General features: G+C 61.9%; 52 protein-coding genes, 1 tRNA gene and 1 pseudogene (1 of these 54 only partly in view). 35 read left to right on the forward strand and 19 right to left on the reverse strand.

Translation table 11 applies throughout. The features are described from left to right. Nucleotides 1-94 precede the first annotated feature (94 nt). On the reverse strand, nt 95-1,492 hold the full coding sequence (gene gabP / locus IDM28_RS21245; protein ID WP_101322509.1) for a GABA permease: 1,398 nt from the start codon (nt 1,490-1,492) through the stop codon (nt 95-97). Nucleotides 1,493-2,095: 603 nt separating this feature from the next. Here gabP and IDM28_RS21250 point away from each other — a divergent pair. The 10 genes from IDM28_RS21250 to IDM28_RS21295 all read left to right on the forward strand — a co-directional run bounded on the left by IDM28_RS21250 (nt 2,096) and on the right by IDM28_RS21295 (nt 11,733). Then, nucleotides 2,096-2,869 (forward strand): ABC transporter ATP-binding protein, encoded by a 774-nt coding sequence (locus IDM28_RS21250; protein ID WP_101322510.1) that lies wholly within the window; start codon nt 2,096-2,098, stop codon nt 2,867-2,869. Between the two features lie 11 nt (nt 2,870-2,880). Further along, entirely contained in the window at nt 2,881-3,636 is a 756-nt protein-coding gene (locus IDM28_RS21255) for an ABC transporter substrate-binding protein (protein ID WP_188036818.1), read from the forward strand. 55 nt (nt 3,637-3,691) lie between these two features. Beyond that, nucleotides 3,692-4,384, forward strand: a complete 693-nt coding sequence (locus IDM28_RS21260) for an ABC transporter permease (protein ID WP_188036819.1) — start codon at nt 3,692-3,694, stop codon at nt 4,382-4,384. Further along, nucleotides 4,384-5,073: an ABC transporter permease gene (locus IDM28_RS21265; RefSeq protein ID WP_101322513.1), complete on the forward strand. Its 690-nt coding sequence runs from the start codon at nt 4,384-4,386 to the stop codon at nt 5,071-5,073. Before IDM28_RS21260 ends, IDM28_RS21265 begins: the two co-directional genes overlap by 1 nt. 7 nt (nt 5,074-5,080) lie before the next feature. Beyond that, the gene (locus IDM28_RS21270) at nt 5,081-6,283 is read left to right on the forward strand and encodes a methyltransferase (RefSeq protein ID WP_188036820.1); all 1,203 of its coding nucleotides are present in this window, start codon (nt 5,081-5,083) and stop codon (nt 6,281-6,283) included. A 299-nt stretch (nt 6,284-6,582) separates the two neighbouring features. Continuing rightward, entirely contained in the window at nt 6,583-6,831 is a 249-nt protein-coding gene (locus IDM28_RS21275) for a hypothetical protein (RefSeq protein WP_410524689.1), read from the forward strand. 97 nt (nt 6,832-6,928) lie between these two features. Beyond that, nucleotides 6,929-7,004 (forward strand) — tRNA-Thr (locus tag IDM28_RS21280). A 752-nt stretch (nt 7,005-7,756) separates the two neighbouring features. Then, on the forward strand, nt 7,757-8,257 hold the full coding sequence (locus tag IDM28_RS21285) for a sigma-70 family RNA polymerase sigma factor (RefSeq protein ID WP_150573250.1): 501 nt from the start codon (nt 7,757-7,759) through the stop codon (nt 8,255-8,257). Further along, complete coding sequence (locus IDM28_RS21290) at nt 8,257-9,204, forward strand: FecR domain-containing protein (protein ID WP_188036821.1); 948 nt, start codon at nt 8,257-8,259, stop codon at nt 9,202-9,204. Before IDM28_RS21285 ends, IDM28_RS21290 begins: the two co-directional genes overlap by 1 nt. Nucleotides 9,205-9,315: 111 nt before the next feature. Next, nucleotides 9,316-11,733, forward strand: a complete 2,418-nt coding sequence (locus IDM28_RS21295; protein ID WP_188036822.1) for a TonB-dependent siderophore receptor — start codon at nt 9,316-9,318, stop codon at nt 11,731-11,733. Nucleotides 11,734-11,822: 89 nt separating this feature from the next. Here the strand turns inward: IDM28_RS21295 and IDM28_RS21300 are convergent, their stop codons facing one another. The 3 genes from IDM28_RS21300 to IDM28_RS21310 all read right to left on the reverse strand — a co-directional run bounded on the left by IDM28_RS21300 (nt 11,823) and on the right by IDM28_RS21310 (nt 15,829). Then, nucleotides 11,823-14,252 carry a TonB-dependent siderophore receptor gene (locus IDM28_RS21300; RefSeq protein WP_188036823.1) on the reverse strand — a complete coding sequence of 810 codons (2,430 nt, stop codon included), beginning with the start codon at nt 14,250-14,252 and terminating at the stop codon, nt 11,823-11,825. A gap of 105 nt (nt 14,253-14,357) precedes the next feature. Then, on the reverse strand, nt 14,358-15,323 hold the full coding sequence (locus tag IDM28_RS21305; RefSeq protein WP_188036824.1) for a DUF4880 domain-containing protein: 966 nt from the start codon (nt 15,321-15,323) through the stop codon (nt 14,358-14,360). Continuing rightward, nucleotides 15,320-15,829, reverse strand: coding sequence for a sigma-70 family RNA polymerase sigma factor (locus IDM28_RS21310; protein WP_150573246.1), 510 nt, complete (start codon nt 15,827-15,829; stop codon nt 15,320-15,322). The genes IDM28_RS21305 and IDM28_RS21310 overlap by 4 nt, the downstream gene beginning before the upstream one ends. Before the next feature lie 415 nt (nt 15,830-16,244). Between IDM28_RS21310 and IDM28_RS21315 the strand changes: the two genes are divergently transcribed. From IDM28_RS21315 to IDM28_RS21325, 3 genes and pseudogenes are all read left to right on the forward strand, one after another. Further along, a complete protein-coding gene (locus IDM28_RS21315) occupies nt 16,245-16,514 on the forward strand; it encodes a hypothetical protein (protein WP_188036825.1) in 270 nt (89 codons plus the stop codon). 24 nt (nt 16,515-16,538) lie between these two features. Then, nucleotides 16,539-16,799, forward strand: a pseudogene (locus tag IDM28_RS21320) (DUF3077 domain-containing protein); the annotation flags it as partial. A 141-nt stretch (nt 16,800-16,940) separates the two neighbouring features. Continuing rightward, on the forward strand, nt 16,941-17,159 hold the full coding sequence (locus IDM28_RS21325; RefSeq protein WP_101322523.1) for a DUF3079 domain-containing protein: 219 nt from the start codon (nt 16,941-16,943) through the stop codon (nt 17,157-17,159). Between the two features lie 9 nt (nt 17,160-17,168). Here the strand turns inward: IDM28_RS21325 and IDM28_RS21330 are convergent, their stop codons facing one another. From IDM28_RS21330 to IDM28_RS21345, 4 genes are all read right to left on the reverse strand, one after another. After that, a complete protein-coding gene (locus IDM28_RS21330) occupies nt 17,169-18,368 on the reverse strand; it encodes a type II toxin-antitoxin system HipA family toxin (protein WP_188036826.1) in 1,200 nt (399 codons plus the stop codon). Further along, nucleotides 18,365-18,616: a helix-turn-helix transcriptional regulator gene (locus tag IDM28_RS21335; protein WP_101323130.1), complete on the reverse strand. Its 252-nt coding sequence runs from the start codon at nt 18,614-18,616 to the stop codon at nt 18,365-18,367. The genes IDM28_RS21330 and IDM28_RS21335 overlap by 4 nt, the downstream gene beginning before the upstream one ends. Before the next feature lie 232 nt (nt 18,617-18,848). Then, a complete protein-coding gene (locus IDM28_RS21340) occupies nt 18,849-19,274 on the reverse strand; it encodes a hypothetical protein (RefSeq protein ID WP_188036827.1) in 426 nt (141 codons plus the stop codon). Nucleotides 19,275-19,374: 100 nt separating this feature from the next. Further along, nucleotides 19,375-20,694, reverse strand: coding sequence for an OprD family porin (locus tag IDM28_RS21345; RefSeq protein WP_150573241.1), 1,320 nt, complete (start codon nt 20,692-20,694; stop codon nt 19,375-19,377). 469 nt (nt 20,695-21,163) lie between these two features. Between IDM28_RS21345 and IDM28_RS21350 the strand changes: the two genes are divergently transcribed. After that, complete coding sequence (locus IDM28_RS21350; RefSeq protein ID WP_188036828.1) at nt 21,164-23,266, forward strand: TonB-dependent receptor; 2,103 nt, start codon at nt 21,164-21,166, stop codon at nt 23,264-23,266. A gap of 456 nt (nt 23,267-23,722) precedes the next feature. Here IDM28_RS21350 and aguA read toward each other — a convergent pair whose 3' ends face one another. Continuing rightward, a complete protein-coding gene (gene aguA, locus IDM28_RS21355; RefSeq protein ID WP_101322529.1) occupies nt 23,723-24,829 on the reverse strand; it encodes an agmatine deiminase in 1,107 nt (368 codons plus the stop codon). Between the two features lie 176 nt (nt 24,830-25,005). Further along, nucleotides 25,006-27,906 (reverse strand): aminotransferase, encoded by a 2,901-nt coding sequence (locus IDM28_RS21360; RefSeq protein ID WP_188036829.1) that lies wholly within the window; start codon nt 27,904-27,906, stop codon nt 25,006-25,008. A 178-nt stretch (nt 27,907-28,084) separates the two neighbouring features. On the opposite strand from IDM28_RS21360, the gene rfbB reads away from it, so the two are divergent. From rfbB to IDM28_RS21395, 7 genes are read left to right on the forward strand one after another with little or no spacing between them, the layout of a single operon-like run. Then, nucleotides 28,085-29,167, forward strand: coding sequence for a dTDP-glucose 4,6-dehydratase (rfbB, locus tag IDM28_RS21365; protein ID WP_150570499.1), 1,083 nt, complete (start codon nt 28,085-28,087; stop codon nt 29,165-29,167). Next, nucleotides 29,164-30,039: a glucose-1-phosphate thymidylyltransferase RfbA gene (gene rfbA / locus IDM28_RS21370; protein WP_101322531.1), complete on the forward strand. Its 876-nt coding sequence runs from the start codon at nt 29,164-29,166 to the stop codon at nt 30,037-30,039. The genes rfbB and rfbA overlap by 4 nt, the downstream gene beginning before the upstream one ends. After that, complete coding sequence (gene rfbC, locus IDM28_RS21375; protein ID WP_150570501.1) at nt 30,036-30,575, forward strand: dTDP-4-dehydrorhamnose 3,5-epimerase; 540 nt, start codon at nt 30,036-30,038, stop codon at nt 30,573-30,575. The genes rfbA and rfbC overlap by 4 nt, the downstream gene beginning before the upstream one ends. 5 nt (nt 30,576-30,580) lie before the next feature. Next, nucleotides 30,581-31,441: a dTDP-4-dehydrorhamnose reductase gene (gene rfbD, locus IDM28_RS21380; RefSeq protein WP_150573257.1), complete on the forward strand. Its 861-nt coding sequence runs from the start codon at nt 30,581-30,583 to the stop codon at nt 31,439-31,441. Nucleotides 31,442-31,480: 39 nt separating this feature from the next. Further along, a complete protein-coding gene (locus IDM28_RS21385; protein WP_188036830.1) occupies nt 31,481-33,295 on the forward strand; it encodes an ATP-binding protein in 1,815 nt (604 codons plus the stop codon). Further along, nucleotides 33,292-34,704, forward strand: coding sequence for a sigma-54-dependent transcriptional regulator (locus tag IDM28_RS21390; RefSeq protein ID WP_150573328.1), 1,413 nt, complete (start codon nt 33,292-33,294; stop codon nt 34,702-34,704). Before IDM28_RS21385 ends, IDM28_RS21390 begins: the two co-directional genes overlap by 4 nt. Next, entirely contained in the window at nt 34,701-35,156 is a 456-nt protein-coding gene (locus IDM28_RS21395) for a YiiD C-terminal domain-containing protein (RefSeq protein ID WP_103435309.1), read from the forward strand. Before IDM28_RS21390 ends, IDM28_RS21395 begins: the two co-directional genes overlap by 4 nt. Here IDM28_RS21395 and cysQ read toward each other — a convergent pair. Continuing rightward, nucleotides 35,145-35,972, reverse strand: coding sequence for a 3'(2'),5'-bisphosphate nucleotidase CysQ (cysQ, locus tag IDM28_RS21400; protein WP_150570504.1), 828 nt, complete (start codon nt 35,970-35,972; stop codon nt 35,145-35,147). The two genes, IDM28_RS21395 and cysQ, sit on opposite strands and share 12 nt — an antisense overlap. After that, a complete protein-coding gene (gene nudE / locus IDM28_RS21405; RefSeq protein WP_150570505.1) occupies nt 35,969-36,535 on the reverse strand; it encodes an ADP compounds hydrolase NudE in 567 nt (188 codons plus the stop codon). Before nudE ends, cysQ begins: the two co-directional genes overlap by 4 nt. A 64-nt stretch (nt 36,536-36,599) precedes the next feature. Here nudE and yrfG point away from each other — a divergent pair, with 64 nt between their 5' ends. From yrfG to IDM28_RS21420, 3 genes are all read left to right on the forward strand, one after another. Further along, on the forward strand, nt 36,600-37,262 hold the full coding sequence (gene yrfG / locus IDM28_RS21410; protein WP_186700522.1) for a GMP/IMP nucleotidase: 663 nt from the start codon (nt 36,600-36,602) through the stop codon (nt 37,260-37,262). Between the two features lie 379 nt (nt 37,263-37,641). After that, nucleotides 37,642-37,905: a hypothetical protein gene (locus IDM28_RS21415; protein ID WP_150570507.1), complete on the forward strand. Its 264-nt coding sequence runs from the start codon at nt 37,642-37,644 to the stop codon at nt 37,903-37,905. Continuing rightward, entirely contained in the window at nt 37,902-38,174 is a 273-nt protein-coding gene (locus IDM28_RS21420) for a DUF3077 domain-containing protein (protein WP_101322540.1), read from the forward strand. Before IDM28_RS21415 ends, IDM28_RS21420 begins: the two co-directional genes overlap by 4 nt. A gap of 163 nt (nt 38,175-38,337) precedes the next feature. Here IDM28_RS21420 and lysM read toward each other — a convergent pair whose 3' ends face one another. Then, nucleotides 38,338-38,778 (reverse strand): peptidoglycan-binding protein LysM, encoded by a 441-nt coding sequence (gene lysM, locus IDM28_RS21425; protein ID WP_101322541.1) that lies wholly within the window; start codon nt 38,776-38,778, stop codon nt 38,338-38,340. A gap of 173 nt (nt 38,779-38,951) precedes the next feature. Here lysM and fdhD point away from each other — a divergent pair, with 173 nt between their 5' ends. The 3 genes from fdhD (at nt 38,952) to IDM28_RS21440 (ending at nt 42,832) form a co-directional block, all read left to right on the forward strand. Beyond that, a complete protein-coding gene (gene fdhD / locus IDM28_RS21430) occupies nt 38,952-39,791 on the forward strand; it encodes a formate dehydrogenase accessory sulfurtransferase FdhD (protein WP_188036831.1) in 840 nt (279 codons plus the stop codon). Next, nucleotides 39,788-42,127, forward strand: coding sequence for an FdhF/YdeP family oxidoreductase (locus tag IDM28_RS21435; RefSeq protein ID WP_188036832.1), 2,340 nt, complete (start codon nt 39,788-39,790; stop codon nt 42,125-42,127). The genes fdhD and IDM28_RS21435 overlap by 4 nt, the downstream gene beginning before the upstream one ends. A 222-nt stretch (nt 42,128-42,349) precedes the next feature. Then, nucleotides 42,350-42,832: a glycine zipper domain-containing protein gene (locus tag IDM28_RS21440; RefSeq protein ID WP_101322543.1), complete on the forward strand. Its 483-nt coding sequence runs from the start codon at nt 42,350-42,352 to the stop codon at nt 42,830-42,832. A gap of 69 nt (nt 42,833-42,901) precedes the next feature. On the opposite strand, the gene IDM28_RS21445 is transcribed toward IDM28_RS21440, so the two are convergent. Beyond that, nucleotides 42,902-43,336 carry an acyl-CoA thioesterase gene (locus IDM28_RS21445; protein WP_101322544.1) on the reverse strand — a complete coding sequence of 145 codons (435 nt, stop codon included), beginning with the start codon at nt 43,334-43,336 and terminating at the stop codon, nt 42,902-42,904. Nucleotides 43,337-43,559: 223 nt separating this feature from the next. On the opposite strand from IDM28_RS21445, the gene IDM28_RS21450 reads away from it, so the two are divergent. Both IDM28_RS21450 and IDM28_RS21455 read left to right on the forward strand, forming a co-directional pair. After that, on the forward strand, nt 43,560-43,904 hold the full coding sequence (locus IDM28_RS21450; RefSeq protein ID WP_224785581.1) for a hypothetical protein: 345 nt from the start codon (nt 43,560-43,562) through the stop codon (nt 43,902-43,904). Next, nucleotides 43,904-44,176 carry a type II toxin-antitoxin system RelE/ParE family toxin gene (locus tag IDM28_RS21455; protein WP_188036833.1) on the forward strand — a complete coding sequence of 91 codons (273 nt, stop codon included), beginning with the start codon at nt 43,904-43,906 and terminating at the stop codon, nt 44,174-44,176. The genes IDM28_RS21450 and IDM28_RS21455 overlap by 1 nt, the downstream gene beginning before the upstream one ends. A 64-nt stretch (nt 44,177-44,240) precedes the next feature. On the opposite strand, the gene IDM28_RS21460 is transcribed toward IDM28_RS21455, so the two are convergent. The 3 genes from IDM28_RS21460 to IDM28_RS21470 all read right to left on the reverse strand — a co-directional run bounded on the left by IDM28_RS21460 (nt 44,241) and on the right by IDM28_RS21470 (nt 47,370). Continuing rightward, entirely contained in the window at nt 44,241-45,785 is a 1,545-nt protein-coding gene (locus IDM28_RS21460) for a phosphoenolpyruvate carboxykinase (protein WP_150570512.1), read from the reverse strand. Nucleotides 45,786-45,964: 179 nt separating this feature from the next. Then, on the reverse strand, nt 45,965-46,867 hold the full coding sequence (gene hslO / locus IDM28_RS21465; RefSeq protein ID WP_101322546.1) for an Hsp33 family molecular chaperone HslO: 903 nt from the start codon (nt 46,865-46,867) through the stop codon (nt 45,965-45,967). Between the two features lie 101 nt (nt 46,868-46,968). Further along, complete coding sequence (locus IDM28_RS21470; RefSeq protein ID WP_101322547.1) at nt 46,969-47,370, reverse strand: RNA-binding S4 domain-containing protein; 402 nt, start codon at nt 47,368-47,370, stop codon at nt 46,969-46,971. Nucleotides 47,371-47,512: 142 nt separating this feature from the next. Between IDM28_RS21470 and IDM28_RS21475 the strand changes: the two genes are divergently transcribed. Together IDM28_RS21475 and rimK are read left to right on the forward strand one after the other, a co-directional pair. Then, nucleotides 47,513-47,962, forward strand: coding sequence for an ATP-dependent zinc protease (locus tag IDM28_RS21475; protein WP_224785582.1), 450 nt, complete (start codon nt 47,513-47,515; stop codon nt 47,960-47,962). Then, nucleotides 47,959-48,864 carry a 30S ribosomal protein S6--L-glutamate ligase gene (gene rimK, locus IDM28_RS21480; protein ID WP_101322549.1) on the forward strand — a complete coding sequence of 302 codons (906 nt, stop codon included), beginning with the start codon at nt 47,959-47,961 and terminating at the stop codon, nt 48,862-48,864. The genes IDM28_RS21475 and rimK overlap by 4 nt, the downstream gene beginning before the upstream one ends. A 31-nt stretch (nt 48,865-48,895) precedes the next feature. Here rimK and IDM28_RS21485 read toward each other — a convergent pair whose 3' ends face one another. Further along, a complete protein-coding gene (locus IDM28_RS21485) occupies nt 48,896-50,209 on the reverse strand; it encodes an ATP-binding protein (RefSeq protein ID WP_178080802.1) in 1,314 nt (437 codons plus the stop codon). A 118-nt stretch (nt 50,210-50,327) separates the two neighbouring features. Further along, nucleotides 50,328-51,068 (reverse strand): two-component system response regulator OmpR, encoded by a 741-nt coding sequence (ompR, locus tag IDM28_RS21490; protein WP_101322551.1) that lies wholly within the window; start codon nt 51,066-51,068, stop codon nt 50,328-50,330. Between the two features lie 230 nt (nt 51,069-51,298). Here ompR and IDM28_RS21495 point away from each other — a divergent pair, with 230 nt between their 5' ends. The 4 genes from IDM28_RS21495 to IDM28_RS21510 form a co-directional block, all read left to right on the forward strand. After that, complete coding sequence (locus IDM28_RS21495; RefSeq protein WP_188036834.1) at nt 51,299-53,623, forward strand: Tex family protein; 2,325 nt, start codon at nt 51,299-51,301, stop codon at nt 53,621-53,623. Then, nucleotides 53,620-54,006 (forward strand): PaaI family thioesterase, encoded by a 387-nt coding sequence (locus tag IDM28_RS21500; RefSeq protein ID WP_101322553.1) that lies wholly within the window; start codon nt 53,620-53,622, stop codon nt 54,004-54,006. The genes IDM28_RS21495 and IDM28_RS21500 overlap by 4 nt, the downstream gene beginning before the upstream one ends. 152 nt (nt 54,007-54,158) lie before the next feature. Then, the gene (gene gshA / locus IDM28_RS21505; RefSeq protein WP_219860607.1) at nt 54,159-55,736 is read left to right on the forward strand and encodes a glutamate--cysteine ligase; all 1,578 of its coding nucleotides are present in this window, start codon (nt 54,159-54,161) and stop codon (nt 55,734-55,736) included. Further along, a protein-coding gene (locus IDM28_RS21510; RefSeq protein ID WP_188036835.1) for a TetR/AcrR family transcriptional regulator crosses the window boundary here: on the forward strand, nt 55,736-56,055 show its 5' portion. 307 nt of this gene lie beyond the right edge of the window; only the first 320 of its 627 coding nucleotides appear in the window; its start codon is at nt 55,736-55,738; its stop codon lies beyond the right edge, outside the window. The genes gshA and IDM28_RS21510 overlap by 1 nt, the downstream gene beginning before the upstream one ends.

Here is a 56,055-nt window from a genome sequence, read left to right on the forward strand (position 1 = left end):
GCCGCTCCTACACCGGCAGCGTTGCGACATTAAAAAAGGCCGCGCCCTGAACCAGAGCGCGGCCTTTTTGCATTCAGCTCACCGAGCCGGCAGATCAGTTACTCAGCACAACCCGCCCAGCTGCCACGGCGGCCTTGCGCTTGCGCTGCACCAGCAGGCCGGCAGCGACCACAGCCAGGCTCAGCAGCGCGGTGGCGATGATCTCGATGCGGTGGTCTGGACGAATCGCCATCACCACCAGCACGGCGACGATAAAGGCGATGGTCACCCAGGTCAGGCCCGGGAACAGCCACATCTTGAACTCGATCTTCTCGCCGCGTGCTTCACGCTGGCTGCGCATGCGCAGTTGCGACACGGCGATCACCAGGTACACCAGCAAGGCGATCGCGCCGGAGCTGGCCAGCAGGAACTCGAACACCTGCGCTGGCGCGACGAAGTTGGCAAATACGCAGAGGAACGCCGCAGCGGTCGACAGCAGCACTGCCCAGTGCGGCGTACCCGCCTTGGTGGTGCGCTGGGCAACGGCCGGCGCATCGCCACGCTTGCTCAGCGAGAACAGCATGCGCGAGGAGGTGTATAGCGCCGAGTTGAGGCAGCTGGTCACGGCGATCAGGACGACGATGTCGACGATCAGCTTGGCATTCGGCACGCCGATCATGCTCAGCACGGTCTGGTACGAACCGGTGGCCGCCAGGGCTGGGTCGTTCCACGGCACCAGGGCCACGACCAGGAAGATCGACACCAGGTAGAACAGGCAGATCCGCCAGATCACCGAGTTGGTGGCCTTGCTGATCTGTTTGCCCGGGTCTTTCGATTCGGCGGCGGCGATGGTGACGATTTCAGTGCCCATGAACGAGAACATGGTGGTCAGCATGGCTGCCAGCACTGCGCCGAGGCCGTTGGGCATGAAGCCCTGGGTGTCGAACAGGTGGCTGACGCCACTGACCTGGCTGCCCGGCACCATACCGAACATGGCCGCGCAACCGACCACGATGAAGCCGATGATCGCCAGTACCTTGAGCAGCGCGAACCAGAACTCGAATTCGCCGTAGTTCTTCACGCTGAACAGGTTGGTAACGGTCAGCGCCAGAGTGATCAACAGCGAGAACGCCCACAGATCAACCGCCGGGAACCAGGCATTGAGGATCGCAGCCGCGGCGTTGGCTTCGAGCGGGATCACCAGGACCCAGAACCACCAGTACAGCCAGCCGATGGTGAAGCCGGCCCAGTGGCCGATCGAGCGATCAGCGTAAGTCGAGAACGAACCGGTGTCGGGCGAGGCGATCGCCATTTCGCCAAGCATACGCATCACCAGCACCACCAGGGTACCGGCTGCAGCGTAGGCCAACAGGACCGCAGGGCCGGCCGCCGCGATGGCGTGGCCGGAACCAACGAACAGCCCCGCGCCGATCACACCGGCGATGGACAACATGGTGACGTGACGCGATTTGAGCCCCTGAGCGAGGTCATTGGAATTGTGCTTACCGCTCATAAAACTACCTTTGTAAGGAGGTGGACTACCTGAATGACTGGCCAGCGCACCCGGGATTTAGGTAGGCGTCGCTGCATTCTGGAAATATCCTGTGGCAATTACCGCGCCATTTCCGTGCTTGGCTCATCAGCGCCAGGCCCGATATCAATCCCGGCGGGGCCTGCAGAGCATTCGGCCAAGGCTTGACCGAATGCACATCAAATCGGCTTGTGCCGAGCAGATTACTGAAATACCCACTTACAAATGCACCAAAGGTGCTCCTTGGTAACACCCGCGCACAAAATCGAAGCGCCCAGGTGCAACCGTCAGCGCAACCTCCATTCAAGCGAAAAAGAGGGCAGCAGCCACTACGGCTAAAAACGGCTTCCCAGTGCGGTACAAAACTGGCACCATCGCGCCTTTTTTCATCAAGGCTCTGGTGCTGGGCACAAGGCCGGCGGACATCCTCGCGACGTTGCACTGCAACGATGCGACAAACTGCCCCGCCAGCGACCTGAGCCCCTTGCGACCCCGTTGGCTGTCAATGAGCCGCTATGCTAGCGTGGCGCTCGCCAGGAAGGCCGCCAACAGCTGGGAACGCACCCGAACCGAAGAGGACCGCACATGGCCCAGGCCACGCCCGCGCTGGAAATCCGCAATCTGCACAAGCGCTATGGCACCCAGGAAATTCTCAAGGGCATTTCCCTGACCGCGCGCGATGGTGACGTGATCTCGATCCTCGGATCGTCCGGTTCCGGCAAGTCCACCCTGCTGCGTTGCATCAACCTGCTGGAAAACCCGCATCAAGGGCAGATCCTCCTGGCCGGTGAAGAGCTCAAGCTCAAGGCCGCCAAGAACGGCGACCTGATCCCGTCGGACAACCGCCAGATCAACCGCCTGCGCAGCGAAATCGGTTTCGTCTTCCAGAATTTCAACCTGTGGCCGCACATGTCGATCCTCGACAACATCATCGAGGCGCCGCGCCGCGTGCTTGGCCAGAGCAAGGCCGAAGCCACTGAACATGCCGAAGCGCTGCTGAACAAAGTCGGTATCTTCGACAAGCGCCACAGCTATCCCGCGCAGCTTTCCGGTGGCCAGCAACAGCGTGCTGCCATTGCCCGTACCCTGGCCATGAAGCCCAAGGTGATCCTGTTCGACGAGCCAACTTCGGCGCTCGATCCGGAAATGGTCCAGGAAGTGCTTAACGTTATCCGCGCATTGGCCGACGAAGGCCGTACCATGCTGCTGGTAACTCACGAGATGAACTTTGCCCGCCAGGTGTCCAGTGAAGTGGTTTTCCTGCACCAGGGCCTGGTTGAAGAGCAAGGAACGCCGCAGCAGGTCTTCGAAAACCCGAACTCGGCGCGTTGCAAGCAATTCATGTCCAGCCACCGCTAACGGAGCAATACATGCAGACCTACAAGAAGTTTCTCCTGGCCGCTGCCGCCACTTTGGTGTTCTCGGCCAATGCCCTGGCCGCAGACAAACTGCGCATGGGTATCGAAGCGGCCTACCCGCCGTTCAACAACAAGGATGCCAGCGGTAACGTGGTCGGCTTCGACAAAGACATCGGCGACGCCCTGTGCGCCAAGATGAAAGTCGACTGCTCGGTCGTCACCTCCGACTGGGACGGCATCATCCCCGCCCTGAACGCGAAGAAGTTCGACTTCCTGGTGTCGTCGCTGTCGATCACCGACGAGCGCAAGCAAGCGGTTGAATTCACCGACCCGTACTACTCGAACAAGCTGCAGTTCATCGCACCGAAGAACGTCGACTTCAAAACCGACAAGGCCTCGCTCAAAGGCAAGGTCATCGGCACCCAGCGCGCGACCCTGGCCGGCACCTGGCTGGAAGACAACTACGGTAGCGACGTGCAGATCAAACTGTACGACACCCAGGAAAACGCCTACCTCGACCTGATCTCGGGCCGCGTCGACGCCATCCTCGCCGACAAGTACGTGCAGTACGAGTGGCTCAAATCCAACGACGGCAAAGCCTATGAGTTCAAAGGCGAGCCGGTGATGGACAGCGACAAGATCGGCATTGCCGTGCGCAAGGGTGACGACAAGTTGCGCGACCAGCTCAACGCTGCCCTGAAAGAAATCAAAGCCGACGGTACGTACAAGAAGATCAACGACAAGTACTTCCCGTTCAGCATCGAATGATTCGCCCGACCGGCACGCCCTAGCGGCGTGTCGGTCCCTAGAACGCACCTAATCAATGAATATTGACCTGCACGGATTCGGTCCGGCCTTGATGGCTGGCACCCTGATGACGGTAAAACTGGCGCTCTGCGCCTTGCTGCTGGGGCTGATCCTGGGCCTGCTCGGCGCCCTTGCCAAGACTTCTGCCATCAAGCCACTGCAATGGCTTGGCGGCTTCTATTCGACCCTGGTGCGCGGGATTCCCGAGCTGCTGTGGGTATTGCTGATCTATTTCGGCACCGTCGGCCTGGTCAACAGCCTCGGCGACGCCCTGAACATGCCCGGCCTTGAGCTGAGCGCATTTGCCGCCGGCGTGATCGCGCTGGGCCTGTGCTTTGGCGCCTACGCCACCGAAGTGTTCCGCGGCGCGATCCTGGCGATCCCCAAGGGCCACCGCGAAGCCGGGCTGGCCCTGGGCCTGTCCAAACGCCGCATCCTCTCGCGGATCATCCTGCCGCAGATGTGGCGCATTGCCCTGCCGGGCCTGGGCAACCTGTTCATGATCCTGATGAAGGACACCGCGCTGGTGTCGGTGATCGGCCTTGAAGAAATCATGCGTCACTCGCAGATCGCCGTGACCGTGAGCAAGGAGCCGTTCACCTTCTACATGGTTGCCGCGTGCATCTACCTGAGCCTCACCGTAGTGGCGATGGCCGGCATGTACTTCCTGGAAAAACGCGCCGCTCGCGGCTTCGTGAGGGCTGAATAATGAACTGGGAAGTCATCATCAAATGGCTGCCACGCCTCGCCCAGGGCGCGACCCTGACCCTGGAGCTGGTGGCCATCGCCGTAATCGCCGGTTTGATCCTGGCGATCCCGCTGGGCGTCGCCCGCGCCTCGCGCCACTGGTACGTGCGCGCCCTGCCCTACGGCTACATCTTCTTCTTCCGCGGCACGCCGCTGCTGGTGCAGCTGTTTCTGGTGTATTACGGCCTCGCCCAGTTCGAAGCCGTGCGCAACAGTGTGCTGTGGCCGTACCTGCGCGATCCGTTCTGGTGCACCGTGCTGACCATGACCCTGCACACCGCCGCCTACATCGCCGAGATCCTGCGTGGCGCGCTGCAGGCCATCCCCAAGGGTGAAATCGAAGCAGCGCGGGCGCTGGGCATGTCCCGCGGCAAAACCCTGTTCTACATCATGCTGCCACGCGCCTCGCGCATCGGCCTGCCGGCCTACAGCAACGAAGTGATCCTGATGCTCAAGGCCAGCGCCCTGGCCAGCACCGTGACCCTGCTCGAACTCACCGGCATGGCCCGCACGATCATCGCCCGCACCTACCTGCCGGTGGAGATCTTCTTCGCGGCCGGTTTGTTCTACTTGGTCATCTCGTTCCTCCTGGTGCAGGGCTTCAAGCTGCTGGAACGCTGGTTGCGGGTGGACGCCTGCCAAGGGCGCTAAGGCGCCCATGGCCATCCTCGAAAGCGACCAGCTACACGCCCGCTTCCACGCCCTCGACCAGTTTCTGGTCGAGCATCAAGCGCTGTGGAAGCCCAGGCCCTTCACCGCCTTGCAGCTCGACTGGGAACAGCAGTACCCAGAACTGGCCAGTTGGCTGCGCCAGTGCACCCTCGAAGACGCCGAAGCCAACCTCGACCCAACCCTGCCACCCGCACCTTATCCACAGCTGGCCGCCCAGGCTCAGCAACTGACCGCCCTGGATGAGTTGCCCGACGCAGGCTTATCGCCCGCCGGCCACCGCCTCGACGTCAACGTGCCCGGGCGCAAGTGGCAGCAGATCGAAGCCTTCAGCCGCCGCCTCGGCTTTCGCCAGCAGACCCAGCACTGGCTCGACTGGTGCGCCGGCAAAGGGCATCTCGGCCGCCGCTTGCTGCAGCCCGGCCAGCAACTGACCTGCCTCGAGTACAACCCCGAGCTGGTCGCTGCCGGCCAGGCCCTCAGCGACCACCACAAGCTGCCCGCCCAGCACCTGCATCAAGACGTTATGGCTGCCGACAGCGCCCGCTGCCTCGACCAAAGCAAAAGCGTGGTCGCCCTGCACGCCTGCGGCGATCTGCACGTGCGCCTGCTGCAGTTAGCCGCCAGCCAAGGCTGCCAACACATCGCGTTGGCGCCCTGCTGCTACAACCGCATCCAGGCCAGCGCCTATCAGGCCCTGTCCAGCCACGCCCGCGCCTCGACTCTGCAGCTCGACCTCGACGACCTCGGCCTGCCCCTGAGCGAAACCGTTACCGCCGGCGCCCGCGTCCGCCGCCAGCGCGACGCCTCGATGGCCCGCCGCCTAGGCTTCGATCTGCTGCAACGCGAACAACGCCAGAACGACAGCTACCTGCCGACGCCATCGCTGCCGGTCAGCTGGCTGGACAAGACCTTCGCCGCGTACTGCCAGGACCTCGCCGCGGTCAAACAGCTGCCCCTCACCGGCAACCCCGACTGGGAAGCACTCGAAGCCGCCGGCTGGCAACGTCTCGCCGAGGTGCGCAACCTGGAGCGCGTACGCAACCTGTTCCGCCGCCCGCTGGAGTTATGGCTGGTGCTCGATCGAGCGCTGTACATGCAAGAACAAGGCTACAACGTGCGCGTTGGGCTGTTCTGCGACTACGCCCTTACACCCCGCAATTTGCTACTTTTGGCCGAGCGCGGGCGATGAGTAACCTGTGGATAAGTCTGTGCACAAGCTTTTGATGAAATTGGCGGATTTGTGGATCCAACTGGCTATTTAGGGCCGTCTGCTTATTCGCTTAAACCTTCAAGCCCAGCAAAAACAGCACTTTGCGCAAAGACCGGCGGTTACGACCAACGGTATGCCCGCACTGCAATCCTGGCATGCCGCTTGTGCATAAGCATTTTCAGAATTGTCTGAAAGCGTGATGGCCACCCGCCTTCGCCCATGCCTACTGAGTTACAATTGCCCGCAACAAAGACTGTCACCGAACGGACTTCGACATCGTGATCCCGATCAAATCCACCGCCCTGCTCAGCTTCGCCCTCGCCGTCACCGCCTGCACCAACACCACTAGCCACGCCCCCGACAAAGCCCTTGGCTGGGACACCCCCGCCATGCAACTCGGCGGCGACCGCGGCCTGCCGCTGCACGTCGCACAGCCCTGCCGCAAGCGCGGCTGCGACAACGACAAGCTGTTTTTCAACCCCGCCAAGGCCGAGCCAGGCATAAACACCATCCACCGCGGCTGGTAGGAAATTTCTCCTTTCAGGCCGGTGAGTTACGGGTTTTTGCATTGATTGCAAGGAAGTGGTTTACACGGCTGCTCGGATAGCTATAATGCGCCCCTGTGCCGGTATAGCTCAGATGGTAGAGCAACTGACTTGTAATCAGTAGGTCCCGGGTTCGATTCCTGGTGCCGGCACCATACACACACGAAAAACCCGCCTTCTGGCGGGTTTTTTCGTTTCCGGGTTCAAGACATTCCAGCGACGCCCCGCTAGTGACCTTCTAAAGCGACACGTTCAATGACATGCCGGATGGTGCCGACGTGGTCACCGAGCCACGCCAAAGCTGTGCTGCGCCCAAGAAGAGTCGTGTATTCCCCCTTGCGCGGTGGCAGAGGACCGCTGAGTGGATAACTTCAAACGAATTCTCCAGTCAGATTGAAGTTCACGTTGCTCGGATGTAGGCGGAACCTGGCACTGGCTCAGCGAGGAGGACTTGAACTGGATATATCAACCGCCCAGAGCATCAAGCTCGCCATTATGGCGGCAACCGGACTGTCCAAAGACGCGCTGCATATCTAGGTGGGCATGGCGATCTATTTGACGCTGATCGTTGGCAACCGATGATTGCGGCCATACCTTGGCTGGCTAGCGGTTTTAATCATTGCATGTGCTGGCGAGTGGATAGATCGACGAGACGATATTGGAAGCTTCGGATACTGGCGCTGGCAGGCAAGCGCTCACGACCTTCTGAACACCTTGTTTTGGCCGACGGTACTGACGCTGCTTTGGCTTTTAGAATGCCGCAGTAAGTATGCGTACGCCCGTAAGACTCTCGCAATCTGCTCTATGTGATGCTTCATTCAGTGGGTGCTATGGGAAGCCCCTTGCATTAAAATCCCGCCATCATAATAATGAGATCGATTACCATTTATGCCTCGGTGTCTCTCTCATGTCGGCGCTTGATCATTCGGCTCTTCATCGGTTGTACAGCGAACATAACAGCTGGCTGAAAGGCTGGTTGCGTGTGCGTTTGGGCAACGCCGCCGATGCTTCGGACCTGGCTCAGGACACGTTTCTGCGGGTGATGACGGCGCGCAATGACGCACCCATTCGCGAACCTCGTGGCTACCTGAGCGCCATCGCCCGTTCGCTGCTGATCGATAAATCCCGTCGCCGCGCCATTGAGCAGGCTTACTTGCATGCGTTGGCCCAACGGCCGGAACCGGTGGATGTTTCGCCGGAGATTCGCTTGTCCATCATCGAGATGCTGGTGGCGGTCGATAGCCTGCTAGATGAGCTGGGCCAGCGCACGCGGGAGATTTTCCTGGCGGTGCAGCTCGAAGGTCTGAGCTACGTGGCGGCGGCCGAGCGGTTTGGGGTGTCGGTGACCACGGTGAAGAATCATCTGATTCGCGCCATGACGCGCTGCCTGTTGCTGGTGGATAACTGATGTCTGCGTCGCCCAACCTGGAGACGCTGGAGGCGGCCGCCACCTGGTATGTGCAGCTCAATGATGGCACCGCCAGCGAGGCGCGCACGCGGGCGTGGCAGGCGTGGGTACAGGCCAGCCCTGACCATGCGGCGGCATGGTCGCGGGTTGAAAAGCTTCAGCAGCAGTGGGCGACAATACCGCAGCAGGCGGCGTTGTCTGGCCTCGGTGCAGCGCAGGCACAACGCCGTGATGTACTGAAGATCCTCGGTATGCTGATAGCGGTCGGCGGTGGTACATGGATGGCCGTGGAGCAGGTGCCGTACCGCTCGATGCTAGCGCAACAGCGCACGGGCATCCGGGAACGTCGCTCGCTGCGCCTGGACGATGGCTCGCAACTGGAACTGAACGCCGACACCGCACTGGACATCCATTTCGACTCCAGACAGCGGCTAATCCAGCTACTCCGTGGCGAAATTATTGTGCAAACCGCCAAGGATCCCACCCAGCGCCCCTTCATGGTTCAGACCGCGCAAGGGGGCGTGCGCGCGCTCGGCACCCGGTTCAGTGTGCGCCAACTGCCCGAGCAAACCCTTGTCGGTGTGCTGGAGGCGGCGGTTGAAGTCAGCCCGCAAAGGCATGCCGATCACCCGCTGCGCCTGGAAACCGGCCAGCAGGTCACGTTCGACCGTGATCGGGTAGGCAGCGTCCGCCCCCTGCCAGCGGGTTCGACCGCCTGGGTGCAGGGCATGCTCAGCGTCGATGATTGGCGGCTGGGCGACTTCATCGAGGAGTTGGGGCGCTATCGACCAGGCGTCCTGCGCTGTGCCGCCGAGGTTCGGGGGTTGAGCATTTCCGGCGCTTTTCGCATCGATGATACCGACACCGTGCTGGAGAACCTGGGCAAATCCTTGCCGGTGAAAGTGCGTTATCTGTCGCGTTACTGGGCCAGCATTGAAGCGGCGTGAAGCCGCGTCGCAGAATCTTCAGCGGCAACCTTGCTGATTCAGATTCTCATCCGTCAATGACATAAGCCGCGATACAGCGGGTTTCTGCCAAGACAACGGAAGGATCACCGAATGCCCCCGCTTTCCCACAACACTCCGACGCTGCTGAGGCGCGCCGTGCGCCTGGCCGTTCTAGGCGCTTCCCTTGCCAGCCTGTCTGGCCTGGCGCTGATGCCGGCTCAGGTCATGGCGCAGAGCCTGACCGCTTACCAGGTCGCCCCCGGGCCGCTGAGTACCGCCCTGGCCGAGTTCGGTGTGCAGGCGGGGGTTACCATTTCGTTCGACACCGAGCAGGCTCGGCATCTCACAACTGACGGGCTCAAAGGCTCATACAGTGTCGAGGAAGGGCTGTCGCGCCTGCTCGCCAACAGTGGCCTGCAAGCGCAACGGCAGAGCAATGGCGGGTACGTTCTGGTCGCGAACAGCACCGACGATGCCCTGGAACTGGGGGCTACGCAAATCACTGCCAACCAGTTGGGCACAGTGACTGAAGGCACTGGCTCATACACCCCCGGCACTATCGCTACGGCGACGCGCATGGTGCTGACGCCTCGAGAAACACCGCAATCGATCTCGGTAGTAACCCGCCAGGCGATGGATGACTTCGGGCTTGTAGCCATCGATGACGTGATGCGCCATACCCCGGGCATCACCGTATCGACCTATGACACCGAGCGTACCAACTACTATTCCCGCGGGTTCTCCATCGTCAACTTCCAGTACGACGGTATCCCTACTCTGCGCGACGCCCAATATTCGGCGGGCCAGACCCTGACCGACATGGCGATCTATGATCGCGTCGAAGTTCTCAAGGGCGCTACAGGTCTGCTCACCGGGGCAGGCGGCCCAGGGGGTACCATCAACCTCATTCGCAAAAAACCGACCTCCGCGTTCAAGAGCAGCATCGAACTGGGCGCCGGCTCCTGGGACAACTATCGCTCCCAAGCCGACGTCAGCGGTCCCCTGACCGAAACCGGCAACGTCCGCGGCCGTGTCGTAGCGGCGTATCAGGACAAACAATCGTTCCTTGATCATTACTCGCGTAAGACCGGTGTGCTCTACGGCATCCTGGAGGTCGACTTGGATGAAAACACTCTGCTGACCCTCGGTGCCGATTATCAGGACAGCGATCCGAAAGGCTCCAGTTGGACCGGTACACGCACCATCTTTGATGCGACCGGCAAAAAGCTGGACCTGCCGCGTTCGTTCAACAACGGCCCAAAATGGGGCTCTTGGGAACAGTACAGCCGCACGGCCTTCGCGAGCCTGGAACATACCTTTGATAATGGCTGGGTCACCAAAGGCCAATACAACCACCAGATCAACGGCTATGACGCTCCCCTGGGCTACATCTCCCAGGACACCGCCACCGCCAGCTCCATCTACGCGCGCAAATACGTGGGCAAGACCACCAGCGACAGTCTCGATGTGTACGCCTCGGGGCCATTCGAGCTGTTCGGCCGCGAACACGAACTGGTGATCGGTCAGTCCCTGTCCATTTCCAAATGGAAAGCCAAGGACTACACCGCAACCACCTACTTCAACAACTCCTATGATTTCTACAACTGGGACGGCGATGCCGCCGAGCCGCTGTGGACCGCCACCAAGTTCAACGACGAAACGACCCGCCAGACCGGCACCTACGTCACCGGTCGCTTCAGCCTGACGGATGAACTGCACCTGTTGCTCGGCTCACGTATTGCCAACTACCAGGTGACCGGGACCAGCGACACTCAGGAAAGCGGTAAGGTGGTGCCGTATGCCGGCCTGACATATGACCTGAACGACAATTTCACCGCGTACGCCAGCTACACCGAAATCTTCCAGCCGCAGACTCAGTACCGCACCCGCACCCGTGCCATGCTAGCCCCCAACGAAGGCAAGAACTATGAGTTCGGCCTCAAGGGTGAGTTCTTCGGTGGCCGCTTGAATTCCAGCCTCGCCTACTTCGAGGTGCACGAAGAAAACCGTCCGCTGGCCGACACAGCCTGGAACTCGCAGCCGGGCGTCGACTACTCGTACATCGGCACCAAGACCAAGACCAAGGGCTACGAAGCGGAAATCTCCGGCGAATTGGCCAAGGGCTGGCAGTTGCAAGCGGGATATACCCATAAGATCGCCCGCAATAGCGATGGTGATAAAGTCGCCACCTGGGAACCGGAAGACCAGGTCAGCTTCTACAGCACCTACAAACTCCAGGGCAGCCTGGACAAGCTCACCGTCGGTGGCGGCGCGCGCTGGCAAAGCGCTGGCTGGCAGACCGTCAACAACTGGGGCTACCCCGGTGGTGGCCGCTACGAGAAATTCACCCAAGACCCCTACTGGCTGGTTGATCTGATGACCCGCTACCAAGTGACCGATAACCTTTCGGTCACCTTCAACGTCAACAACCTGTTCGACAAGCACTATTACACCAACATTGGTTTCTATGACTCGGCCTACCCTGGCGACCCACGCAACATGATGGTCACCACACGCTGGGATTTCTGATCTCTGCGATCAAACCGGTTTCCTTTCTGCTGCTCATGCAACAAAGCCCTCGTATCGCTACGAGGGCTTTGTTTTCGCAGCCAGCGCGGCTAGAAATTCCACCGAGTAGAGAGCATCACGTTCCGCGGATCGCCGTAATACACCGAGTTGTAGAAACCAATATTGGTGTAGTACTTCTTATCGAACACGTTATTGACGTTAAGCGTGGCCGAGACGTTGTCGGTGACTTGATAGCGGGCCATTGCATCCACCACCCAAAGCGGGTCTTGGGAGAACTTGTCGGTGGTCATGGTGGTGTAGTTATTGGTCAGCAGTTTCCAGCCGGTACTCTGCCAGCGTACGCCGCTGCCCAGGGTGAGCTTGTCCAGCGGGCCGGTCAGTTTGTAGGTGGTGTAGAGGTTGACCTGGTCTTCCGGTTCCCAAGTGGAGAGTTTCTCACCTTGATTGTCGCGCATGATCTTGTGGGTGTAGCCCGCCTGCAATTGCCAGCCGGGGGCCAGTTCGCCGGAGATTTCCGCTTCATAGCCCTTGGTCTTGGATTCAACGCCCTTATAGGCACCGTCCAGCCCGGGGATGCTGCCTCGCACGTAGCGGTCGTCGGTGACTGCGCGGTTGTCTTCGTGGACTTCAAAGTAGGCGATGCTGGCGTTGAGGCGGCCGTCAAAGAATTCACCCTTGAGGCCTAGCTCATAGTTCTTGCCTTCATCCGGCTCGACCGGTTTGTCATTGATGTCGCGATACTCACGCTGCGGCAGGTAGATATCGGAGTAGCTGGCATACGCCGAGAAATTCTCGTTGAGGTCGTAGGTGATGCCGGCATAAGGCAGTACCTTGCCAGTGTCCTTGACCTGGCTGGTGCCGGTGACTTCGAAGTTGTTCACGCGAGTGCCGAGCATCAGGTGCAGGTCATCCGTCACGTTGAAGCGCGCGGTCATGTAGCCGGCGCTCTGGCGCGTGGTTTCGTCGTTGTAGGCGGTTTCCGGACCTCGGCCCGGCTTGGCGGCGTCGCCGTCCCAGTTGAAATAGTCGTGGCTGTTGCCATCGCTGTAGACGGCGCTGGTGTAGTTGCTGCCGGTCCAGCGCGAGCGCGATACCGAGGTGCCGACCACCAATTCATGCTCGCGGCCAAACAGGCTGAACGGTCCGGTGGCGTACAAGTCGCCGGTGTCGCTGATGGTTTCGCCGTCGTAGGCACGGGTCAGCAGCGACGCTTTGCCGGTGGCGGCGTTTGGCGACAGCAGGGCAGAGAGCGGCGCATTGTAGCCGTTGATCTGGTGGTTGTACTGCGCCTTGCCGACCCAGCCATTGGCGAATGTGTGCTCCAACGTCGCGAAGCCGGTACGGGTGTACTGCTCCCATTTGCTGAACTTGGTGCCGTTGTTGAAGCCGCGGTGGGTGCTGATGCGATTGCCGTCCGAGTCATATAGCGAGGCCGAGCCAGACCAGCTGGAACCCTGCGGGTCGCTGTCCTGGTAGTCGGCGCCAATCGTCAGCAGCGTATCAGGCGCCAGATCGAACTCGAGGATGCCGTAGTACACGGCGGTCTGGCGTTGGTAGTGGTCGAGGAACGAGTGCTTGTCCTGATAGGCCGCGACGGCGCGACCACGGATGTTGCCGGAGTCGGTCAACGAGCCACTGACATCGACTTCCGAGCGATAGTTGTCCCATGAGCCCGCGCCCAGGTCGATGTAACCCTTGAACTCGGACGTGGGCTTTTTGCGCACCATGTTGATGGTGCCGCCAGGGCCGCCGGCGCCGGTGAGCAGGCCGGTAGCGCCCTTGAGCACTTCGACACGGTCGTAGATCACCGTGTCAGTGAGGGTGTGACCAGAAGAATACTGCGCATCCTGCAGGATCGGGATGCCGTCGTACTGGAAGTTGCGAATGGCGAACCCGCGCGAATAATACGACGTACGCTCACTGTCATAGGCCGCGACCGTGATACCCGGCGTGTGACGCATCACGTCGTCGATCGACTTGAGGCTGAAGTCATCCATGGCCTGGCGCGTCACTACGGAAATCGACTGCGGCGTTTCCCGTGGCGTCAGTACCAGGCGCGTCGCGGTGGCGATGGTGCCGGGGGTATAGGAACCCGAGCCTTCGGTAATGGTGCCCAACTGGTTGGCACTCACCTGCGTCGCTTGCAACTCGACCTTGCCATCCTGGGACACGGGTTTGGCCACCACCCGATACCCGCCGTCTGCAGGTTCAGCCTGCAGCCCTACCGGGCCCAGCAAGCGCTCAAGGCCTTCTTCCAATGCGAAGCTACCTTGCAAACCGCTGCTTTGCACGCCGGAGGAAAGCGCTGAATCAATGCCAACCATCACACCGGCCTGCTGCCCGAACGCACCCAACACGCGGTCGAGGTTACCGGCGGGAATGTCAAAGGCCTGAGCCTGGGAGTGTTCCCCGGTGGTTACCGGGCTGGCGGCAATCGCGCTGTGACTGGCAGTAACCAACGATAAACCGAAGATCGCGGTGCGTAACGCGCTGGCGAGGGGTGTGACGCGGATGAGCATAAAGACTGTCCTGTCGAGAAGGTTGGCGGGCGCTTTTTCAGCGTCTTGCCTGTCTTGATGCTCGAGAACGGAAATACTGCCGGCCACCGTGAAAAATACTCAAAACTAAGCCGGCACCACGCTGGCGAGGTAACCCCACACCCGTTGCACACGCACCGGCAGTACCTTGGCCAGCAGGTCGAGACTGGCCTCGGGTTGGTCCAGCGAGAACGAACCCGACACCTGCAAGCCCGCCACAGCCGGGTCGCAGCGCAGCAGCCCGCGCCGGTAGCGATCAAGTTGCTCAAGCACCTCGCCCAGTGGCATGCGCTCGGCGATCAACAGGCCTTGGCTCCAAGCTTCGGCGGTGGCTGGCACGCGGGTCGGCTGCCCGCTCAGCAGGTTGCTGAAGCTCAGCTGCTGGCCGGCTTCCACCTGGGTGCGGGGGCCACGCGATGGCTCGACCTGCGCACTGCCGGAGAGCATTTGCACCTGCGTACCCGGATGGCCTGGCAGCCCGTGGCTGATGATCAACCGCGACAGCGCGGCTGGCCGTATCCAACCATCCGCGGTCTTGATCGCCCGACTGTCGCTGGCACCGTTGGCCAGCAACAGCCTGCCCAGGTTAAGCGTCAGGCGAGCCCCCTCGACATCCATCGCGGTGCGGGTATCCAGCTGCAATGCAGCGCCATCGTCCAGCCGTACATGGCGCCGCTCCCCGGTGGCGGTGTGGTAATCGCTGAACAACTCCGGCAGCAACACCCGCTCGCGCACACCCAAGCCGAGGGCGCTGGCCACACTCAGGCCGGCAAAGCCCTTGAGCAAAGTGCGTCGCGAAACAGCACTGCGCGCCTGCAGCAATTGCCGCGCTCCGGGGGCCGTGAGCACCTGGTTGAGGCGCATGTCGCGGCTCAGCCCGACCAAACGCTGCCAGGCCAGTTCGTGCTGGGGGCTCTCGTTGCGCCAGTGCTGGCACGCCTGCTGCTCGGCAGCACTGCTGGTGCCCGACTGCAGGGCAACCATCCAGTTCAAGGCCTGGTCCAGCACGCTTTCGTCCAGGGGCTGATCGTTGGCGACCTTGAAGCGACTCATGGCGCGTACACCGCCAGGTAGCAATGGCGATAGGCCTTGAGCATGGCTTTTTGCACCACATTCACGCTGAGGCCCATGCGCGCTGCGATCTGTGGATAAGTCAGGCCATCGAGCTGCGACAGCAGGAATATCTCCCGCACCTTGCTGCCCAACCCGTCCAGTACCTGCCCTACCGCGTCCAGCGCTTCGAGCACCAGCAAGCGGGTTTCCGGCGACGGCATATGTTCCGGCTCCAGGATCGCCAGCGACTGTTCATACGCCCGCTCCAGGGCCTGGCGGCGGAAATACTGCACGCACAAGCGGCTGGCGACGGTGGTGAGGTAGGCGCGAGGCTCGCGGAAAACCGGCACGCTGCCGCTGCTCAAAATACGCAGGAAAGTGTCCTGCGCCAGATCCACGGCCTGCTCATGCCCGCCCAGCTTGCGCCGCAGTAACTGCACCACCCAGCTGTGATGCTGAGCATAGAGTTCGCCCACCATTTGATGGGTTGTCGAGGATGAGGCCATGAGTGCGATATCCGACGGGAGACTTGAATGAGTCGCACATGGTAATACTTCTCATTAGAAACGGGTTAGGCGTTTCTTCTCTGCTGCGCAGCAGCGCCGTAGGACATTTCCCAACCTGCAACCAAATGCTTCAGCCGAGGGCTCTTCGGAACTACCCTACGCACCTTGCCGAACCTTCGCTGTTGTCGGGGAAATGCCTCAGGGATAACGTCTCTGGGTCGCCAGTTTCCGGTGACCGGGTGTGAGAACCCGCATGAAATGCAGCGGCAAGTCGTTATGGCAGCCGTGCGCGGGCAGACTTCGGTCTGGCCGGGTTTTGCTCGTTTCCTCGGTTTCTCACCCTGCGTACGGCTGCCACCTTGATCCGTGAGAAAGGTCGAGCTGGTGGCTCCTGTCACGAAATGAGAGATCCACCATGAAGAAACTCGTCCCCGACCCACCCCGCCAAGACTTCACCCAACGGTCCTCCTTCAGCCTCCATCCAAACGTCACTACTTCTGAAATCCTTGCCCATGCCAGCGAACTGCTGCTCGGCGTAGCCGAAACCATCGACCAACACCGCCGCGCCCATCCTTACCAGGCCGGGCTGAACATGCTGGCGAACGCCGCCCATACCGCCGATGCCTCACGCGCTCTGATTGACTACGCAGTGACCTGCCTGCCCGCCAAGCCGGAGGAATGCTGAGATGAGCGACGAGCAAAAACCAACGTCACGGCCGGCGTCGAAACGTTCTTCGAATCGGGCGAAAGGTCCTCTCACATATTCCGGGTCATGCCCGGAGTGCCGTTCGAGCACGCCTATGAACACGTGTCAGTACTGCTGGGCTACATCAAGCATCTGGTCCGCGAGGGCGATATGGAGAATGACCACAAGCTGCTCGGCGCAGCGGATTACCTGAGCACCTTCGCCAAGGCGATCATGGACGACATCGAGATCGCGCGAAACCGAGCTCAACGCACAACGGCATAGAAGCAGGAAGGGCCGCTCGGCGGCCCCACACTGCGCAGCCAGCCGAGTACGAGGTAAGCAACATCAAGTTGATTACGATCAAAATCCACATTCACGCCAGCAGTAGGCTAAGCGCAATGACCGCCACAACGAGGGCGCTGCATGGCCAAGAAATTCCCCCTCAACCCAAGCCATCCCGAACGCATTTGTTGGGGGTGCGACCTGTACTGCCCGGCCAAAGCGCTGGCCTGCGGAAATGGTGCGGATCGGACGATGCATCCTGCCGAGCTGTTTGGTGAGGATTGGCACGAGCACGAAACGTGGTCGGAAGACGCAGACGTCAAGCGCGGTGAGGATCTGCCGCTAAGTTCGAGCACCTGATTGTGCGCTTCAGTTACCGAAGCTCTGCACAAAGGGTCCTGCACTCTGCTTGATCGCCGCGACCACGTGCGGCGCCTGTTCGCATAGCTCCGGCGCTTTGGCCAGTACTTGCTCAAGCGCCTGCAACTGCTTGCGGATAACTTCACCCGGTTGCGTTACACCACACGTGTCGGCGAAATCCAGCAAACCCTGCCTGGATGCAAACAGAGACTTGTTGCCGGCGAGCGTAAGCGCGAGCACATCTTCGGGGATGTAAGCCGTGGTGTTGACGATATCGTAAGCGGGCGCCAGGCGGGCATCGCGCATCACGGGGTCAGAATAGAGCAGGCCAAAGTTTTTCAGATGGGCATCGCCGTTACCGACGATGCAGCTCAGCGTAACCATCTCGAACAGTTGCGTGAGCGAGGCATTGAGGTGCTCGGGTGCGCAGAACACGCGGATTGCCTTGGCAATCGCTGCATAGCTCTTGCTGTACTTCTGCTCTGCTGGCAGTCCCATCAACGCCGTCATGTCTTCAAAACCGATTGGGTTGTGCTGCTCGTCGCGGTCGAAGCGGCGCATGACGAACAACTTGGCGTTGTCCGAGAGGAAGAACGGCGGCACGGGCAGCCCTGAGGCCTGCGCGATGGTCATGCACAGGTACTCATTGATGGCCAGGCCGGGATATTCGTCGCGGCCACTTTTGATGATCAATTCCGAAGTCTTCGAGGTGAACCGCTGTGGTGTTGAATTTCGTTGTTCAGGCACCAGGACTTTAGGCTGCACACCCGAGATACCGGCACGCAGGATGTAGCGATCCACCAGGTCGGCGAAGATGTCGTGCGAGCCGTCCCAAGATAAAATTTCGTCCAGCTTTTCGCCAGGAAACTGCTCACGCTCAAGCAACGCATCAACCGTGCGCGAGCTGACGTACACCCGGCCTATGGGAGAGCTGCTGCCAGATAACGCCAGTAGCAACATGGGGTCGACTTTGGCGATCTTTGCCAGGCGGTTGCGTAGCTGCTCGAGCACATAACCTTCCGGCAGGTTCATCTGAAATACCGGATGCAAATCTCGATGGCGGTACTCTTCCGTGCGGGTAGGCATGAGCAGGCTGACTGCAGCGCGCGGCTCAGCCTCCGCAGCGTAACGAAACAGGTAATCAGCAGCGCTGGTAAGGATTGTTCCGCTGATACATTGGGGTGTCGTTACAGTCAGTGAAGCGCTCATTCAAACATCCCCTGGATCTCTTCCAACGTAGGCATGGCTGCAGCAATCACTCGCAACTCGCAATCCATTGCGCCAAGAGCTTTAGCATAGGCGGCGATAGCAACGGATAGGCTACCTTTCTCCACAGCGATGATTTTCTGACGAGTAAGGTTTGCCAGCTCTGCAAGCTGTTGCTGGGTGAGCCCTCGATGAAGGCGCCGTGTGCGTATTTGTCGCCCTAAGCGCTGAGTTAGCAGTTCGTGGTCCATGTTTAGAATACGAGACAATTGGATTGACATGTAACGTATACGTGACCAGATCGAAAATCAATTGATATGTGGTGAACTGCTGGCCTCGGCCATATGCCGGACCGTTTTGGCAGTTTGCTGAGCCGGTGATCTTCGCTCAAAGCGCAGGTTCAGGGAGGCCGGGTTTGTATACCTCGAGAAGCGAGTAGAAGACGGGTTCTCGGCCCTCGCGGCGCTCATGCTCGTAGCTGAATCACCGCAAACTACTGCTGATCGCCTCATCTTCAATCAGGTCAGTGAGCAAATACTGGAGGTGATTGCCCTCGCCAACCTTCGAGCCCATCAACTCCAGCTGACGTTTGGTTGTATGTCGGTCGCATTCTGCAACGGCCATATGCATGGCGGGCGTGTGCAGATAACAGCACTGATAAGCAGGCTCGCCGAGCATCAGCGTCGGGGTGAGTTGAACGCTTCTCGCACGTTTTATGAGAGACCAAGCCAATGTGGCATCCAGCCCAGCAGGAAGCCGAAACCGCCACTCGTCAAAGTGCAGGTAACTGCCTTTCGGATCGAACGGATGGGCCAGCGCGAAATATTGCGCTGCCTGATCCTGGTGCTGTGCGCTGATGAGCGCGAGCGGGTCCGTGATGACCTCGGGCGGGCGCTTGATGATGCTCATTCCAGATGTCCCTCGATTTGGAATGAGACTACAGCACTAATCCAACTCCCTAAAACGCAAAAAGGGCCGCTAAGCGGCCCTTTCCGTCACCCAACCAGAATCAGAAGATGCTGATCGGATACTCAACAAACACACGAACTTCGTTGCCGTCGTCGTTGTAGCCGTTCTGCTGCACTGCATTGTTGGTACGCAGGAACGAGCCACGCAGTTTGACCGACAGGTCCTTGGCCGGGCCGTCTTGAACGACGTAACGGACCTGGCTGAAGATCTCGCGCTCTTTGCCTTCGCCGAAGCCTTGTGGGTTGGTGACGTTGCGGGTGTTGATGTTGTCGCCGACAACGTAGGCCAGCTTGTAGGTCAGGCCAGGCACGCCGAAGGTGCTGAAGTCCAGGCCGTAGCCGAGCTGCCAGGAGCGCTCGTCTTCAGCGTTGAAGTCAGACCAGTACGAGTTGGCCAGGTAGATGGTCGAACCACCGTCACCCACGCCGCCTTCGTTCTGGTACCAGCCGTAGTTGTAGCCGGTGCTGCCGGTGCTGCGCTGGTGCGCCAGGGTGAACGAGTGCGCGCCGTAGGCGTAGGTAGCGGCCAGGCTCCAGATGGTGTTGGAGTCGCCGTTCAGGCCTGCAGCCTGGACGAACTTCTTGTCGATGTCGGACTTGTAGCCGTTGAAATCGAGGGTCAGCGACTGGTCAGCAGCGATCGGGAAGACGTAGTTCAAGCCCAGGTAGTGCTTCTTCATGACGTCTTCGTTGTCGGCTGTGTACAGCGACGCGGTGAAGTTGTCGGTGAACTTGTAGCTACCACCCAACACGTTGATCGACTTCAGGCCACCGCTGTCGCGGTGCTCGGCGCTCTTGCGCACTTCCTGAGTGAAGCGACCGGCGTTCAGCTCGAGGCCTTCGATCTCCTTGGAGGTGATCATGGTGCCGGTGAAGCTTTCTGGCAGCAGGCGCGAGTCGTCGTACTGCAGAACTGGCAGGGCCGGCATCTGGTCGCCGTACTTCAGCACGGTGTTGGAGATGCGGAACTTGACCGCAGCGCCAGCACGGGCGAGGTCGTTGGCAGCAGCGCTCTGGCCATCTGCGTCAACGGTGTTTTCCCGCTTGAAGAAGTCGATACCGCCGCCGCCGTTACGGCCTTTGCCGCCGTCCAGGCGCAGTGCGTACAGGCCGAAGGCGTCAACGCCTACGCCGACGGTGCCTTGGGTGAAGCCGGAGGAGAAGTTACCGATGAAGGCCTGGCCCCATTGGGACTGGTCATTGGTGCCGTGTTTCTTGTCACGGTTGATGAAACCGTTGCGCAGCAGGATGTTGGCGTGGCTGTCTTCAACAAAGCCCTTGCTCTCGGCCTGGTCATTGGCCTGTGCCTGGGTCGCGGCAACGAGTGCCAGGGCGATCAGGCTGATCCTGGTTTTCAACATTTTCTTTTCCTTTATTTTTAATCAAAAACACTGTGCATTTTTACGCCCGGAAACCAACGCCCCTTCGTAGGTTCGACGTTATGCGGATCCAACTGACAAGCCGTGCCGATGCTCAACTGGCGGGCTTTCGCAGCCGCATGGCCATGTCATGGCCAGCAAGCGATGGCGAATCCTAGCCGCCCCTGCTTCTCAATGTCAAAAAATCGTGAAAGGCAGGTGTATATAACCAAAAAAACACCTCGCAATAGTGCATTTCAATGCGTATCTGCCCTTGCGTGGGGCATTTTTCCCACAAGGCGGTAATTCAACCTACATACAGCGACAAATGTCTCTACGATCAGCGCCGCCGACCCTGTTACATCGAGATACACATGTAAAGACAGGGCTTTACGAATTACCCGAGCAAGCGCTAATAGCAAGCATTACCATCCGCATCCATTTTTCATTAACTGCTTGTTTGGATGCCGTCATGCGTGTGCCTCGCCGCCTTTCGCCCCTGTCCCTGAGCCTGTCGCTGCTGTGCAGCGCGGGCGTTGCCACTGCCGCCACCACTACCCTGCCAGAGCTCTCGGTCACCGCCGATGGCGAGCGTGAACGGGACAACCCCCGGGTCAAGGAAGTCAGCACGGCGACTCGCACCTCCACAGCGGTGCGCGACGTACCGCAAGCCATCGACACGGTGAAGACCAGCAACCTGCTGGATTACGGCAGCAACAACCTGGGCAAGGCGCTGGAAGGCATCCCCAACGTCAGCAGCGGTGCCGATACGCGTTTCGACAGCGTGCGTATCCGCGGCTTCGAGAGCAGCAACGACTTCTATCTGGACGGCATTCGCGACGACAGCCAATACATACGCGATCTGCACAATATCGAGCGGGTCGAGGTGCTCAAGGGCCCGGCCGCGGTGCTGTATGGCCGCGGCGGCCAGGGCGGTATCGTCAACCGGGTGAGCAAGGCGCCAGAGCATGGCCGGCGCTCGAGCATCGAAGCCCAGGCGGGCAGCGAAGATATGCGCAGCCTTTACGCCGACCTCAGCGCCGACCCAAGCGACACCATCAGCCTGCGTTTGAACATGGGTAACCTCGACTACAACAGCTTTCGCGATGGCGTCGATGGCAACCGCCAGCTGTTCGCGCCGTCGATGAGCTGGCAACTGACGCCAGACCTGAACTGGCTGGTGCAGTACGAATACAGCCGCTTCAACCGCACCCCTGATCGCGGCATCCCGGGTGTGAATGGCCGCCCGGCCGACCTCGACCGGGGCACGACTTACAGCGACACCCAGCGCGACTTCATCGATGACCAGGCGCAGTCGCTGCGCTCGCGCTTGAACTATCAGCTCAGCGACAACTGGCAGCTGCGCCACACGCTGGGCCTGTTCCAGCTCGACAGCCAGTTCGACAACACCTACGCCACCGGCTACAACGCCGCCAGCAACACGGTGACTCGCCAGCGGTGGCAGCAGGATCTGCAAACTCGCAACCTGTTCAACAACCTTGAAGCCGAAGGCAAGTTCGCCACCTGGGGCCTGCACCACACCGTGCTGGTCGGCCTGGAGCTGGGCCACCAGCGCCGCGACCCGCTGTTGCGCAACGCCTTGCCGACCAACCAAGGCGGCACAGCGGTGCCGAGCCTTGACCTGGACAACCCTGATCGCAGCCTGCAACACAACGGCCGCATGCGAGTGTCGAGCAACAACCACACCGTGGTCGACAGCCGCGGCCTGTACCTGCAAGACCAGATCCGCCTGAACGAGCAATGGCAGATTCTGGCGGGGCTGCGCTTTGACCGCTTCGAGGTCGAGACCACCAACCGCCTTAACAGCGCCAGCGAGCCGCAAACCAGCACCAGCACCAGCCCGCGCATCGGCGTGGTGTACTCACCGTGGCGCGAGCACTCGTTCTACGCCTCGTGGAGCAAGACCTTTTCGCCAGTCGGCGGTGGCCTGATCGGTATCACGCCGGGCGCCGCCGGCAATACCAACAAAACCGACCCTGAGCTGAGCCGGCAGAAGGAAATCGGGGTCAAGAGCGACTGGTTCGACGAGCGCCTGAGCACCACCCTGGCCATCTATGAACTGGAGCTGTACAACCGTCGTACCCGCGATGCCGATAACCCTGAACTGTTCCTGCTCAGCGGCCTGCAACGCTCACGCGGCATCGAGCTGACCGCGACCGGCAACATCGTTGGCAACTGGTATGTGCGCGGTGGCATCGGCCTTCAGGATGCGACCATCGTCAAGGACAACAGCAACCAGCAAGGCAACCGCATCAACGATGTAGCCAAGCGCAACGGCAGTCTGTTCATCAGCTGGAAACCGCAACTGGGCTGGTACGCCGAAACCGGCCTGACAATGGTTGGCGAGCGCTTTGCCGACAACCAGAACACCATCCTGCTGCCAGGCTATGGCCGCTGGGACGCGCTGGTCGGCCTGCGCACCACTGACTGGGATGTGCGCGCCGCACTGAACAACCTGACCGACAAGACTTACTACGCCTCCGCCACCAGCGCCGCACAGATCCAGCTGGGCGACCCGCGCAGCCTGGTCGTGACCGGCACCTACAACTTCTGATTCACTCGCCCAATAAAAACGCCACCGCAATCAGCGGTGGCGTTCTTGTTCAACAGCTCGGGAGCACTGCCTGCTCAATGCCAGATGGCTACCAGCGCCTCAAGCTCAGCATCGCTGATCAGTCCTCGTGGATAGCGCTCATGCAACAGACGTCGGGTATCGGTCGTCCTGACCCGCTTGCTTCCATGGTGCTTCAACCACTGCGTCAGCATTTTGAGCGATTGGTGATTTACTGCCGATGGGTGCAAAACCGACTCACTTGCTGCATTCATTTCAACACGTACTCCCTGGGCCCGTGAGCGGCTAACTTACGTTGAGTTTGTGACAGATCGGTTTAAACCTATCTGCTTGAAACACAATGGGAAACGATACAAGAGGTGTGCCATTTACCGCGTCTGCCGTCGGCCGCGCATAAAAAAAGCCCGTCAATCGACGGGCTTCTTTTCTATTAGAGAGTTAGCGCTTGTGCGGCGCCGGTTGTTGCTGAGTCAGGCAGTGGATGTTACCGCCACCGAGCAGCAGCTCGCGGCCGGGGATCATCACCACCTCATGGTTGGGGAAGATCTTCGCCAGGATGGCTCTAGCTTCGGCATCTGCCGGGTCATCAAAGCTCGGCGCGATGATGCCGCCGTTGACGATCAGGAAGTTCACGTACGAGCCCGCCAGGCGCTCGGCAGGGCTGCGCTCCTGGCTACCGGCCACCTGGTCGACGCCTGCGCACTCTTCTTCGGTTGCGTAGAGCGGGCCTGGGATCGGCATCTTGTGCACTACAAAGGTGCGGCCTTTGGCGTCACGGGTGTTTTCCAGCACTTCCAATGCGGCGTGGCAGCGCGCGTAGTTGGGGTCGTTGGAATCATCGGTCCAGGCCAGTAACACCTCACCTGGGGCGACGTAACAGCAGAAGTTGTCGACGTGGCCATCGGTCTCGTCGTTGAACAGGCCGTCAGGCAGCCAGACAATGGTGTCTACCGCCAACTGGTCGCGCAGGATCTGTTCGATCTGCTCGCGGCTCAGGTGCGGGTTGCGGTTACGGTTGAGCAGGCACTCTTCGGTGGTGATCAGCGTGCCTTCACCGTCGACGTGGATCGAGCCGCCTTCAAGCACGAAGCCTTCGGTCTGATAACGCTGGCAGCGTTCCATTTCGAGAATTTTGGTTGCGACGTCTTCGTCACGGTTCCACGGTGCATACAAGCCACCATCAAAACCGCCCCAGGCGTTGAAAGCCCAATCGACACCGCGCACTTCGCCGTGGTCGTTGATCACGAAGGTCGGGCCGGTGTCACGCACCCAGGCGTCGTCGTTGCTCAGCTCGACCACGCGGATGTTAGGCAGGTCGAGCTGGCGCCGGGCGTTCTGGTATTGAGCAGCAGACACCCCAACCGTCACCGGCTCAAAGCGAGCAATTGCTTTGGCCAGGGTCACGTGCGCCGCCTGCACCGGCTTGCCACCGAGGCGCCAGTTGTCCGGGCGCTCGGGCCAGATCATCCAGGCCTGGGTCTGTGGCGCCCACTCGGCAGGCATATGGAAGCCATCGGCGCGGGGAGTCGAGGTGAGGGTTTTCATCGGTGTCCTCTGCATTACAGTTGAGGTATGTGCGGGCGTACAGGGTAGCCCGGCATGCACTGAGATCAGTTATAGCCGATAGTTATCTGTAATTATAGTGACGAAGAAGAAAATACAGACGAAGGGCCGTCTCAATAACCGATAATAATCGAGTATTGAAACGGCCCAGTTCGCTGCTAGAGGCCTTCTTGCAGGATGCGATCCACACAATCGACGAAGTAATCGACGCTGGCCCGGGTGGTGCACATCGGCGGTTTGATCTTGAGAATGTTCAGGTAATCGCCGGTTGGCTGCATGAAGATGCCCAGATCGCGCAGGCGATTGCACAAGATAGTGGTTTCTTCAGTGGCCGGTTCAAGGGTGTGCCGATCACGCACCAGCTCCAGCCCCAGATAGAAACCGGAGCCATGGGTAGCACCCGCCAGCGGATGTTTATCGACCAATGCCTGCAAGCGCGCCTTGAAGTAGCCCCCGACCTTGCGGGTGTTGTCCCACAGGCCCTCCTCCTGCATCACGTCGAGCACGGCCAGGCCGATCCGGCAACTGACCGGGCTGCCGCCGGCGGAGGAGAAGAAGTACCCCTCGGCTTCCAGCGCCTCGGCAATCTCACGACGGGTGATCACTGCACCCAGCGGCTGGCCGTTGCCCATGCCTTTAGCCATGGTGATGATGTCCGGGGCAACACCCTGTTGCTCGAAGCCCCAGAAGTAATCACCGAGGCGGCCATAACCGACCTGCACCTCATCGGCGATGCACACCCCACCACGGGCACGGACCTTGGCGTAGGCCTCGCGCAGGTAGCCCGGCGGCAGCGAAATACCGCCGGCGTTGCCGTACACCGGCTCGCAGATCATTCCCGCCAGCTGACGGCCGCGGGCGTCGAGGTCGGCCAGCTTGGCATCGACGTCACGCAGGTAGTCAGCAGTGCTGTCATCGCCGCGATAGCGACCGCGGAAGGTGTTCGGCGCCTCCACCGGATGCACCCATTCCGGGCGGGTTTGCAGCGCTTGCGGGTTGTCGGCAATCGAGGTGGAAATCGCATCGGTAGCCACCGACCAGCCGTGATAAGCCTCCAGCACGCTGATCAGGTCACGCCCGCCGCTGTAGGCCCAGGCCAGGCGGATGGCGAGGTCGTTGGCCTCGGTGCCGCTGTTGACCAGAAACACCCGATCAAAGCCTTCCGGCGCCAGCGCCAGCAAGCGCTCGGAGAACTCCGCGACAGCGGCGTAGTGGAAGCGCGAGTTGGTGTTGAGCAGCGACCACTGCCGCGCCGACTCGGCGGCCATGCGCGGGTGGCCGTGGCCAAGCACGGCGACGTTGTTGAGCATGTCCAGGTACGAGCGGCCCTGCATGTCGATCAGGTAGTTGCGCCAGCCGCGCTCGATATGCGGCGGCTGTGCGTAGTAGTGTTTCTGCGAGCGGGCGAAGCTGGCATCACGGCGCGCCAGCAGCGCTTGCGCATCGGGCAGCGGCTCGGCGTCGCAGGCAAACCCCAGCAAGGCTTGCGGTGACGGGCACAGCGCCAGCCAGGCGGCCGCCGCTGAAGGCGTGGCGAAGAACGGCGGCTGCACGCTGCTATCGCGGCACAGCTGCACGCTGAGCAGGCTGCCAGTAGTGCCGAGCGCCTCACCCAGATTCAGCGCTTGGCCATCCTCCGGCATGCTCTGCAAGCCTTGCAGCCACAGGCTGAAATGCTCGCTGCGCAGGCAGCCATAGTTGGCGCCCACACGCTGCCATACACCAGCATGCGGCGCTTGCAGCGGGCTGCCTTCGGGTAGCTTCAGCTCGACACCGAGGGCACAGGTGGCCGGCTCGTCGGGACGGTCGATGTGGGTTTGCGACAGCCGATATTGCCCATGCAGGCTGCAAGCCACGCCAGGTTCGGCGGCCAGCACAGCCTGATCAAAACCAGGCTGCTGCCAGTTGCCCGCCTCGCAGTGCCTGCTGAGCACGCCGAGGTCGACGCGGGTGACTGCCTGGCCTGCCAGCGCCGGCAGTAAAGGTGCGCAGTCGGTCAATGCAAGCGCGGGCAATTGCTGGCCAGCGGCTTGCAGAATCGCCGCTTCCATCAATGCTGCTGGCACACGGGTGGCGGTCTCGAAGATCTCCCACTCGTGGGCGATGTTGTCGCGGATGTATTGATTGTCCGGATCGACCGTCAGTTGCTGCTCGCTGCTCAGCACCAGCACCGCAGCACGCATCAACACCAGCGGCCACAGCGCCAGCAACTCGGCCTCGCTGAGCAGATTGACCTCGTGATAGGCGCTGACCACCGGCAGAATCCGCAGCGGATCACCTTCGGCATGGTGCAGTAGCGCAGCACAGGTCACCGACAAGTCAGCGATGCGCCAGGTGCGTACCAGGTCGCCAAAGTCGATCACACCTTGCAACCGCCACTCGCGCTGGGCATCGCGCTGCCAGACCACATTGTCATCGGTGATATCCAGATGCACCGCCTGGCTCGGCAGTTGCGCCTGCACCTTGGCCAACACCTCAACAGCCTGCGCAACCACAGCCTGCAGCTGGGCGCGGCGCGGCGTATCGCCCAGCACCGGCAACAGGTGCTCGATCAACGCCTGGGCATGTTGCGGGTCCCACTGCAGGGTGCGCGCAAGGCCCGGATGGTCGAAGTCGACCAGGGCCAGGTCAACCTTCGCGCACAAGGCGCCGAGCTCGGCCATCAAACTGGCCGGCATATGCTTGAGGCGGGTCAGCGATTGCCCTTCGATATACTCGAGCACGCGCACGCGCAGTGGCTGGCCGTCGACGTCCAGCGCCAGCAGCGTCTCGCCGTTGCGCGCAGCGCGCACACCCGGCACCGGCACGCCCTGCTCGGCCAGATAGGCCAGCGCCGCATGCTGCGCCTGCAGCTCGATCTCGGCATAGCTGCCGTGGCAGGCCTTGAGCACGAAGCGGCCTTGGTCGCTGTCCAGACGCAGGTTCAGGTCCTGTTGGCTGCCCAGCGCCTGCAGGTTGCCGTCGAGGTCAAAATGCGCCCTGAGCAAAGCATGTGCCTGCGCTTCGCTGAGCGAAGGGCTTGGCTGGCTGGAACGCTGAATCAGGGTGCTGAGGGGCATTTTGCGTGTGACCTCGGTTTTTTTGTCGCTTATATCGCCACTGCTGCGGCCGATATACAAGAGGCAGCTGCAAACAAGCCGACAGAACAGCTGCGCAAATCAATGCGCTTGTCAGTACCGGCGGCAATCGACAAGCTACGCTCCATCCGACGTCAACCGGTTTTACAGAGGCAGACTGATGCGCATACTCGTCACCGGCGGTGCCGGCTTTATCGGCTCGGCGCTGATCCGCCACCTGATCACCCACACCGAACACGATGTGCTCAACCTCGACAAGCTGACCTACGCCGGCAACCTTGAGTCGTTGCAGCCGATCGCCAGCAACACCCGTTACGAGTTCGTCCAGGCCGATATCGCCGACCAGCCGCTGGTTAGCGCCGTGCTCGAGCGGTTCCAGCCAGACGCGATCATGCACCTGGCGGCCGAGTCGCACGTGGACCGTTCGATTGACGGCCCGGCAGCGTTCATCCAGACCAACATCGTTGGCACCTACGCCCTGCTCGAGGCCACCCGCGCCTGGTGGAGCAAGCTGCCGGCGGCGCGGCGCGAAGCGTTTCGCTTTCATCACATTTCTACCGACGAGGTCTACGGCGACCTGCACGGTGTCGATGACCTGTTCACCGAAACCACCCCCTACGCGCCCAGCTCGCCCTATTCGGCCAGCAAGGCGGCGTCCGACCATCTGGTCCGCGCCTGGCAGCGTACCTATGGCCTGCCGGTGCTGCTGACCAACTGCTCGAACAACTACGGCCCGTATCACTTCCCGGAAAAACTGATTCCACTGGTGATCCTCAACGCCCTCGCCGGCAAGCCGCTGCCGGTATATGGCAACGGCCAGCAAGTGCGCGACTGGCTGTTTGTCGAGGATCATGCCCGCGCCTTGCTCACTGTGGTCAGCCAGGGTCAGGTCGGCGAGACCTACAACATCGGTGGCCACAACGAGCAGACCAACCTCGACGTGGTCCGCGCCATCTGCGCCCTGCTCGATGAGCTGGCACCCCAGCATCCGGCCGGGGTCAGCCAGTACGCCGACTTGATCACCTTTGTCCAGGACCGCCCAGGCCACGACCTGCGCTATGCCATCGACGCCAGCAAGATCGAGCGCGAACTCGGCTGGGTGCCTGCCGAGACCTTCGCCAGCGGCCTGCGCAAGACCGTGCAGTGGTACCTCGACAACCGCGAGTGGTGCCGTAACGTCCAGGATGGCAGTTACCAGGGCGAGCGGCTGGGCAACACCCAATTCAAGGATCTGATCTCATGACCAAAGGCATTGTCCTGGCGGGCGGCTCCGGCACCCGTCTGCACCCGATCACCCTCGGCGTGTCCAAGCAGCTGCTGCCGATCTACGACAAACCGATGATCTACTACCCGATCTCGGTACTGATGCTCGCCGGCATCCGCGACATCCTGCTGATTTCCACCCCGCAGGACTTGCCGCAGTACCGCCAGCTGTTCGGCGACGGCAGCCAGTTCGGCATCCACCTGAGCTATGCCGAGCAGCCTTCGCCGGATGGCCTCGCCCAGGCGTTCATTATCGGCGAAGAATTCATCGGCAAAGACCCGGTGTGCCTGATCCTCGGCGACAACATCTTCCACGGCCAAGGCTTCAGCGAGCAGCTGCTGCGCGCAGTCAGCCAGCCGTCCGGAGCAACGGTGTTCGGCTACCTGGTGAAAGATCCGGAGCGCTTTGGCGTGGTCGAGTTCGACGAGCAGGGCCGCGCCCTGTCGATCGAAGAAAAACCCGCTGTGGCCAAGTCCAACTACGCCGTCACCGGCCTGTATTTCTACGACAACGATGTGGTCGAGATCGCCAAGGCCGTGCGCCCCTCGGCACGCGGCGAGCTGGAAATCACCGACATCACCAATGCCTACCTGCAACGCGGCGACCTGCGCGTCGAGCGCTTTGGCCGTGGTTTCGCCTGGCTCGACACCGGCACCCACGAGAGCCTGCTGGAAGCGTCGCAATATGTGCAGACCATCGAAAACCGCCAAGGCCTGAAGGTCGCCTGCCTGGAAGAAATCGCCTTCCAGAAGGGCTGGATCTGCCGTGAGCAACTGCTGGCCAAGGCTGAAGGCTTGAAGAAAACCGGCTACGGCCAGTACCTGCGCAAACTGGCTGAAGAGTACCCATGAACGTCATCGCTACCGACATCCCTGATGTATTGATCATCGAGCCAAAGCTGTTTGGCGACAGCCGTGGCTTTTTCTTCGAAAGCTTCAATGAGCGCGCCTTCAAGGAGCAGACCGGGGTCAGCATCAACTTCGTTCAGGACAACCACTCGCGCTCGCAAAAAAACGTGCTGCGCGGCTTGCACTATCAAGTGGAAAACCCACAAGGCAAACTGGTGCGCGTGGTCCAGGGCGAAGTGCTCGACGTTGCGGTAGACGTGCGCGTTGATTCGCCGACCTTTGGCCGCTGGGTGGCCACCCGGTTGAGCGCCGAAAGCCATCGCCAGTTCTGGATTCCACCGGGCCTGGCCCACGGCTTTTTGGTGCTGAGCGAGTCGGCCGACTTCCTCTACAAGACCACCGACTACTTCAACCCGACTGCCGAGCGCTGCATCCGCTGGGACGACCCGGACCTGGCAATCGACTGGGGGCTGGTCGAAGCGCCGTTGCTGTCGGCCAAAGACCAGCAAGGGCTGAGCTTTCGTGAGCTGTTCCCATGAAGCCACTGAAGATTCTCATCTGCGGCCACAACGGTCAGGTCGCGCAGGCCCTACAGGCACAATTCAAAGGCCGAGCTGACGTGCACGCCCTGGGCCGCGATCGGCTCGATCTGGCCCGTCCCGAACAGCTGCGCACGCCGCTGCGCGAGCTGGCTCCGGACTTGATCATCAACGCCGCTGCCCACACTGCCGTCGACCAGGCCGAAAGCGAGCCGGAGCTGGCTTTCGCGATCAATGCCCAAGCCCCGCAGGTGCTGGCTGAAGAAGCCGCCCAGCTCGGTGTGCCGTTGATCCACTACTCCACCGATTACGTCTTCGACGGCAGCAAAGCCACGCCCTACACCGAGCACGACGCGCCCAACCCTTTGGGCGTGTACGGCAGCAGCAAGCTGGCCGGTGAACAGGCGATCACCGCCGTTGGCGGCCAGCACCTGATCCTGCGCACCAGCTGGGTCTACTCGCAGCACGGGCGCAACTTCCTCCTGACCATGCAACGCCTGTTGCAGGAGAAACCGCAACTGCGGGTGGTCGCCGACCAGATCGGCGCGCCCACCTGGGCCGGCACCATTGCCGCCAGCACCCTGGCCTTGTTCGAGCGCTGGCAGGCCGGCGATGCGGGCGCCTGGGGCACTTACCACCTGAGCGCCCAAGGTGAAACCTCGTGGTTCGGCTTTGCCGAGGCGATCGCCGCGCAGCTCAAGGCGCGCGGCCTGCCTTGCGCCGAGCTGATCCCGATCAGCTCCAGTGAGTACCCAACCCCTGCGCAGCGCCCAGCCAATTCGCGGCTGGACTGCTCGCTTCTGGCGCAACAGTGGCACGTCAGCCAGGCGCATTGGCGGGACGCGCTCAACGACTGCCTGAACTAGCGCATAATTGCGCCAGACTCTTTCTGGCGCAGTTGGCACATGATGCACACCCCGACCTCCCCGCGACGCCCCCGCTGGCGCAGCCTGGCCCTTCTGGCAGTGTGCCTGGCGCCGCTGCTGTGGCCGCTGCATCACCTGGCCGAACGCTATTACCAGGACCAGCTCGCCTCGCAGAATCGCCAGACCCTCGACCTGTACGTGGCCAACCTGCTCGGCACCCTGCACCGCTACGAAACCTTGCCGCAGATCCTCGGCGAGCTGCCGGCGCTACGCCAGGCGTTGGCCGATCCGTTCAGGATCGAAGCAATCACCAACGCCAACCGCCTGCTCAAGGACATCACCCGCCAGACCGGGGCCGAGGTGATGTACCTGATGGACGTCAGCGGCAACACCCTGGCCGGCTCCAACTGGGATAAACGCGACAGTTTCGTCGGTCGTAACTTCGCCTTCCGGCCGTATTTCATCGAAGCCATGGAAGGCCGCCTGGGGCGCTTCTTTGGCCAAGGCACGACCTCAGCCAAGCGCGGCTACTTCTTCGCGGCTGCGGTGCGCGATGGCGAGCGGGTGATCGGCGTGCTGGTGGTCAAGGTCGACCTCGACCACACCGAAACTCTCTGGGGCAATACCCCCGAGCAACTGCTGCTGACCGATCAGAACGGCGTAGTGGTGCTGACCTCGCGCCCGGACTGGCGCTTCCGTGCCACCCGCCCGCTGACTCCGGCGGAGCGCTCGGCAATGCTCGCCATCCAGCCCTACCCGACCCAGGCACCGCAGCCGCTGAACCTCAACCCCGAGGCCTGGCTGATCCAGACCCGCGACATCAAGGAAACCGGCTGGCAGGTGAGCATCCTTGCCCCGCACATCCTCATCGACCGATCGGTGCAGACGGTCATGGCAATTGGCGCCGGCGCACTGCTGGTGTTGATCCTGCTGACCGGTTTGGTGATGCAGCGCCGGCGCCACTATATCGACCGCATCGATCTCGAAGCCCGCGGCCGGCAAGACCTGGAAAACCGCGTGGTGGCCCGGACCGCAGACCTCGAAGGCCTTAATACCCTGCTGAAAAGCGCCGTGCTCGAACGCGAGAGCGCCCAGCAGGAACTGGTCCGCGCTCAGGACGAGTTGGTCCAGGCCGGCAAGCTGTCGGTGCTCGGCACCATGTCGGCAAGCATCAGCCACGAGCTCAACCAGCCGCTGGCGGCGATCCGCAGCTACGCCGAAAACGCCGAAGTGCTGCTCGACCATGAACGTACCGAAGACGCCCGCGGCAACCTCAAGCTGATCGGCGAGCTGACCGGGCGCATGGCCTCGATCATCGCCCACCTGCGCGCCTTTGCCCGGCGTGATCGCCATGCGCCGGAAAGCGTCGCCCTGCAACCGGCGCTGGACGACGCCCTGGCACTGCTGGCCAAGCGTCGCCGGGCAATGGCGGTGGAGCTGGTTCGCGACCTGCCGGACGCGCCGCTGTGGGTTCAGGCCGGCGAAACCCGCCTGCGCCAGGTGCTCGGCAACCTGCTCGCCAATGCCCTCGATGCGCTCACCGAAAAAGCCAACCCGCGCAAGCTGTGGCTGAGTGCCGAACGGCGCGACGAGCACGTCTATCTGTACATTCGCGACAACGGCCCAGGCTTTACCCGCCAGGCGCTGGAGCGCGCCAAGGAGCCGTTCTTCACCACCAAGACCCGCACCCAAGGCCTCGGCCTGGGCCTGGCGATCTGCGAGAGCCTGATGCTCGCGCTGGACGGTGAACTGCTGCTCGGCAACCACCCTGAAGGTGGCGCCCTGCTGACCTTGCGCATGCGCGTGGCCAAGCCCGGCGCGACCCTGCCCACTTCGGAGGACCCCTCGGCATGACGCCCGAGACGACACTGATCGACAGCCGTACCCAGGTGATCCTGGTCGACGATGATCCGCACCTGCGTCAGGCCCTGGGCCAGACCCTCGACCTGGCCGGGCTCAAGGTAGTCACCCTGGCCGATGCCCAGGGCCTGGCCGAGCGCATCGAGCCAGACTGGCCGGGCGTCGTCGTCAGCGATATCCGCATGCCCGGGATCGACGGCCTGCAACTGCTCGAGCACCTGCGTGGCCGCGATCAGGAGCTGCCGGTGCTGCTGATCACCGGCCATGGCGACGTGCCGCTGGCGGTGCAGGCGATGCGCGCCGGGGCTTACGACTTCCTTGAAAAACCCTTCGCCAGCGACGCCCTGCTCGACAGCGTGCGCCGCGCCCTGGCCCTGCGCCGGCTGGTGCTGGACAACCGTAGCCTGCGTCTGGCCTTGAGTGATCGCCAGCAACTGTCGACCCGCCTGGTGGGCCAGTCGCCGTCGATGCAGCGCCTGCGCGACCAGATCGGCGCCCTCGCCGGCACCCGCGCCGATGTGCTGATTCTCGGTGAGACCGGTGCCGGCAAAGAGGTCGTCGCCCGCGCCCTGCATGATCTGTCGAGCCGCCGCGATGGCCCGTTTGTGGCAATCAACGCCGGCGCCCTGGCAGAGTCAGTGGTCGAGAGCGAGCTGTTCGGCCACGAGCCTGGCGCGTTCACCGGCGCGCAGAAGCGCCGCATCGGCAAGTTCGAATTCGCCAATGGCGGCACGCTGTTCCTCGACGAGATCGAGAGCATGAGCCTGGATGTGCAGGTGAAACTGCTGCGCATGCTGCAGGAGCGGGTGGTCGAACGCCTGGGCGGCAATCAGCTGATCCCGCTGGATATCCGCGTGATCGCCGCCACCAAGGAAGACCTGCGCCAGGCTGCTGACCAGGGCCGGTTCCGTGCTGACCTGTATTACCGCCTGAACGTCGCACCGCTGCGCATCCCTGCACTACGCGAGCGCGGCGACGATATCCTGGTGTTGTTCCAGCACTTCGCCGATGCCGCCAGCCAGCGCCACGGCCTCGCCCCGCACAGTCTGCAACCGGCGCAACGGGCACTGCTGCTGCGCCATGACTGGCCGGGTAACGTCCGTGAGCTGCAGAATGCTGCGGAACGCTTTGCCCTCGGCCTGGAACTGGCCCTCGACGGCCAGCAGCCGCCCGCCACGGCCAGCGCCGCGCCGCTGCTCAGCGGCAACCTCAGCGATCAGGTCGAGCAGTTCGAGCGCTCATTGATTGCCGCCGAACTGACCCAGCCACACAGCTCCATGCGCAGCCTCGCCGAGGCGCTGGGCGTACCGCGCAAAACCCTCCACGACAAGCTGCGCAAGCACGGCCTGAGCTTTGCTGATCATGCCGGCGGCGCTGACGATCACGAGGACTCGCGCCCATGAGCGACGACCGCCAATATCTGGAAGAAGTACTGCACAGCGACATCCCGTTGACCCGCGAGATGGGCCTGCAAGTGCTCAGCTGGCAAGACCAGTGCCTGCAACTGCAGCTGCCGCTGGAGGCCAACGTCAATCACAAGAGCACCATGTTTGGCGGCAGCCTGTACTGCGCGGCGGTGCTGGTGGGTTGGGGCTGGCTGCACCTGCGCTTGCGCGAGGCGGGCATCGATGACGGCCATATCGTCATTCAGGAAGGCCAGATCAGCTATCCGCTGCCGGTCACCGGCGCCGCGGTTGCCCGGTGCCAGCCGCCGCAAGACAAAGCCTGGGAGCGCTTCGTGACGATGTACCAGCGCCGAGGGCGAGCGCGCCTGACGCTGGACACGGTGGTCAGCAACAGTGGCAGTACTGAGCCCGCCGTCACGTTCAGCGGGCAGTACGTGCTACATCGCTGAAGCGAGCTTGATCAGTGCCTGGCGCCACGGGGCGGCGCTGGGCAAGGCCAGGAAGAATGGGTTGAGCAGCGACTCCCGCGCCGGGTACCGGAACGGCTGGCCGTCCAGGCCGATCACCTCACCGCCAGCGCCTTCGAGCACGCCTTGTGCAGCAGCGGTGTCCCACTGTGAGGTCGGTGCCAGGCGCGGATAACAATCGGCTTCACCCTCTGCCAGCAGGCAGAACTTCAGCGAGCTACCGACGCTGACCAAGTCCAGCTCACCCACCGCCCCGCTCAAGCCAGCCAGCAGCGCTTCCTGCTGTGGGCTGGAGTGACGGCGGCTGGCGACCACCGTGAATTGGGCGTCAGCTGGCGGCGCAGTGCGCACCCGGATTGGCGCAGCTGGCGCGTCCTGATCGGCACGCCAGGCGCCCAGCTCGCGGCCACCAAAATAGCAGCGGTTGTTGGTCGGCATGCTGACCACGCCAAATACCACTTCGCCCTGCTCGATCAGGGCGATGTTGACAGTGAACTCTTCGCTGCCGGCTATGAATTCCTTGGTCCCGTCCAGCGGATCGACTAGCCACCAGCGGCTCCAGCCGGCACGTTCGGCGAGGGCAATGTCGCAGTCTTCTTCCGACAGCACCGGGATCTGCGGCGCCAGCGCCTGCAAGCCTGCAGCGATGACGTGATGGGCTGCCAGATCGGCAGCGGTGACCGGCGAATCATCCGCCTTGGACATTACCGCCACATCAGCGCGCCAGTGCGGCATGATCGCTTCGCCGGCAGACAGCGCCAGCTTGACCACTTCGTGCATCAGTTGTTGATCGTTCATACGCTGAGCAACCCGCGCTGGGTGAGCATGTCCCGTACCAGGTACAGCGCCGCCAGGGCGCGGCCTTCGCTGAACTGCGGGTGCATCGCCAGGGCCGACAGCTCGCGCAGGTTTACCTTGTCGACACCCATCGGCTCCGGCTCGTCGCCTTCGAGGCGTTCCTCAAAGAGGTCGGTCGCCAGCACCACCTGGATCTTCTGGCTCATGTAGCCCGGCGACAGCGACAGCTCGGTCAAGTGTTCCAGCTGGCGTGCGCCAAAACCGGCTTCTTCCTTGAGCTCGCGGTTGGCCGCCGCCAGCACATCCTCGCCCGGCTCGATCAGGCCCTTGGGCAGCGACAGCTCGTATTCGTCGGTGCCGCCGCAGTATTCCTCGACCAGCACTGCATGCTCGGCGTCGAGCATCGCCACGATCATCACCGCGCCATAGCCATTACCGCGCCCGACCAACCGTTCGTAGGTCCGCTCGACACCGTTGGAAAAGCGCAGCTCGACGGATTCGACCCGGAACAAACGGCTATTGGCGACGATTTCGCGGCTGAGGACGGTGGGTTTCTGGCGCATGGGGCAGCTCCTTGGCGTGAACGGGTTACTATACCGTGGCTAGCCGACTGATCGAGAGTTTCCCATGCCTGTTCTTCCCTGGTCTGCCATCGACACCGTTCTGCTCGACATGGACGGCACCCTGCTCGACCTGCACTACGACAACCAGTTCTGGCTGCAACACCTGCCCCAGCGCTACGCCGAGCTGCACGGTATCAGCCGGGCGATGGCCGAGCTCGAGCTGCAGCCGCTGTTCGAGCGTAACGCCGGCACGCTGAACTGGTACTGCCTGGACTTCTGGAGCCAAGAGCTGAACCTGCCGATCCGCGAGCTGAAGCAAGAGATCGCCGACCTGATTGCCCTGCGCCCGGATGCCGATACGTTTTTGGCGGCGATTCGCAAAGCGGGCAAGCGTGTGGTGATGATCACCAATGCCCATCGTGATTCGTTGTCGTTGAAGTTGGAGCGGGTGGAGCTGGCGGGGTACTTCGAGCGTTTGATCAGCTCGCATGATTACGGCTATCCCAAGGAAAGCCCGCTGTTCTGGGATGCCTTGCAGGCCGACATCGGTTTCGATCCGGCGCGCAGCTTGTTCATTGATGACACCCTGGCGATTTTGCGCAGTGCGCAGCGGTATGGGGTCGGGCATTTGCTCGCGGTGCGGCAGCCGGACAGCAAGGCAGCGCCGCGGGATACCCAGGAGTTTGCGGCGGTTGAGGATTATCGGGAGTTGTTGGCGGGGTTGTGAGCAAGGCGCGAGATTGCCGGGGCCGCAAAGCGGCCCCAATCCACCGATCCAAAGCCGTAAGACATTTCCCAAACTGCAACCAAATGCTTCAAATCGACGTCGCTTCGGAACTATCCTAAGCGCCTTGCCGAACCTTCGCTGTTGTCGGGGAAATGGCTCAGGGATAACGTCCTTGGGTTGCCGTTTTCCGGTGACCGGGTGTGAGAACCCGTTGAATGAATCACGCGGCAAGCCGTTATGGCGGCCGTGCGCGGGCGGACTTCGGTCCGGCCGAGTTTTCCTTGATTCCCTCGGTTTCTCACCCCGCGCACGGCTGCCACCCTCGATCCCTGAGAAAGTCGAGCGGCAGCCTCCGTCAATGGAATTGAGGAGTTTTGCCATGAAAAAAATCGTCCCCGACCCACCCACCGCCAGCGTCTTCTACGCCTCCATCCAACCCGACCTGTACCCACCCGACGCCCTCGCCCACGCCAGCGAACTATTGCGCGGAGTTTCAGCAACCCTGGAGCAACACTGCCGCACCCATACCGGTGAGCCAGGTACCCACTTGCTGATCAATGCCGGCCACTGTACCGATACCGCACGCGGGTTGGTCGAGCACGTATTCCATCGGCTACAGGCACGTCAGGAGGCAACGGCATGAGCGACCTCCCACGCACAGACGTCACCGTTGGCGTAGAGACGTTTTTCGAGGCAGGCGACAAGCCCTGTCATATTTTTCGGGTGATGCCGGGGGTGCCGTTTGAGCATGCCTATGAGCAGGTGTCGGTATTGCTTGGTTATATCAAGCACCTGGTCCGCGAGGGCGACATGGAAAATGATCACAAGCTGTTGGGGGCAGCGGATTATCTGAGTGCGTTTGCCAAGGCGATCATGGATGACATCGAGATAGCGCGGAATAGGATGCACTGATAGAGGGTGTGATATTCGGGATTTTGGGGGCGCTCTGCGCCCCTTTCGCGACACAAGGCCGCTCCTACATCGACCGCGTCGTCTAGACGTGCGCGGCCCCCCGTAGGAGCGGCTTTGTCGCGAAAGGGCTGCAAAGCAGCCCCAATACGCGGACCTGAATTCCTTACTCAGGAATCCGCAAAACCTGTCCCACATAAATCTTGTCCGGATGCGACAACATCGGCTTGTTAGCCTCAAAAATCTTGTTGTACTTGTTCGCGTCACCATAAACCCGCTTGGAGATCGCGCTCAGCGTGTCACCCTTCACGACAGTGACGAAAACAGCCGCCTTAACCACCGGCCCGGTCACGGTAATCTGGTCGTCAACGCTGGCCACACCCTCGATGTTGCCCGCCGCGAGAATGATCTTTTCCTTCTCCTCCTGGCTGGCCACGTCGCCCGTGAGGGTAATCTTGTCCCCATCAACCGTAGCGGTGATATTGGGGTTACCCAGCCCCACCTTGCTCACGTGCTCCTTGATCTGCTCTTCGGCCTTGGCATTGCCAGGCGTGAGCAGGTCGATCAACTTCTCGCCGGCTTCCTTCACGAAACTGAATAGGCTCATTGCGCGCTCCATGTTGATAAATCCTCGGAACGGCAAGTCTAGGACAGGTTTGCCCAACCCGCCCGGGTGCGACCAATCGACGCGCTCTATCACGGCATAGAACCTTGCGATTAGACGTCGCCGACGCACAAGCCTAGGCTTGTGCACTAATGAGCCAGACGGTACTGCGCCCGATGAACAGCAAACCTCCGGTCTGCGCGGCGTCCACTGCACTGTCCATGCCTGCCGCCAGCAACACCTACGACTACGTCCAACTCAGCGATGCCGGGCGTGCCAGCACGCCGCTTGCCGAAGAAGTCGCGCTGGCGATCGCCTACAACGGCTTGAGCCAGGCCGTGATGCTGGTCAGCCCGACCGATCTGGAAGATTTTGCCGTCGGTTTCAGTGTCGGCAGCGGCATCGTCGAAAGCACCGATGAAATCTACGACGTAAAGCTTTCTGGCAGTGGCTCGGCGCTGTATGCCGACCTGGAGATTGCCAGCCGGGCGTTCTGGAACCTGAAAAACCAGCGCCGCCAGTTGGCCGGTACCAGTGGCTGCGGCCTGTGCGGTGTCGAAGCGCTGGAGCAAGCGCTGCCAGAACTGGCCAGCCTGCCCGGCGCGCCGCTGCCGCCGGTCGAGTGGCTGCACGACCTGCGCCGGCGCATCGATCAGTTTCAACCGCTGGGCCAGCACTGTGGTGCAGTCCATGCGGCGTTGTTCATGAATAGCCAAGGTGAGCTGTTGCTGGGCCGTGAAGACATCGGCCGGCACAACGCGCTGGACAAGTTGATCGGCGCCTTGCTGCGCGAGCAGATCGACACCCAGGGCGGCCTGGCCATCGTCACCAGCCGCTGCAGCCTGGAACTGATCCAGAAGGTGCTGCGTGCAGGCATCCAGACCCTGGTCAGTTTGTCGGCGCCCACCGGCCTTGCCCTGCAATGGGCGCGTAAGCATCAGCTCAACCTTATTCATTTGCCCAAACACAGTGCACCACGGGTGTTCAGCCCCGTGGCGGAGTCGAAATCGCCGTGACCTCCCATCAGAAGCTTCCGCAAGAACAAACCCCACCTCGCTACAAGCCCTACAACGGCGCCGCCGGCGGCTGGGGTGCGCTGCGCAGTGTGGCCAAGGCCTGGGTTGGCAGCGACAACGCACTGAAGAACATCCGCGCCCTGCTCAAGACCAACCAGAACGGCGGTTTCGACTGCCCGGGCTGTGCCTGGGGCGACTCGCCTGAAAGCGGCATGGTCAAGTTCTGCGAGAACGGCGCCAAGGCAGTCAACTGGGAAGCCACCAAGCGCCGTGTCGATGCGGCCTTCTTCGCTCGCCACAGCGTGACCTCGCTGCTTGAGCAGAGCGATTACTGGCTCGAGTACCAGGGTCGCCTGACCGAGCCGATGCTCTACAACCCGGCCAGCGACCGTTACCAGCCGATCGACTGGGACAGCGCCTTCGCCCTGATCGCCCAGCACCTGAACGGCCTCACCAGCCCGGACCAGGCCGAGTTCTACACCTCGGGCCGGGCCAGCAACGAAGCGGCCTACCTGTATCAGCTGTTTGTCCGCGCGTTCGGCACCAACAACTTCCCGGACTGCTCGAACATGTGCCACGAAGCCAGCGGCGTGGCCCTGGGCCAGAGCGTCGGGGTCGGCAAGGGCACGGTGACCTTCGATGATTTCGAGCACGCCGATGCGATCTTCGTCTGGGGCCAGAACCCCGGCACCAACCACCCACGCATGCTCGACCCGCTGCGCGATGCGGTCAAACGCGGCGCACAGGTGATCTGCGTCAACCCGCTCAAGGAGCGTGGCCTGGAGCGCTTCCAGCACCCGCAGAACGCGCTGGAGATGCTCACCAACAGCGACCGCCCAACCAACTCGGCGTATTTCCGCCCGGCCCTGGGCGGCGACATGGCCCTGCTGCGCGGTATGGCCAAGTTCCTCCTGCAGTGGGAGCGCGAGGCCCAGGCCAAGGGCGAGCCGGCGATCTTCGATCATGTGTTCATTGCCGAGCACGGCCACGGCATCAATGAGTACCTGGCGGTGGTTGATGCCACCCCATGGGATCAGCTGCAGGCCCAGTCGGGCTTGGAGCTGGCCGAGATCGAACAGGCTGCGCGCATGTACTGCAAAGGCAAGCGCGTGATCATGTGCTGGGCGATGGGCATCACCCAGCATCGCCACTCGGTGCCGACCATCCAGGAAATGGTCAACGTGATGCTGCTGCGCGGCAACATCGGCCAGCCCGGTGCCGGCCTGTGCCCGGTGCGCGGCCACAGTAACGTGCAGGGCGACCGCACCATGGGCATCAACGAGCGGCCGCCAGCAGCGCTGCTCAATGCCCTGCAACAACGCTTCGCCTTCCCGGTGCCGCGCGCCAACGGCCACAACACCGTCGAGGCGATCCACGCCATGCTCGATGGCCGTTCCAAGGTATTCATCGGCCTGGGTGGCAACTTCGCCCAAGCCACGCCAGACACCGCGCGCACTGCTGAGGCGCTGCGCAACTGCGACCTGACGGTGCAGATCAGTACCAAGCTCAACCGCAGCCATCTGATGCATGGCAAGCAGGCGTTGATCCTGCCGTGCCTGGGCCGTACCGATATCGACATGCAGGCCGATGGCCCGCAGGCGGTCACGGTGGAAGACTCGTTCAGCATGGTCCACGCCTCCAATGGCCAGCTCAAGCCGCTGTCGAAACAGATGCGTTCCGAGCCTGCGGTGATTGCCGGTATTGCCGCCGCAACGCTGGGCAAGCGCCCGGTCGACTGGCACTGGCTGGTGGCTGACTACGACCGCATTCGCCAGCTGATCGCCGACACCATCCCCGGTTTTGCCGACTTCAATCAGCGCCTGAAACACCCGGGCGGTTTCTACCTGGGCAACAGCGCTGGCAGCCGCAAGTGGCAAACCGCGAACGGGCGCGCCAACTTCAAGGCCAACCTGCTGCCCGACTCGCTGCTCGATGAGCGCGTACGCGCCAGCGGCCAGTTGCCGGACCTGATCATGCAATCGATGCGCTCGCACGATCAGTACAACACCACCATCTATGGCCTGGATGACCGTTACCGCGGGGTCAAGGCGCAGCGCGACGTGCTGTTCGTCAACGAAGCCGACATCATTCGTCTGGGCTTCGCGCCTGGGCAGAAGGCCGATATCGTGTCGCTGTGGGACGATGGCATCGAGCGCCGGGTACGTGGCTTCACTCTGCTGGCCTACGATATTCCGGCTGGGCAGGCGGCGGCCTACTATCCAGAGGTGAACCCGCTGGTGCCGCTGGAGAGCATTGGCGACGGCAGCCACACGCCGACTTCCAAGTTCATCGCGATCAAGCTGGAACGTGCCAGCGACACCGGTCGAATCCTCTGACGGCATAGCCTCATCGGCTTTCTGGAGACCAAAAAAAGCCCTGTCCGCAATGGTCAGGGCTTTGTCTCAAGTAGCGTATGACAGGCAAAAAACGATTAAGTTTCATATTGAAAACAGTAACTTAGAGAATTGTGTACAACTCGTGTTACTCGTCGGATTTCAATTGCCAGAGTGCTCGCCGAGCCTCAAATTCGCCCTCGTCATCCCTCTGAGGTTCTCTTGATGAAGAAGTACTCCTCGATTCTGTTGTTGTCTTTTGGCTTGCTCAGCGGCGTTGCCATGGCAGGCGGCACGACTGAAGCAGGTATTGGCGGCGCACTGGGTGGGGTACTCGGCTCAGTGGTCGGCCAGCAGCTTGGCGGCAGCACCGGCGGCGCGATTGGCGCAGGCCTGGGCGGCGCTGCCGGCAGTGCGGTCGGTGCCGATAAACGTCAACGCGGTGAAGCCGCAATCGGTGGTGCCCTGGGCGCAGCCGGCGGTAACGTGATTGGCCGCAGCGTAGGCGGCACCAACGGCAGCTACATCGGTGCAGCCGCAGGCGGCGGCGCAGGTGGCGCGCTGGGTAACTACATGGGCAACAAGGCCGATGAAGACGAGCGCGACGACCGTCGTTACCGTCGCGGCTACGATGACCGTCGTCACTACGACCGCGGCCACCACTATGGCCATCGCAAGCACAAGCCGAAACGCCATTGGCGTCACTGACAGCCAAGGGCTTAGCCCAGGCATCAAAAGGCCCCGCCCCTCCCGGTGGGGCCTTTGCATTTGCACCCTTTAAAGGTTGGGCCGCAGGCCTGCGAGGGTCGCCTGCATGGCCTCAGGCAGCACGGCAGGCTGGCCTGAGCTGCGCTCGATGAACACCTGCACCAGGCTGCCCGCCGCACACGCCTGGGTCTCGCCTGGGCGGAACAGCGCCAAACGGTACTCAACGGTACTGCCAGCCAGCCGCGTCACGCCCAGGCCCACCTCGAGCACATCCGGAAACGCCGGCAAGGCGTAGAAGTCGGCTGCCGAGCTGATCACCAGGCCCGCCAGCGCGCCGTCGCGCAGGTCGAGCTCGGCCTGCTCTACCAGAAATGCCTGGATCGCGGTTTCAAAAAAGCCATGCACAGTAGCGCCAGCGATGTGGCCGTTGACGTCGTTGTCTTGCGGACGGGTGAGGATTGGGTGGAAGTGGTTGAAGTCGGAGCGCAGGGGGGATTCGGTCATGGTTTGCCACGCGGGTTGGTTACATGAAGGCGAAGCTTCCCACAAAGGCTTGGGAAGTCATATAGTCGCAATCAATTGTAGATCGCATAGCATGGTCGCTCCTATGAAACCGAGACATACCCCCGTGCCTACACTACAACTCAATCATGCCGAGCTTCGGCGGATAGCAGAGACCGGCCGCGTCCATGCGACACATGTAGTAGGCCAGCCGGGTGGCTGGGCCGTGCAGATCAATGTCGATGAAAGCGAGCATCTGCTTACCGCCCAACGCAGCGGCAGTGTCAGGCTATTCAAGAAGCTGGAGACCTTGGTCGTTTATCTACATGAACTGGGCATTGATCACTTCGAGATCGACAGTTCCAATTACGATCCTCGCCAATTGAGCACTTATCAACGGCCTGATCGAGCTGAAGCGCTGAAGAGGGTGCATGATGCAGCCGCCTACGAGACTTGGTTTTTTGAACAGGTTGAGGCCAGCCTGAGTGATACAACGCCGGCGACGGATGACGAAGACGCCGAGAGCGCCTTCGCGGCCCGCCGGGCCGCGCTCAGGGCCAAACCGCACTGATGCGTCTGGTTTGGTTGAATATGGCTCTGGAAGACCGCTTGCGAATCATGAATATCATTGCCGAAAGCAACCCTGGCGCGGCCATCACGCTGGATACTGAATTCAGAGACAAAGCAAGGCAAGCGGCTCAGCAACCCAATCTATACAAGCAGGGGCGTTATCCCGGCACCAGAGAGATCGTGGTTCGCCCCAATTACGTGATGGTCTACCGCTGCGCAGGTGAAAAACTCGAGAATATTCGCATCCTGCATGCACGGCAGCAGTGGCCCTGAACAAAACCACAGTCAAAAAAAAGCCGCCCCTAAGGGCGGCTCTATCCAGCATACCGATTAAAGCTTACAGCTTCGGCCCGGCAGCCTTGATTGCGTCGGAAACTTCAAACTTCTTGAAGTTCTCGATGAACAGCTTGGCCAGACCCTTGGCAGCCTCGTCGTAGGCAGCCTTGTCTTCCCAGTTGGTGCGTGGGTTGAGCAGGTTGGTATCAACACCTTCAACGGCTTTCGGCACGTCGAGGTTGATGATGTCCAGGTGTTCGGTTTCGGCACCCACCAGCGCGCCGCTCTGGATCGCAGCGATCACAGCACGGGTGGTCGGGATGCTGAAGCGCTTGCCAACGCCGTAGCCGCCGCCGGTCCAGCCGGTGTTGACCAGGTAGACCTTGGAGCCGAAGCCGTTGATGCGCTTGATCAGCAGCTCAGCGTATTCGCCAGCAGGACGCGGGAAGAACGGCGCGCCGAAGCAGGTGGAGAAGGTCGACTTGATGCCGCCGCCCGAACCCATCTCAGTCGAACCGACCAGCGCGGTGTAACCCGACAGGAAGTGGTAGGCCGCTTGCTCGTTGTTCAGGATCGACACTGGCGGCAGCACGCCGGTCAGGTCGCAGGTCAGGAAGATAACGGCATTTGGCTCGCCGCCCAGGTTCTTCTCGGAACGCTTGGCAACGTGCTCCAGCGGATAGGCCGCGCGGCTGTTCTGGGTCAGGCTGACATCGGCGTAGTCGGCGTGCTTGGAGGCGTCGTCGATGACCACGTTTTCCAGAACTGCGCCGTGCTTGATGGCTTTCCAGATGACCGGTTCGTTCTTCTCGGACAGGTCGATGCACTTGGCATAGCAGCCGCCTTCGATGTTGAAGACAACGCCTTCGCCCCAGCCGTGTTCGTCGTCACCGATCAGGTAACGGCTTTCATCGGCCGACAGAGTGGTCTTGCCAGTGCCGGACAGGCCGAAGAACAGGGTGACATCGCCTTCTTCGCCGATGTTGGCTGCGCAGTGCATAGGCAGTACGTCAGCGGCCGGCAGCAGGAAGTTCTGTACCGAGAACATGGCTTTCTTCATTTCGCCGGCGTAACGCATGCCCGCGATCAGCACTTTCTTCTGGGCGAAGTTGATGATCACGCAACCGTCGGAGTTGGTGCCATCGCGCTCAGGCGAGCATTCGAAGTTGGCAACGTTGAGCACTTGCCACTCATCACGACCGGCCGGGTTGTACTGCTCCGGGTTGATGAACAGGCAACGACCGAACAGGTTCTGCCAGGCAGTCTGGGTGGTCATGCGCACTGGCAGGTAGTGCTCGGCGGCAGCACCTACATGAACGTAGGACACAAAATGGTCCTGGGCGTTGTTGAACGCTTCAACGCGAGCCCACAAGGCATCGAACTTGTCGGCCGGGAACTTGCGGTTGATCGGGCCCCAGGCAATTGCCTCGGTGGTGCTGGGTTCGTCGACGATGAAACGGTCAGCTGGCGAACGGCCGGTGCGGTGACCGGTTTTCACGACCAGCGCGCCAGTATCGGCCAGCTCGCCTTCACCGCGGGACAGCGCTTCTTTTACCAGCTCATCGACGCTCAGGTCGGTGTACACGGTGTTGTTGGCTTGCGTCATGAGATACCCCATCCGGCCCGAGGCCGAGTGCTCCAAACGTTTTGTAGTGGTCCGAAAAAAACGACTACAGCGAAAAAAGTGGCCGGATTATGCCAGAAAAGCCCAAAAAAAGTAGACCCCTCCTGTCAGAACTGCGGTTTATCGCAGAACGACAGGAGAATCCACTGCAATTAAACGTTTCAGTGACGTGTTTCTGCTGCGCCGCTTGTGCCGCCGCCAGCAAACAATTGCGTAACGTCGGTCGCATCAAACAGATAACGCTGATTGCAGAACTGGCAATCGACCTCGATTTGGCCACCATGCTCGACTACCAGCTGCTGAGCGTCTTCCTGACCGAGACTGACCAAGGCATTGCCTGAACGTTCCCGGGAGCAGCTGCAGCGGAACTGCAACGGCTGCAGGTCGAACAGGCGCACAGCCTCTTCGTGGTACAGGCGATGGAGCATGGTTTCGTTGTCCAGGCCCAGTAATTCCTCGGCTTTGACAGTGTTCGCCAAAGCCTTGACGTGGTTCCAGCTTTCATCGCGCTCATCGCTGTCTTTCTGACGGTCGGCAGGCAACTGCTGCACCAGCAAGCCACGGGCACGCGAGCCGTCGGCAGCGAGGGTGATGGTGGTGTTGATCTGCTGCGACATGACGAAGTAGTTGGTGAAGCACTCCGACAGGTCCTTGCCGTGCAGGTCGACCATGCCCTGGTAGCGCTGACCGTTGATCGGGTCGACGGTCAAGGCCAGCACTCCGTCTGGCATCAGGTCGGTGAGGGTTGCATCGGCGGCAATCTGGTCCGCCTCATAACGGGCCAGGCCACGGATGTCATGCTCGCTGGAGCATTCGATCATCAGCAACGGCACTGGGCCTTCAGAGCGCGCCTGCAGGATCAACAGGCCGTCGAACTTGAGGGTGCCCACCAGTAGCGCGGCGGCGGCCATCAACTCACCGAGCAGGAGCGCGACCGGCTGCGGGTAGGGATGCTTGGCCAACACTTCGGCATAACTGCGCTCAAGCCCGACCATCTCGCCACGCACGTCGCGGTCGTCGAACAGGAAACGTTGAGTGAAATCGGTAGCAGGGAGGTCGCTCATAAGGTTCTGGCTATCTGGAAAAATAATGTCCACATATTAACAGGCCTGGTACGGCCCACGCATGAGGCGCTCCCTGTCTCATCCTCTTACAACAGCACAGATCAGTCGAAGCTGCCGTGCAGCTGGTGAATCTGCCGGCGCTGTTTCTTGTTGGGCCGACCATCGGTCGTCATCCCCAGGGCGCCATCCTTGCGCTGCTGCGCGGCCTGCTCGCGGCGGCGGATGCTCTCTTCGGTTTCGCCATACAGCAGCTGCGCCTCAGGCGCGCCACGGCGTACCACCGACAGCGCCTTGACGACGATGGTGCGCTCGTCAAAGCCGGTACGCAGGACGAACTCGTCGCCCACCCGTGGCTCCTTGCCGGGCTTGCAGCGCTCGCCGCGGCAGTGCACCTTGCCGCTTTCGATGGCCGCCTTGGCCAGGGCGCGGGTCTTGTAGAACCGCGCGGCCCACAGCCATTTGTCCAGGCGTACCTTGTCGTCTTCTTCCGACTTTTGTGCCATCTCTTTACCTCGAATTCTGTCTTTAACCGAACTGTACTACCGTCACTGACGGATGCAAAAATTCTGCGCGGTGCTTAAAGTTCACCACCTTATCCCCAGGGTGTGATTAGTGAAGACATTTGACCATCTGAGTGTGATCGGCCTGCGCGAGTGGGTGGCGCTGCCCGAGCTCGGGCTGGCCGGCCTGCGCGCCAAGATCGACACCGGCGCCAGCACCTCGAGCCTGCACGCCACCGATGTCGAGCCGTTTGAACGCGACGGTGAGCAGTGGGTCCGATTTACCGCACACCTCGGCTCCGTGGTGCAGCTGCGCCATCGCCGCTGTGAAGCCCCGCTGGTGACCATGAAAAGCATCAAGAGCTCCAACGGCCATGCCCAGGTCCGCTATGTGATCCGCACGCCGCTGGCGCTGGGAGACCGGGTCTGGGAGGTCGAATTCACCCTGGCCTGTCGCAAGGCCATGCGCTACCGCTTGCTGCTCGGTTCCAAGGCATTGATCCACGGCCAACTGGTGGTGGACCCAAGCTCGAAATACGTTCAGGAAAAACCGGCCTTTCCGGTCAACCCTCTCCCTGTCACAGGTGCTGCATGAAGATCGCTGTGCTGTCGCGGAACCCGCGTCTGTATTCCACCCGCCGCCTGGTTGAAGCCGGTACCCAGCGTGGCCACGAGATGGTTGTGATCGATACCCTGCGTGCCTACATGAACATCGCCAGCCACAAGCCGCAGATCCACTACCGTGGGCGGCCTCTGGAGGGCTTTGATGCGGTGATCCCGCGGATCGGCGCGTCCGTTACCTTCTATGGCTGCGCAGTGCTGCGCCAGTTCGAGATGATGGGCGTGAATCCGCTCAACGAATCGGTGGCAATCGCCCGCTCGCGGGACAAGCTGCGCTCGTTGCAACTGCTGTCGCGGCGCGGTATCGGCTTGCCGATTACCGGCTTTGCCCACTCGCCGGACGATATCCCCGACCTGATCCAGATGGTCAACGGCGCGCCCCTGGTAATCAAAGTACTGGAAGGCACCCAGGGCATTGGCGTGGTGCTGTGCGAGACCACCCAGGCCGCCGAATCGGTGATCGAGGCGTTCATGGGCCTGAAGCAGAACATCATGGTTCAGGAATACATCAAGGAAGCCGGCGGCGCCGATATCCGCTGCTTCGTGGTTGGCGACAAGGTAATTGCCTCGATGAAGCGTCAGGCCAAGCCGGGTGAATTCCGTTCCAACCTGCATCGTGGCGGCGTTGCCAGCCTGATCAAGATCACCCCGGAAGAGCGCATCACCGCCATTCGCGCGGCGAAGGTCATGGGTTTGAGCGTGGCCGGCGTCGACATCCTGCGCTCCAACCACGGCCCACTGGTGATGGAGGTCAACTCATCGCCAGGCCTGGAAGGCATCGAGGTCACCACCAGCAAGGACGTTGCCGGGATGATCATCGAGCACCTGGAGAAGAACGGCGGGCCGAATCAAACCCGCACCAAGGGTAAGGGCTGACATTGTCGGGGCCGCTGAGCGGCCCCGGCAATCACACTGCGTTGCGCGGTAGCAGCAAGCCCAACGGCAAACGCACCCGCGCTTCAATGCCGCCGCCAGAGCGATTACGCAACTCGACATTGCCGCCATGCTGCGCCGCAATCCGTTTGACGATGGCCAGGCCCAGCCCCGTGCCCTTGCCACCGCGCGCACGGTCGCCCCGGATGAACGGGTTGAAGATGGTTTCCAGCTCCGACTCGTCGATCCCCGCGCCGCGGTCGAGCACGCTCAACACCACATACGGCGCGCTGTCGTCGCCCGATACATAAGCCGCTACTTCAACGCCCTGCCCCGCATGGTGCAAGGCATTGCCGATCAGGTTGCCGAGCATACGCTTGAGCGAAACACGGCGCAGCGGGAACGGCGGAATAGGCTCCAGGCACAACCGCACGCGTTCTTCCGGCTGGTTGTACGGCGCAACCACCTCACGCACCAGGTCGGAGAAGTCGATTTCTTCCAACGGCTCGTCACGGCCATCACGGATAAACGCCAGAAACTGATCGAGAATCGCGTCCATGTCTTCGATGTCGCGGACCATGTCGTCGGTCAGGTCGTTGTCGTTGTCCATCAGTGACAGCGACAGGCGCAAGCGCGTCAGCGGCGTGCGCAGGTCATGCGAAACCCCCGCCAGCATCAGCTCACGCTCGCGCCCGGCCTGTTCGACGTCTTCAGCCATCTGGTTGAACGAACGGTACACCTCGGCCATCTCGCTTGGCGTGTCGCTGACCGGCAAGCGCACACTGCGCCCCTGGCCAAGCTGACGGGCGGCAAACACCAGGCGCTTGAGCGGCTGGTTGAGCTGACGGACGAAGATCCACGCCGACGCTGTCGACAGCAAACCAATGGCCAGGAACCAGCCGAGTACGTTCCAGATTTTTTGCCCGCGCAACGGGTGCGGGTACAGCGGCACCTTCAGCCAGCCCGGGCCCAGGCTCGGCGCATTGACCCACAGCGCCGGCGGCGCATGCACGCGCAGGCGCACTTCGGTGTCCTCGCCCAGCTCGGCCTGCATCTGCCGCTGATAAATTTCGCTGTACGGCCAGTGCTGTTCGCCTTCCGGCACGCCGGCACCGGTTACCCGGATCAGGCCGGCCGCTTCGGCGATCTTCTCGCGGTTTTCTTCATCGGCTGCCCAATAGGCGCGCAAGGTCAGGGCCACGCCATGGCTGTACTGACGGTCGACCAGCACGTCTTCGTTCATCAGCAGGTAGACCAGGGTCAGCGCCTTGGAGAACAGCACGACGATAAGCACCAGCCACAGGGTGCGGGCGAAGAAGCTTTGCGGGAACCAAACAGGGGTTTTCATCGAGGACATCTACTGCAGAACAGGCGCGAGCAGAGCCCGCCAGATTGCCGGCTGGCCACAGACGCAAACAGGGCGGCCCGTTCGGGTCGCCCTGCAGCGTAGTGGCAGGCCTGCAGACTCATTTGCCGGAGTTTCCGTCCGGCACGAACACGTAGCCCACGCCCCAGACCGTCTGGATATAGCGCGGCTTGGACGGGTCCGGTTCAATCATGCGGCGCAAGCGCGAGATCTGCACATCGATGGAGCGCTCCAGCGCATCCCACTCGCGGCCACGGGCCAGGTTCATCAGCTTGTCGCGGGTGAGCGGCTCGCGGGCGTGCATGACCAGCGCCTTGAGCACGGCGAATTCGCCGGTGGTGAGCATGTGCACTTCATTGCCACGCTTGAGCTCGCGGGTGGCCAGCGACAGCTCGTAGTCACCGAAGGTCACGGTCTCGTCTTCGCTGCCAGGCGCACCAGGCACCGGCGCCGACTGGCGGCGCAGCACGGCCTTGACCCGCGCCATCAGCTCGTCGGGGTTGAACGGCTTGGCCAGGTAATCGTCGGCGCCCAGTTCCAGGCCCTTGATCCGGCTCAACTCGTCGCCCTTGGCGGTAAGCATGATGATCGGGATCTGGTTGTTCGCTGCGCGCAGGCGGCGGCAGGCAGACAAGCCATCTTCGCCAGGCAGCATCAGGTCGAGTACAACCAGGTTGAACACCTCACGGGCCAGCAGCCGGTCCATCTGTTCGACATTGGGTACTGCCCGGGTGCGGTAGCCCTTGCTGGTGAAAAAACGCTCCAGCAGGCTGCTGAGCCCCGGATCGTCGTCGACGATGAGAATCTTGTCACCTTCAACTGTGTTAGGCGTGCTGGTCATCAATAACTCCTCTGAGATCGCTGCGCATTATGGCGTAGCCATTGCAGCGCGTGCCGTGTGCATTGTTAGCAGATTTTTCCCCGGGCGCCACTTCCACGCGGCCGCCGATGGCGCGGCGCTATCACCGCAAGCCCGGCGCGATGGGTATAATGCGCGCCTTTCACCCAGCGCCGCCGGGCACGAATGCCCACCTGCGGCCTCCAGTATTCACATATTGTCAGGTGGTTTTCATGGACAGCATCAACAGCCGTATTGCCGCAGAACTCGGCGTTCGCCCGCAACAGGTCGAGGCGGCCGTGGCCCTGTTGGACGAAGGCTCGACGGTGCCCTTCATCGCCCGTTACCGCAAGGAAGTCACCGGCAGCCTCGACGACACCCAGCTGCGCCACCTGGATGAGCGCCTGCGCTACCTGCGTGAGCTGGATGACCGTCGCGCGAGCATCCTTGCCAGCATCGACGAGCAAGGCAAGCTGACCCCGGAGCTGGCCCGCGAGATCAAGCTGGCCGACACCAAGACCCGCCTCGAAGACCTGTACCTGCCGTACAAGCAAAAGCGCCGCACCAAAGGCCAGATCGCCCTTGAAGCCGGCCTCGGCGAGCTGGCCGACGGCCTGTTCAACGACCCGCAACTGACCCCGGAAAGCGAAGCCGCGCGCTTCGTTGACGCCGACAAGGGCGTAGCCGACGTCAAGGCCGCGCTGGAAGGCGCCAAGTACATCCTCATGGAGCGCTTCGCCGAAGACGCCGGCCTGCTGGAAAAACTGCGCAACTTCCTCAAGCAGGAAGCCGTACTCAGTGCCCGCCTGGTACCGGGCAAGGAAGAGGAAGGCGCCAAGTTCCGCGATTACTTCGCCCATGACGAGCTGCTGCGCAGCGCGCCGTCGCACCGTGCGCTGGCAATCTTCCGTGGCCGCAACGAAGGCGTACTCAGCGCCGCGCTTAAAGTCGGCGAAGAGCTGCCGGGCACCCTGCACCCGTGCGAGCTGATGATCGGCCAGCACTTCGGCGTGGAAAACCGCGCCCGCCCGGCCGACAAATGGCTCGGCGAAGTGGTGCGCTGGACCTGGAAAGTCAAGCTCTACACCCACCTTGAAACCGACCTGTTCGGCGAGCTGCGTGAAGCCGCCGAGAGCGAAGCGATCAACGTCTTCGCGCATAACCTGCACGACCTGCTGCTCGCCGCCCCGGCAGGCCCACGCGCTACCCTGGGCCTCGACCCGGGCCTGCGTACCGGCTGCAAGGTTGCCGTGGTGGATGCCACCGGCAAACTGCTCGACACCGCCACGGTCTACCCGCACGTGCCGCGCAACGACTGGGACCGCACCATCGCCGTGCTGGCCGCACTGTGCGCCAAGCATTCGGTGGAGCTGATCGCGATCGGCAACGGCACCGCCAGCCGCGAAACCGACAAGCTTGCCGCTGAACTGATCAAAAAATACCCAGCACTGAAGATGACCAAGGTGATGGTCTCCGAAGCCGGCGCTTCGGTGTACTCCGCCTCGGAGTTGGCAGCACGCGAGTTCCCGGACCTGGACGTATCGATCCGTGGCGCGGTGTCGATTGCCCGACGCCTGCAGGACCCGCTCGCCGAGCTGGTCAAGATCGACCCGAAATCGATCGGCGTCGGCCAGTACCAGCATGATGTCTCCCAGTTGAAGCTTGCCCGCGGCCTGGACGCGGTAGTGGAAGACTGCGTGAACGCCGTTGGCGTCGACGTCAACACCGCCTCGGTGGCGCTGCTGACGCGCATCTCTGGGCTGAACGCGACCCTGGCGCAGAATATCGTTGCCCACCGCGACGCCAATGGCCCCTTCGCCACCCGCGCTGCACTGAAAAAGGTCAGCCGCCTCGGCGAAAAAACCTTCGAACAGGCCGCCGGCTTCCTCCGTGTGATGAACGGCGACAACCCGCTGGACGGCTCCGCCGTGCACCCGGAAGCCTACCCGCTGGTGCAGCGAATTGCCGCCGGCACCGACCGCGACATCCGCTCGCTGATCGGCGACAGCGCCTTCCTCAAGCGCCTCGACCCGAAAAACTTCACCGACGAGACCTTCGGCCTGCCGACCGTCACCGACATCCTGCAAGAGCTGGACAAGCCCGGCCGTGACCCGCGCCCGGAGTTCAAGACCGCCTCGTTCCAGGACGGCGTCGAAGAGCTCAAGGACCTCGAGCCTGGGATGATCCTCGAAGGTGTGGTCACCAACGTCACCAACTTCGGTGCCTTCGTCGATATCGGCGTGCATCAGGACGGCCTGGTGCACATCTCGTCGCTGTCGGAGAAGTTCATCAAGGACCCGCGTGAAGCGGTCAAGGCCGGCGATGTGGTCAAGGTCAAGGTGATGGAGGTGGATATCCCGCGCAAACGTATCGCCCTGTCGATGCGCATGGGCGACACCCCGGGCGAGAAGGTCGAAGGCAACCGCGGTGGTGGCCGGGCCAATGGCGGCAACCGCCCGCAGCAGCCAGCGCGCCCGCGTGAAACTGCCACGGCCGCGCCAGCCAACAACGCCATGGCCTCGCTGTTCGCCAACGCCAAGCAGTTGAAGAAGAAATGACCAACCTGCCCAGCGAATACGTCGAAAGCGCCTTCAGCCAGTTGCTTGGCTGCCGCCTGCAGCGCCTTGAAGAGGGTGTTGCGACGGTGGCCCTGACACTGACGCCACAGCTGCGTAATCGCGGCCAGAAGCTGCACGGCGGGGCGATCTTCAGCCTGGTCGACATCGCCATGGGCCTGGCCTGCTCGGCCAGCCATGGCTTTGACCAGCAAAGCGTGACCATCGAATGCAAGATCAACTACATGCGCGCCGTCAGCGACGGCGAGGTGCTATGCACCGCGCGCGTGCTGCACGCGGGCCGGCGCACACTGGTGGTCGACGCCGACGTAGTCCAAGACGACAAGCTGGTTGCGAAAGCTCAGGGAACCTTCGCGGTTCTCTAGCTCACAAAGCGCTATCTGCGGTATTTTCGGCAGTGTGATGGCACTGCCGAAACCGCGTAACCAGGCGACAACGCCAGTTCCTTTGTCCCTACCCTTGTAGACCGTTATTTCTACCCCCATATTGGGGCGACTGACGCGTGAAGGAATACATCTTGAGCGAACTCCTCAACAGCCGCCTGAGCCTGCTCAGTGCCAATCTCCCCTTGCTCAAGCAGTGCCTGCACGGTATTGAGCGCGAATGCCTGCGCGTGACCGATCAAGGTCGCCTGGCCCAGACCCCGCATCCCGAGGCCCTGGGATCGGCGCTGACCAACGAGCAGATCACCACCGATTATTCAGAATCGCTGCTGGAGTTCATTACTCCGGCCCTGGCCGACCCGGCAGCGGTGCTGGATAACCTCGAAGAGGTGCATCGCTTCGTCCAGTCCAAGCTGGGTAACGAATACCTGTGGAGCCCGTCGATGCCCTGTGCATTGCCGGCCGAAGAGGATATTCCGATCGGCTATTACGGCACCTCCAATATCGGCCAGCTCAAGTATGTCTACCGCAAGGGCCTGGCCCTGCGTTACGGCCGGACCATGCAGTGCATTGCCGGTATTCACTACAACTTCTCGCTGCCCGAGGCCCTGTGGCCTCTGCTGCGCGAAAAGGAAGGCGGCGCCGATAGCGACCGTGACTTCCAGTCGGCGGCGTACATCGCCCTGATTCGTAACTTCCGCCGCTACAGCTGGCTGCTTATGTACCTGTTCGGCGCTTCTCCGGCGCTGGATGCAGGCTTCATGCGTGGCCGTGCGCACCAGCTCGAACAGCTCGACCCCGACACCCTGTACCTGCCCTACGCGACCAGCCTGCGCATGAGCGACCTGGGTTACCAGAGCAACGCCCAGGCCGGCCTGACGCCGTGCTACAACGACCTCGCCAGCTACACCGACAGCCTGCGCAAGGCGGTCGGCACGCCGTACCCGCCATACGTCGAGATCGGTACGCATAAGGATGGCGAGTGGGTTCAGCTCAACACCAATATCCTGCAGATCGAAAACGAGTACTACTCGAACATCCGCCCCAAGCGCGTGACCTACACCGGCGAGCGGCCGATCCAGGCGCTGGCCTCGCGCGGCGTGCAGTACGTCGAAGTGCGCTGCCTGGACATCAACCCGTTCCTGCCGGTCGGTATCGACCTGCAGCAGTCGCGCTTCCTCGATGCATTCCTGCTGCTGTGCGCGCTGGACGACAGCCCGCAGCTGAGCAACGGCGAATGCGGCCAGTGCACCAGCAACTTCCTCAGCGTGGTCAAGCAAGGCCGCAAGCCGGGCCTGGAGCTGCAGCGCAATGGCCAACCGGTGACGCTCAAGGAGTGGGCCGGCGAGCTGATCGAGCGTATCGCGCCGCTGGCCGCGTTGCTCGATCAAGCCAACGGCGGCGACGCCCACGCCAAAGCGGTTGAAGCGCAGCAGGCCAAGGTCGATGATCCCGAACTGACGCCGTCGGCGCAGGTGCTGGCGCGCATGACCGAGCACGATGAGAGCTTTGTCGAATTCTCCATGCGTCAGAGCCGTCTGCATGCCGAAACCTTCCGTGAGCAGCCGTTGAGCCCCGAGCGCCAGCAAGCTTTCGAGACGCTGGCACGTGACTCGCTGGCCGAGCAGGCGCGCCTGGAGCAGGACGAGGTGGGTGACTTCGACCTGTTCGTCGGTGCCTACCAGGCCAGCATCCTGGCCATCAGCAACTGATGACCCGTATGCCCACTCCACGCAAGCCGCGCGCCAGCAGCCAGGCCAGGATCGTCACGATCCTGGCGGCAGCCCGCGAGTTGCTTGCGGCGCACGGTGTGGCCGGGCTGTCGATCTACAGCGTGGCTGAACACGCGCAGATCCCGCCGTCGTCGGTGTACCACTTCTTTGCCAGCGTGCCGGCCCTGCTCGAAGCGCTGACGGCAGATGTGCACCGGGCCTTTCGTGAGGCACTGCGCGCGCCGATCGACAGCAGCGCGCTGACCACCTGGCATGACCTGTCGCGGCTGATCGAGCAACGTATGTTGGAGATCTATCA

Source organism: Pseudomonas sp. EZ-C24 (genome assembly GCF_014525325.1).
Lineage (GTDB): Bacteria > Pseudomonadota > Gammaproteobacteria > Pseudomonadales > Pseudomonadaceae > Aquipseudomonas > Aquipseudomonas shirazensis.

What these genes read in the sequence shown, in the direction of transcription:
- gabP (WP_101322509.1), bottom strand. Translation starts at nt 1,492, where the DNA reads ATGAGCGGTAAGCACAATTCCAATGACCTCGCTCAGGGGCTCAAATCG.
- IDM28_RS21250 (WP_101322510.1), top strand. Translation starts at nt 2,096, where the DNA reads ATGGCCCAGGCCACGCCCGCGCTGGAAATCCGCAATCTGCACAAGCGC.
- IDM28_RS21255 (WP_188036818.1), top strand. Translation starts at nt 2,881, where the DNA reads ATGCAGACCTACAAGAAGTTTCTCCTGGCCGCTGCCGCCACTTTGGTG.
- IDM28_RS21260 (WP_188036819.1), top strand. Translation starts at nt 3,692, where the DNA reads ATGAATATTGACCTGCACGGATTCGGTCCGGCCTTGATGGCTGGCACC.
- IDM28_RS21265 (WP_101322513.1), top strand. Translation starts at nt 4,384, where the DNA reads ATGAACTGGGAAGTCATCATCAAATGGCTGCCACGCCTCGCCCAGGGC.
- IDM28_RS21270 (WP_188036820.1), top strand. Translation starts at nt 5,081, where the DNA reads ATGGCCATCCTCGAAAGCGACCAGCTACACGCCCGCTTCCACGCCCTC.
- IDM28_RS21285 (WP_150573250.1), top strand. Translation starts at nt 7,757, where the DNA reads ATGTCGGCGCTTGATCATTCGGCTCTTCATCGGTTGTACAGCGAACAT.
- IDM28_RS21290 (WP_188036821.1), top strand. Translation starts at nt 8,257, where the DNA reads ATGTCTGCGTCGCCCAACCTGGAGACGCTGGAGGCGGCCGCCACCTGG.
- IDM28_RS21295 (WP_188036822.1), top strand. Translation starts at nt 9,316, where the DNA reads ATGCCCCCGCTTTCCCACAACACTCCGACGCTGCTGAGGCGCGCCGTG.
- IDM28_RS21300 (WP_188036823.1), bottom strand. Translation starts at nt 14,252, where the DNA reads ATGCTCATCCGCGTCACACCCCTCGCCAGCGCGTTACGCACCGCGATC.
- IDM28_RS21305 (WP_188036824.1), bottom strand. Translation starts at nt 15,323, where the DNA reads ATGAGTCGCTTCAAGGTCGCCAACGATCAGCCCCTGGACGAAAGCGTG.
- IDM28_RS21310 (WP_150573246.1), bottom strand. Translation starts at nt 15,829, where the DNA reads ATGGCCTCATCCTCGACAACCCATCAAATGGTGGGCGAACTCTATGCT.
- IDM28_RS21315 (WP_188036825.1), top strand. Translation starts at nt 16,245, where the DNA reads ATGAAGAAACTCGTCCCCGACCCACCCCGCCAAGACTTCACCCAACGG.
- IDM28_RS21325 (WP_101322523.1), top strand. Translation starts at nt 16,941, where the DNA reads ATGGCCAAGAAATTCCCCCTCAACCCAAGCCATCCCGAACGCATTTGT.
- IDM28_RS21330 (WP_188036826.1), bottom strand. Translation starts at nt 18,368, where the DNA reads ATGAGCGCTTCACTGACTGTAACGACACCCCAATGTATCAGCGGAACA.
- IDM28_RS21335 (WP_101323130.1), bottom strand. Translation starts at nt 18,616, where the DNA reads ATGGACCACGAACTGCTAACTCAGCGCTTAGGGCGACAAATACGCACA.
- IDM28_RS21340 (WP_188036827.1), bottom strand. Translation starts at nt 19,274, where the DNA reads ATGAGCATCATCAAGCGCCCGCCCGAGGTCATCACGGACCCGCTCGCG.
- IDM28_RS21345 (WP_150573241.1), bottom strand. Translation starts at nt 20,694, where the DNA reads ATGTTGAAAACCAGGATCAGCCTGATCGCCCTGGCACTCGTTGCCGCG.
- IDM28_RS21350 (WP_188036828.1), top strand. Translation starts at nt 21,164, where the DNA reads ATGCGTGTGCCTCGCCGCCTTTCGCCCCTGTCCCTGAGCCTGTCGCTG.
- aguA (WP_101322529.1), bottom strand. Translation starts at nt 24,829, where the DNA reads ATGAAAACCCTCACCTCGACTCCCCGCGCCGATGGCTTCCATATGCCT.
- IDM28_RS21360 (WP_188036829.1), bottom strand. Translation starts at nt 27,906, where the DNA reads ATGCCCCTCAGCACCCTGATTCAGCGTTCCAGCCAGCCAAGCCCTTCG.
- rfbB (WP_150570499.1), top strand. Translation starts at nt 28,085, where the DNA reads ATGCGCATACTCGTCACCGGCGGTGCCGGCTTTATCGGCTCGGCGCTG.
- rfbA (WP_101322531.1), top strand. Translation starts at nt 29,164, where the DNA reads ATGACCAAAGGCATTGTCCTGGCGGGCGGCTCCGGCACCCGTCTGCAC.
- rfbC (WP_150570501.1), top strand. Translation starts at nt 30,036, where the DNA reads ATGAACGTCATCGCTACCGACATCCCTGATGTATTGATCATCGAGCCA.
- IDM28_RS21385 (WP_188036830.1), top strand. Translation starts at nt 31,481, where the DNA reads ATGATGCACACCCCGACCTCCCCGCGACGCCCCCGCTGGCGCAGCCTG.
- IDM28_RS21390 (WP_150573328.1), top strand. Translation starts at nt 33,292, where the DNA reads ATGACGCCCGAGACGACACTGATCGACAGCCGTACCCAGGTGATCCTG.
- IDM28_RS21395 (WP_103435309.1), top strand. Translation starts at nt 34,701, where the DNA reads ATGAGCGACGACCGCCAATATCTGGAAGAAGTACTGCACAGCGACATC.
- cysQ (WP_150570504.1), bottom strand. Translation starts at nt 35,972, where the DNA reads ATGAACGATCAACAACTGATGCACGAAGTGGTCAAGCTGGCGCTGTCT.
- nudE (WP_150570505.1), bottom strand. Translation starts at nt 36,535, where the DNA reads ATGCGCCAGAAACCCACCGTCCTCAGCCGCGAAATCGTCGCCAATAGC.
- yrfG (WP_186700522.1), top strand. Translation starts at nt 36,600, where the DNA reads ATGCCTGTTCTTCCCTGGTCTGCCATCGACACCGTTCTGCTCGACATG.
- IDM28_RS21415 (WP_150570507.1), top strand. Translation starts at nt 37,642, where the DNA reads ATGAAAAAAATCGTCCCCGACCCACCCACCGCCAGCGTCTTCTACGCC.
- IDM28_RS21420 (WP_101322540.1), top strand. Translation starts at nt 37,902, where the DNA reads ATGAGCGACCTCCCACGCACAGACGTCACCGTTGGCGTAGAGACGTTT.
- lysM (WP_101322541.1), bottom strand. Translation starts at nt 38,778, where the DNA reads ATGAGCCTATTCAGTTTCGTGAAGGAAGCCGGCGAGAAGTTGATCGAC.
- fdhD (WP_188036831.1), top strand. Translation starts at nt 38,952, where the DNA reads ATGAACAGCAAACCTCCGGTCTGCGCGGCGTCCACTGCACTGTCCATG.
- IDM28_RS21440 (WP_101322543.1), top strand. Translation starts at nt 42,350, where the DNA reads ATGAAGAAGTACTCCTCGATTCTGTTGTTGTCTTTTGGCTTGCTCAGC.
- IDM28_RS21445 (WP_101322544.1), bottom strand. Translation starts at nt 43,336, where the DNA reads ATGACCGAATCCCCCCTGCGCTCCGACTTCAACCACTTCCACCCAATC.
- IDM28_RS21455 (WP_188036833.1), top strand. Translation starts at nt 43,904, where the DNA reads ATGCGTCTGGTTTGGTTGAATATGGCTCTGGAAGACCGCTTGCGAATC.
- IDM28_RS21460 (WP_150570512.1), bottom strand. Translation starts at nt 45,785, where the DNA reads ATGACGCAAGCCAACAACACCGTGTACACCGACCTGAGCGTCGATGAG.
- hslO (WP_101322546.1), bottom strand. Translation starts at nt 46,867, where the DNA reads ATGAGCGACCTCCCTGCTACCGATTTCACTCAACGTTTCCTGTTCGAC.
- IDM28_RS21470 (WP_101322547.1), bottom strand. Translation starts at nt 47,370, where the DNA reads ATGGCACAAAAGTCGGAAGAAGACGACAAGGTACGCCTGGACAAATGG.
- rimK (WP_101322549.1), top strand. Translation starts at nt 47,959, where the DNA reads ATGAAGATCGCTGTGCTGTCGCGGAACCCGCGTCTGTATTCCACCCGC.
- IDM28_RS21485 (WP_178080802.1), bottom strand. Translation starts at nt 50,209, where the DNA reads ATGAAAACCCCTGTTTGGTTCCCGCAAAGCTTCTTCGCCCGCACCCTG.
- ompR (WP_101322551.1), bottom strand. Translation starts at nt 51,068, where the DNA reads ATGACCAGCACGCCTAACACAGTTGAAGGTGACAAGATTCTCATCGTC.
- IDM28_RS21495 (WP_188036834.1), top strand. Translation starts at nt 51,299, where the DNA reads ATGGACAGCATCAACAGCCGTATTGCCGCAGAACTCGGCGTTCGCCCG.
- IDM28_RS21500 (WP_101322553.1), top strand. Translation starts at nt 53,620, where the DNA reads ATGACCAACCTGCCCAGCGAATACGTCGAAAGCGCCTTCAGCCAGTTG.